The following is a 53,382-nucleotide window of genomic DNA, read 5'->3' as shown; positions in this document are numbered from 1 at the left end:
GCCATGGCGTGGCGTTCGCCGGGGCGGCGGCCCAGGCGCTCGATCGGGCCGGAGATGCTGACCGAGGCGATCACCCGGCCGGTGCGGTCGCGGATCGGGGCGGAGACGCTCGCCACACCGGCCTCGCGCTCGGCGACGCTCTGCGCCCAGCCACGGCGACGGACCTCCGCCAGGGTGCGACCGGTGAACTTGCTGCGCGGCAGCAGCGGCATCACCGCCTCCGGCGGCTCCCACGCGAGCAGGATCTGGGCCGCCGAACCGGCGGTCATCGGCAGCACGGAGCCGACCGGCACGGTGTCCCGCAGACCGCTGGCGCGCTCCGCCGCCGCCACGCAGATCCGCTCGTCGGCGCGGCGCAGGTAGAGCTGCGCGCTCTCGCCGGTGGCGTCGCGCAGTGCGGACAGCAGCGGCTCGGCGGCGGTCAGCAGGACGTCGGGCGCGGCGTTGGCCAGCTCGCCCAGCCGGGGGCCCGGGCGCCATCGGCCCTGGGTGTCCCGGACCAGCATCCGGTGGATCTCCAGTGCCTGTGCCAGCCGGTGCGCGGTGGCCCGGGGCAGCTTCGTACGGTCAACGAGTTCGGCCAGGCTGGCGCCGTCCACGCAGGCGGCCAGGATGACCACCGCCTTGTCGAGAACGCCGACACCGCTCATACTGTGTCCCACAAGCCGAAACTTACCTCCCAGAATTTAGGATGTCCAGATGGTGGGAGTCACTCCTGAGCCGAGGACCCTGGCCGAGAAGGTCTGGGACGCGCACGTCGTACGGTCCGCCGCTGGTGAGCCGGACCTGCTCTTCATCGACCTGCACCTGCTGCACGAGGTGACCAGCCCGCAGGCGTTCGACGGGCTGCGGCTCGCCGGGCGCCGGGTGCGCCGTACCGACCTGACCCTCGCGACCGAGGACCACAACACACCGACCGGGTACGCCGATCCGGCGTTCCGGCTCCGCCGCGGTGACCTGCTCACCATCGCGGACCAGACGTCGCGGACCCAGATCGAGACGCTGCGCCGCAACTGCGCCCAGTTCGGGGTGCGGCTGCACCCGCTCGGCGACGACAACCAGGGCATCGTGCACGTGATCGGCCCGCAGCTCGGGCTCACCCAGCCGGGCATGACGATCGTCTGCGGCGACTCGCACACCGCCACGCACGGTGCGTTCGGCGCGCTCGCCTTCGGCATCGGCACCAGCGAGGTGGAGCACGTGCTGGCCACCCAGACGCTGCCACAGAGCCGCCCGAAGACCATGGCCGTGAACGTCACCGGCCAGCTCGCCCCCGGCGTCACCGCCAAGGACCTGGTGCTCGCGCTGATCGCCCAGGTCGGCACCGGCGGCGGTCGCGGGCACATCGTCGAGTACCGCGGCGAGGCCATCCGCTCCCTCTCCATGGAGGGGCGGATGACGATCGCCAACATGTCCATCGAGTGGGGTGCCAAGGCCGGCATGATCGCGCCGGACGAGACCACCTTCGCGTACCTCAAGGGTCGGCCGAACGCGCCGCGGGGCGCGGACTGGGACGCGGCGGTGGCGTGGTGGGGGACGCTGCCCACCGACGAGGGCGCGCGCTTCGACGCCGAGGTGACCCTGGACGCCAGCCGGATCACGCCGTTCGTCACCTGGGGCACCAACCCGGGGCAGGGTGCGCCGCTGAGCGCGCCGGTGCCGGACCCGGAGGAGTTCGCCACCGACTCGGAGCGCGCAGCGGCCCGCCGCGCGCTGGAGTACATGGACCTGCGCGCCGGCACCCCGTTGCGCGAGCTGCCCATCGACGTGGTCTTCGTGGGTTCCTGCACCAACGGCCGCCTGGAGGACCTCCGGGCCGCCGCCGACGTGCTGCGCGGCCACAAGGTCGCCGACGGCGTCCGGATGCTCGTGGTGCCCGGCTCCGCCGCCGTTCGGGAGGCCGCCGAGGCCGAAGGGCTGGACAAGGTCTTCGCCGACGCCGGTGCCGAGTGGCGGTTCGCCGGCTGCTCCATGTGCCTGGGGATGAACCCGGACACGCTGAAGCCGGGCGAGCGCTCCGCCTCCACGTCCAACCGCAACTTCGAGGGCCGTCAGGGCCGGGGTGGGCGTACCCACCTGGTTTCCCCGCCGGTCGCCGCCGCCACCGCCGTGGTCGGCCGGTTGGCCGCCCCCGCCGACCTGTAGAAGGGACCTGAGGAGATGGAGTCGTTCACCACCCACACCGGGACGGCCGTGCCGCTGCGCCGTTCCAATGTGGACACCGATCAGATCATTCCCGCCGTGTACCTCAAGCGGGTGACCCGGACCGGTTTCGCCGACGGGCTGTTCAGCGCCTGGCGCGAAGATCCGGCATTCGTGCTCAACGATCAATCGTATTCCGGGGCGTCGATCCTCATCGCCGGCCCGGAGTTCGGCACCGGCTCCTCCCGTGAGCACGCCGTCTGGGCCTTGCGGGACTGGGGCTTCCGGGTGGTCGTGGCCCCGCGCTTCGGCGACATCTTCCGCGGCAACGCACTCAAGGAGGGCCTGCTGCCGGTCGAGTTGGAATTGAAAGCCGTCGAGGAATTGTGGGACCAGGTCGAGGCCGATCCGCGCACCCCGATCACCGTCGACCTGACCGCCCGGCAGCTCCGGGCCGGGGACGCCACATGGTCGTTCCCCTTGGACGACTTCAGCAGGTGGCGGTTGCTGGAGGGCCTGGACGACATTGGACTCACCCTTCGGCACGCCGCCGACATCGACGCGTACGAGAAGAGCCGGCTGCCGTTCCTGCCGTCGGTGGCATAGCCGTACGACCGATCGCACACCGGATTCCACCCCCATCGGTCCAACCGGTGGGGGTGAATCCGTTACGACACAAGGGCTTTTTTCCACCGAATGTTTGTGTCCCGGCAGCACAGGGCATACCGTGCGCGCAGAATGGCTCGCGACGAGTCAGTTGCACAATCGGGAGGAAGTCGTGAACAAGGCCGAGCTCATCGAGGCGCTCGCCGTTCGCCTGGGGGACCGGAAGACGGCGACGAACGCCCTCGAGGCGGTCCTCACCGAGGTCCAGGCAGCGGTCACCAAGGGCGAGAAGGTGGCAATCACCGGATTCGGAGCATTCGAAAAGCGTGTGCGTGGTGCGCGAACAGCGCGCAACCCGCGTACCGGCGAGGCGGTGAAGGTCAAGAAGACGTCCGTGCCGACCTTCCGCGCTGGCGCCGGGTTCAAGGAGATGGTGGCCAGCGGCAAGGTGCCGAAGGCCGCGGCACCGACGAAGAAGACCGCCACCGCGGCGGCCAAGACCACCGGCGCCAAGGCGGCGGGCACCAAGGCGGCGGGCACCACGGCGGCGGGCGCCAAGGCGGCGGGCACCAAGGCCACCGCCACCAAGGCGGCCAGCAAGAAGACCGCCCCGGCCAAGGCGAGCAAGACCACCACGGCGGCCAAGACGGCCGCCAGCAAGAAGACCGCCCCGGCCAAGGCGAGCAAGACCACCACGGCGACCAAGACGGCCGCCAGCAAGAAGACCGCGCCGGCGAAGAAGACCGCCGCGGCGACCAGGTCGACCGCGGCGAAGAAGACCACCGCGACGGCGAGCAAGAGCGCGGCGGCCAAGAAGGCGCCGGCGAAGAAGGCACCGGCCAAGAAGGCGGCCAGCAAGCGCTGATAGACCCGCAGGAAAGGGCGTCCACCCGTAGGGTGGGCGCCCTTTCGGCGCTACCGCACCGTTGACCGGGCCGATGGGCACGCGCAGAATCGCCGTGCCGGCCCCCTCCGCCGGTCCGCCGACGGGAAGAGGGCGCCGGTGCGCTACCGCCACCTCACCACCGGATCGCTCGCGCTGGGCGTCATCCTGCTCATCGACGTGCTGCGGGTCTGGCTGCCCGGCATCATCACCATCTTCGGTCAGGCCGCGTCCACTCCGGCCGAGTTGATGGGCGCGTTCGCCCTCGGCTGGTTCCTGCTCGCGCTGGCCGCACCGGCGCTGGTCCGGCGGGTGGGCGCCCGCCCGGTCACCGTCGTCGCGGCCGTCGTGCTGGCTGCCGCCCGGCTCGCGCTCACCGCCACCCCCGGCGGACGTCCGCAGCTCTGGATGGCCACCGCCGGGCTGCTCGCCGGTCTGGTCTGGCTCGTCGGCGTCGCCGCCCGCACCGATGCGCCGGTGCCGGGGCTGGCGCTGGGGTTGGCGGCCAACGCGGGCGTACACGCGCTGCTGGACACCTACGACCTGGTCTGGCGGGGCGACTGGGTGGGCTGGCTGCTCAGCGCCGTCGCGGTGACCCTGTTCCTGCTCGGGACGGCGCTGCCCAGCGAGCCGGCCGGTTCCGGCGGTGCGAGGGCCTGGCTGCTGGCCGGGCCGGCGCTGCTGCTCGCCGGGATGGTGGCGCTCGCCCCGGCGCTGGCCCGGACCGGAACCTCGTACCTGGTCGCGGGCGACGGCGTGGCCCGCTCGCCGCTGTTCGGGCTGGCCCCGGTGCCGGTGGCGGTCGCCGGATTCCTGCTGGCCGCGCTGACCGGCCCGCGCCGGGGATGGGTCCGGCTGCTGGGGCCGGCGGCGTTGCTCGCCGGCGCACTGCTCTTCGCTCTCGACCGGGGCGACCTGCTCGTCCCGGCCATCCTGCTGGCCGCCGTGGGCCTGGGCGCCTGCCTGGCCCTCACCGACACGGCCACCAGCGCCGACACGGTCGCCACCAGCGCCGACACGGCCGCTGTCAGCGCCGACACCGCCGGCGGTGCCGGGCCGGCCGGCGGCGCGGCGGGGGACGTGCGGTGGGCCGGCCGTCGGGGGTACGCGGTGGCTTCCGGCATGGTCGTCTTCGCGCTGGGAGCCGTCGCGTACTACTCCGCCTACGATCTCGGCTACCCCAACGGCGCCGTGCCGGTGGCGGTCGCCGCGCTGGTCGCCGTCGTGGCCCTCGCCGCGCGTTCCGCCGCGCGCCCCACCCCGGCCCCGTTGCCGCCACTGCGGACCACGGCCGCGGTCACCGTGCTGGCCCTGCTGGCGCCGCTGCTCGCCGACGACGTGCCCGTTGCCGGCAACCGGGACGGTCCGCCGGACCGGCTGACCGTGGTGGCGTACAACATCCGGATGGGCTTCGGGCTGGACGGCCGTCTCGACCTGGACGGACTGGCCGACGTCGTCGAGCGGCAGCGGCCGGACGTGGTGCTGCTCAGCGAGGTCGACCGGGGTTGGCTGCTCAACGGCGGCCACGACACCCTGGACCTGCTGGCCGACCGGCTCGACATGCCGTACGTCTTCGCGCCGGCCGCCGATCCCGTCTGGGGTGACGCGGTGCTCAGCCGCTGGCCGGTGACCGATCCACGGACCCTGCCGCTGCCCGCCGTCGGGGCGCCCACCGGCGCGCAGGCCCTCGCCGTCACCCTGGACCTCGGCGACGGTGTCCGAACCGCCGTGGTCAGCACCCACCTGCAACCACCGCCCGACCGGGGACCGGTGGTCCAGGCCCGCGCCGTCGCCGACTTCGCCACGGGGTACGCGGCGGGCCGGCCGCTGGTGGTGGCCGGTGACCTGAACACGGAGCCGGGCGACGAGGCGTTCGGACAGTTCACCGACGCCGGTCTCGTCGACGCGTTGGCGGCCGCGCGACCGCTGGCGACCAGCCCCGCCGACGACCCGCGCCAGCAGATCGACCACGTCTTCGTCTCGCCCGGCCTGACTGCCACCGGCCCGGTCGCGCCGCGCGGCACGGCCAGCGACCACCTGCCGGTGGCGGTCACCCTCGCGCTCCCGTCCCGCTGAGCCCTGTGGCGATCTCGACTGGATCACGAGGGGCGGCGGCCGCACGGAGGCGGTCGCTACAGGCGGTCGGCGGCGAGCAGCCGGTCGGCGGTGAAGGCGAGCAGCCAGCCGCCGCCCTTCGGCGTGGTGAAGTCCTCGTCGTCGCGGCCGGTCAGCCGCTCCAACGCGCCCGGCAGCACCTTGCCCTGGCTGCACACCGCCGCCCGCCCGCCGGTGGCGGCCAGTTCCATCAGCCGGGCGGCGGTGGCGAGGACCTGCTCGTCGTGCTGCTGGCCCGGCTGCGGCTCGTCCAGGTCGCCGCAGATCTCGATGGGCAGGTCGAGCAGCGCGGCGGCCGGGTCCAGGGTCTGCACGCAGCGGCGCGGCGATGCCGAGACCAGCCGGGCCGGTCGGACCAGGGCCACCAGCCCGGCCAGCGCGTACGCCTGGGCCCACCCCTCGGCGTCCAGCGGCCGGCCGGTGTCCGGGCCGGACCAGGTGGCCCGCTTGCCGGCGTGCCCGTGCCGGACCAACGCGATCGTCGACGTCACCGGCGGAAGCGCGGCGAACGCGGCCAGCACCTCGGCGTCGTGCGGGTAGCTGACCAACCGGATCGCGTCGTCCACGGCGAGCCAGCGGGTGTCGTCCACCTCGGTGCCGGGCTGGAAACCGCCGGTGGCCACCGCGAGCATCGACCAGTAGTCGACGAGTTTCGGCTGACCCTCGCTGCGGTAGCGCACCGACGGCAGCCGCACCTGCGGCACACCCTGGACGTCGGACTCCTCGGCCACCTCGCGGACCGCCGCGGCCAGCGGATGCTCGCCCGGCTCCAGCTTGCCCTTCGGCAGCGTCCAGTCCCCGTAGCGTGGGCGGTGCACCACGCAGACCTGCACGCCGTCGGCGGACGGCCGCCAGGCCACCCCGCCGGCCGCCCGGATGCCGGTCACGGCAGCCAACGGGTTCGCCGTCGCCGCGTGGCCCGGTGCCAGGCGGCCGGGAAACGGCCCCGCATCCGGCGTACGGTGTCGCGTTCCCGTTCGGCCAGCCGACCGGCGGTGACGGCCAGGTCGTGGTCGTCCGGTCGCTCGGCGGCCACGGCCAGCCAGGTGTCCGCGGCGACGGCGGCGTCCTGGTGCTCGCCGAGGACGTCCTGCACCCCGGCGAGCGCGCGGGACAGTCGGCGCGCCGCCTTGCTGAGCGCCGGGGCCACGGCGTTGACCGCGTACCGGGCCTGCTTGCCCTCCTTGCGTACGGAGTGCCAGCGTTCGTCGGGTGCCAGCGGGTCGAGCGCGTCGACGCCGTCCGGCCCGGTCAACCGGCGCCAGGGGCGGGCCACCAGCCCGGGCAGGGCCTGCCGTGCGGGGGTGGCGGCCCGGCGGGTGAGCCGGGGGGCGCTGGCGGCCAGCACCAGGGTGTCCACCAGGGCCAGGTAGCGAGCGGAGCGGAGCGCCTCGTCGACGGCGGTGAGCGCCTGCCGTTGCCGCTCGGCGAGTGCCCCGTCCAGCCGGTCCACCGCCGCCGGGTCGAGTGGGCTGAGTGGATCGGCGGTCGCCGTGCGCCGGAGGCGGTCGCGCAGGACCTCGACGTCGCGGGCCGCGCCGAGCACCCCGGCCAGCCAGCGCAGTTCGGCGCGCAGCGGGCGGGCCCAGGTCTTACGGACCAGTGGCGCGAACGTGCGCAGGTCGCTGCGGAGCCGCCGGGAGGCCACCCGCATCTGGTGGACGGCGCTCTTGCCGCTGCCACTGGGGGCACGCAGCCGGACCAGCGGGTCGTGTGCCAGCAGCCGGCGTACCTCCTTGCGGACCGCCTCGGTCACCACGTCGCCGGCGCTCGGGTCGGTCGTCAGCCCGGCCGGTGCGACCAGGTCCGGCTCTGCCTGCGCCGCCGGGCCCAACGCCCGTACGTGCTTGGGGGTGAACGATCCGCCGCGAGCGCCGGCCTCCCGCAGCACCGCGCCGACGTGGTCCAGCAGCTTCGCCTCGCCGGCCTTCAGCTCCACCTCCACCTCCCGAAAGGCCCCGGTGGTGGCGCCGGAGTCGTCGAGCACCGTCACGTGGTCGTCCACCACCTCGGCGAGCACCATGCCGCCCCTGTCGCACACCTCCCAGGCGTGCCGGACGGTCCGCACCACCGTCACCGGCACCAGCGGTGCGCCCCGGTGCAGCACGGTGACCAGCTCCACCAGCTCCGGCGGCGGCTGCCCGACCGGCCCCGGCCGGGAGATCTCGTGCCGGACGCCGGGCGTCGACGTGGGCAGCTTCACCGTCCAGGGCAGCTCGTCGCCCCGGCGGTGCCGCAGCGAGGCGCCGGCCCGGGCCAGCCGCAGGTCGACCGTGTCGAGGTAACGGGCGACCAGCGTCACCGGCGGCAGGGCACGGACCTGGCCGCCGGCAGGAGCTGTGGCGGACAGGTCCGGCAGCACGTAGGCGTCGTCCACCTCGTACTTCTGCTCCTGCTCCACCATCAGCTCAGCCTATGCCGCGACCGGTCAGCCGGCGGTGCCACCGACGCGGCGCAGCAGCAGTTCCTGGAGATGGAGGTGGGCGGCCTCGTCGCCGCCGGTACGCCGGGTCCAGGTGCCGTCGCCGGCCAGCTCGAACGCGTCCACGTCGGGGCTCATCGCCAGGGTCAGCACGTGGTCCAGCTCGGCGCGGGCGACCGGGTCGCTCACCTGCACCAGCGCCTCCACCCGCCGGTCCAGGTTGCGGTGCATCAGGTCCGCCGAGCCCATCCAGAACTCGGCCTCGCCGTTGTTGCCGAACCGGAAGACCCGGGAGTGCTCCAGGAACCGGCCGAGGATCGAACGGACCCGGATGTTCTCCGACAGGCCCGGCACCCCCGGCCGCAGCGTGCACATGCCCCGGATGAGCAGGTCGACGTGCACGCCGGCCTGGGAGGCGCGGTACAGCGCGTCGGTCACTCCCTCGTCGACCAGCGAGTTGACCTTGAACTGGACCAGGCCGGGCATGCCCAGCCGGACGTGCGAGATCTCCCGCTCGATCCGCTCGATCAGGCCGCTGCGGATGCCCTGCGGTGCGACCAGCAGCCTCCGGTACCCGGTCTGCCGGCTGTAGCCGGTGAGCACGTTGAACAGGTCGGTGAGGTCGGCGCCGATCTCCGGGTCGGCGGTGAGCATGCCGAAGTCCTCGTACAGCCGGGCGGTCTTGGGGTGGTAGTTGCCGGTGCCGATGTGGCAGTACCGGCGGATCTGGTTGCCCTCCTGCCGGACCACCAGCGCGGTCTTGCAGTGCGTCTTCAGGCCGACCAGCCCGTACACCACGTGGCATCCGGCGCGTTCCAGCGTGCGGGCCCAGCCGATGTTGGCGACCTCGTCGAAGCGGGCCTTCACCTCCACCAGCACCACCACCTGCTTGCCGGCGGCGGCCGCGTCGACCAGCGCGTCGACGATGGGGGAGTCGCCGCTGGTCCGGTAGAGGGTCTGCTTGATGGCCAGCACGTTCGGATCGGCGGCGGCCTGCTCGATGAAGCGCTGCACGCTCGTGGCGAACGAGTGGTACGGGTGGTGCACCAGGATGTCCCCGTCGCGCAGGGTGGAGAAGACGCTGCGCGGCACCTCGCCCTCGGTGAGCCGGGGATGGGTGGCCGGCACGAACGGCTTGTCCTTGAGATCCGGCCGGTCGGCCTCGCCGTAGACCTGCCACAGCGCCGAGAGGTCGAGCAGCCCGGGCACCCGCAGCACGTCCTGGTCGTCCATGTCCAACTCCCGGACGAGCAGCTCCAGCATGTGGTCGGAGATCGACGCGGCCGCCTCCAGCCGGACCGGCGGGCCGAACCGGCGGCGGGCCAGCTCCCGTTCCAGGGCCTGCAGCAGGTCCTCGTCGCGGTCCTCGTCGACCTCCACCTCGGCGTTGCGGGTCACCCGGAACAGGTGGCACTCGACGACCTGCATGCCGCTGAACAACTGGCCCAGGTGTACCGAGATCAGGTCCTCCACCGGCAGCATCCGCACGCCGGGCTGCTCCCGGTCCACGCGTACGAAGCGGGGAACGTTGTTGGGCACCTTCACCCGGGCGAACAGCTCCGAACCGCCGTCCGGGTCGCGGACGGCCACCGCGAGGTTCAGCGACCGCCCGGAGATGTACGGGAACGGGTGCGCCGGGTCCACGGCCAGCGGTGTCAGCACCGGGAAGATGTGCTCGCGGAAGTAGGTGCGCAGCCGCTCCCGCTCGGCGTCGCCCAGCTCGCTCCAGCGCAGGATGCGGATGCCCTCGTCGGCCAGCTTGGGCAGCACGTCGTCGACGAAGCAGGCGGCGTGCCGGGCGACCAGCTCGGCGGTCCGCTCCGCGATCATTTCCAGCTGGGTCCGCAGGGGCAGGCGGTCCCCGCCGCGTACCGGCAGGCCGGCGGAGAGCCGCCGTTTCAGGCCGGCGATCCGCACCATGTAGAACTCGTCCAGGTTGCTGGCGAAGATGGCCAGGAACTTGGCCCGCTCCAGCAGCGGCGTGCGCTGGTCCTCGGCCAGCGCGAGCACGCGGGCGTTGAAGTCGAGCCAGGACAGCTCCCGGTTGAGGAACCGGTCCTCCGGCAGTGGCGTGGGTGTCGGGGGCTCGTCGTCCGGATCGGTGCCGCCGGCCTGCGGTGCGGCCGTCCGCACCCCGCCGGCAGCCGGGCCGTCCGATTCGGTGGTCGGGACGGCGGGGTCGAGGACCTCGTCCAGGCCCGAGGACGACACGGCCGGGTCGGTGTCGAGCGCGTCGGCGCGGGCGGCGCCGGCGCCCTCGGCCCGGGTCGGGCGGAAACGGCCGTCGGCACCGCGCGTGCGGGTGCCGTTGAGGGGGTCGGTGGCGGGCGGGCTGGCCGGGTGCTCGCGAGGGGTGCTCACCCGCTCATAATCACCCGATTCCGGTTAACGCAAAATGAACTTGGCCTCGCCGGCTCAGTTCATCGTCGGCAATGTCACCCGCACGACCTCGCCGTCGGGATCGGTATCGATGCTGACCCGCTGGCCGAGCCGGAGCAGCCGCAGCCCGGAGGCGTCGAAGGCCCGGGCGGGGAAGCGCATCTCGGTGCCGTCGTCGAGCAGCAGGACACCGCTGCGCGTCGCCGCGTCGTAGCTGGCCACCGTGCCTTGCATGCTGGCACCGTACACCGGGGGCGGTTCAGCCCGCGGAGCGCGCCGGGGAGCCCACGCCCGCCAGCGCGGCGGTGCGCGGCCCCAGCCCGAGGAGCGCGGCGGCGGCCAGGTCCGCGGCGGTGTCGACGTCCCGGCGCAGGCTCGGCCAGTCGCCGGTCAGCGGGAGCGCTCCGCTCGCCGCGTGCGCCGCCGCCGAGCCCACCCCGAACCGAGGTTCCAGGGGGACGCCCGGCGGCGCGGCCAGCAGCACCGTGCCGGTGCCCGGGGCGTCGGGCACGAACCGGCGTACCCCGGACCGGCCGGACCGGGCCGCGAGCAGCGCGCCGGTCAGCTCGGCCGGCCGCAGCGCCGGCAGGTCGGCGGTGAGCCCCGCCACCCATCCGGCGGTCGCGCCCGCCGCGCCGTGCCGGAACGCCGCGTTCAGGCCGGCGTCGGGCTCGTCGGCCAGGACGCGCGCGCCGGCGGCCCGTGCCACCGCCGCCACCCGGGCGTCGTCGGTCACGACGAGGGCCTCGGCGACCGCCGGGCAGGCCAGCACCGCGCGGACCGTGTCGGCCGCCAGCGCCAGCGCCAGCTCCTCGTGCGGTACGCCGGGCAGCGCGCCCCGCAGCCGGCTCTTGGCCGCGGCCAGACGCTTCACCGGCACCACCACGGCCCACCTCGGCTGACTCACACCCGCAATCCTGCCAGCCGGACGCTGGGACCCTCGCTGGCCGTACCGGGGGCGAGCAGGCATGATTTCCGCTGCGGGTCTCGGGGACGGGGTCGGCGGTGGGTCGGGGCGCGACGAGGAGGCACAGTGGCACGGCGGAGGCTGGGGTTCTGGCAACGGTTCGCCGTGGGGCTGGTGAAGCCGGTGATGACCGTCTGGACCCGGCGTACCTGGCGCGGCCAGGAGCACCTCGGCCGCGACGGTGGCGTGATCATCGTGGCAAACCACATCTCGCACGCCGACCCGCTGGTCTCCGCGCACTTCATCTACGACTCCGGACGGTGGCCGCAGTACCTGGGCAAGGCCAGCGTGTTCCGGGTGCCGGTGATCGGATGGATCCTGCACCGGTGCCGGCAGATCCCGGTCGAGCGGGGCAGCGTGGACGCGGTCCGCTCGCTGGACGCCTCGATCGCCGCACTCGACGAGGGCGGCGCGGTGGTGATCTACCCGGAGGGCACCACCACCCGGCAGCCGGAGCTGTGGCCGATGAAGGCCAAGACCGGCGCCGCCCGGCTGGCGCTGGCCACGGGCGCGCCGGTGGTGCCGCTGGTGATGTGGGGGCCGGAGCGGATCTTCGACCCAAGGACCACCAGGCTCAACCCGCGCCCGCGGATACCGGTGACGGTGGTCGCCGGCGAACCGATCGACCTGAGCCGCTGGGCGGGCGCTCCGCCGACGCGGGCCATCCTCGAGGAGATGACGGACGCCATCATGGTGCGGCTGCGGGACATGCTTGCCGAGATCCGCGGCGGTACCCCGCCGCCGCTGTGGGAACGACCGGCCCGGCCCTCCGCCGAGCATCAGCAGCAGGGTGGTGCCGCGTGAACGAGCGAACCGTCGGGCAGGCCGCGGCGCGGCGAAGCGGAGCGGTGGCGTGAACGGCCACGTCGCGGTGCTCGGCGCCGGCTCCTGGGGCACCGCGTTCGCCAAGATCCTCGGTGATGCGGGACGCGACGTGACGGTGTGGGCCCGCCGCGCGCCGGTGGCCGACAGCATCCGTGGCGAGCGCCGCAACCCCGAGTACCTGCCGGACCTGCTGCTCCCGGCCCGGGTCACCGCCACCGCCGACGCCGCCGAGGCGATCACCGGCGCCGAGGTGGTGGTGCTGGCCGTGCCGTCGCAGACCCTGCGCGGCAACCTCGCCGAGTGGACCCGCTACCTGCACCCCGACGCCACGCTGGTGTCGCTGATGAAGGGCATCGAGCTGGGCACCACCAAGCGGATGAGCGAGGTCATCGTGGAGACCGCCGGGGTGGCCGCCGACCGCGTGGTGGTGGTCTCCGGCCCGAACCTCGCTCCGGAGATCGCCGCCGAGCAACCGGCCGCCACCGTGGTCGCCGGCACGAACAGCCACCGCACCGCGCTCGTGCAGGCCTCGATACGGACGCCGTACCTGCGCCCGTACACCAACGACGACGTGATCGGCTGCGAGCTGGGCGGCGCGGTCAAGAACGTGATCGCCCTGTCGTACGGCATCGCCACCGCGATGGGTTTCGGCGACAACACCCGAGCCATGCTGATGACGCGCGGGCTGGCCGAGACCGCCCGCCTGGGCGTGGCGCTCGGTGCCGACCCGATCACCTTCGCCGGCCTGGCCGGCATGGGCGACCTGGTGGCGTCCTGCTCGTCGCCGCTGGCCCGGAACCGCACCTTCGGGGAGCACCTGGGCCGGGGCGAGACGTTGGAGCAGGCCCAGACCGCCACCCGGCAGACCGCCGAGGGCGTGAAGAGCTGCCTGGCGATCCGCGACCTGGCCCGGGCACACGGGGTGGAGATGCCCATCACCGAGCAGGTCGAGCGGATCTGCCACGAGGGGATGGACCCCCGGCTCGCCGTGGAGACCCTGATGAGCCGCACCGCCAAACCCGAGTCGTACGAGTGAGGATCCGATGACCGATCTGGGGGACGGCACCCGCTGCGTACGCGCCGGGCTGCCCGAGCCGGCACCGGGGGACCCGTTCCTGCCCGGGCCGGTCTTCGCCGCGCCGTACCACCTCGACCCGTGGGAGGGTCCGGCCGGCTCGCCGAACGGTTACGGCCGGCCCGACAACCCGACGCGGCGGCTGCTGGAGGCGGCCGTGGGTGAGCTGGAGGGCGGTGACTGCCGGGTCTTCGCCACCGGCCAGGCCGCCATCACGGGGATGCTGCTCGCCCTGCTGCGCCCGGGCGACACCGTGGTGCTGCCCACCGACGGATACTTCCCGGTCCGGGCGTTCGCCACCGGCGTGCTGGAGACGATCGGTGTGCGGGTGGTCTTCGTCCCGACCGTCGGGCCGTACCCGTCGCTGGAGGGCGTCCGGCTGGTGCTGGTGGAGACCCCGGCCAACCCGGGCCTGGACGTGGTCGACGTGGCCGCCCTGGCCGAGCGGGCGCACGCCGCCGGCGCGCTGCTCGCGGTGGACAACACCACGGCCACGCCGCTCGGCCAGCGCCCGCTGGACCTCGGCGCCGACCTGGTGGTCGCCTCCGGCACCAAGGCGCTCACCGGCCACTCCGATCTGCTGCTGGGTTACCTGGCCAGCCGGTCCACCGAGCTGATCGAGGCGGTGACGGTCTGGCGCACCACCACCGGCGCGGTGCCCGGCGCCTTCGACGCCTGGTTGGCCCACCGGTCGCTGGCCACCCTCGACCTGCGGCTGGCCCGCCAGAGCGCCAACGCGGCCGCGGTCGCCGACCTGCTCGCCAGCCGGTCGGACGTGACCGGCCTGCGTTGGCCGGGGCGGCCGGAGGACCCGGCGTACCCGGTGGCCTCGGCGCAGATGCGCCGGATGCCCGGGGTGCTCTCGTTCGACCTCGGTGACGCGGACCGGGTGAGTCGCTTCATCGACGCCGCCCGGCTGGTGGCGGCGGCCACCTCCTTCGGTGGCCTGCACACCACGGCGGACCGGCGGGCGCAGTGGGGTGACGACACCGCCCCCGGCTTCGTCCGGCTCTCCTGCGGCGCTGAGGACACGGCCGACCTGGTGGCCGACATCGCCAAGGCCCTGGACGCCGCGGGGACGGTCTGAGCTATCGTGTCGGCGGCCCGCACCGGTGGGCCCCGACCGGAGGAGGTGAGTCCGATCCGTCAGCCGACAGGACCGGCACGTCCTCCCGTGTCCTCGCCGCGATAGCGGCCACGGGAGCGCCGGTGAGCGCTTCCCGGAGGTTTCCCATGGCACCATCGTTCTCCACCGACCGACCCGCCCTCGTGCTCCGGCTGCGCGCCGCCGGCTGCGTCTACGCCGAGGACGAGGCCGACCTGCTGCTGGCCGCCGCCGACACCCCGGCGGCGCTGGCCGAGCTGACCGACCGCAGGGTGGCCGGCGAACCGCTGGAGCACCTGCTCGGTTGGGCGGCGTTCTGCGGCCTGCGGATCGCCGTCGCCGCCGGTGTCTTCGTGCCGCGCGGCCGCACCGCCCTGCTGGTCGAGGCGGCCGCCGCCGTGACCGGCCCGGCACCGGCCGTGGTCGACCTCTGCTGCGGCTCCGGGGCCACCACCGTCGCCCTGGCGCGCCGGCTCACGCCCCGCTGGCTGGCCGCCGCCGACATCGACCCGGCGGCCGTGGCCTGCGCCCGCCGCAACCTCGCCGGGCTGCCCGCCGAGGTGTACGAGGGCGACCTGTTCGCGCCGTTGCCAGCGCACTGGCAGGGCCGGTTGGACCTGGTGGTCGCCAACGCCCCGTACGTGCCCACGGCCGAGGTGGAGCTGATGCCGGCCGAGGCGCGGCTGCACGAGGCTCCAGTGGCGCTCGACGGCGGCCCGGACGGGCTGACCGTGCTCCGTCGCGTGGCAGACGGCGCGACCCGGTGGCTGGCGCCCGGTGGACACCTCGCCGTGGAGGTCAGCGCCGGGCAGGCCGACGCGCTGTGCGCGGCGCTCGAGGCCCTCGGGCTGATGCCGGCCGTGCGGCAGGACGAGAACCTGGACGCCACCGCGGTGATCGCCCGCCGGCCCGGCTGAGCCGCGACCGGCGGCGATGGGCTGGCCGCACCAATTGGTCGTCGCCGGGACAGCACAGGGGCAGGCCCTCCCCGCCCGGGCGGGGAGGGTGGACGTGGCGGGGCAGAGGCGTACGCACTAGCCTCGGCTCACACTCACGACGGCGGGAGGCGGTTTCGGTGGGCAGCGCAGGGGTGCCGGTGGTCGTCGGGTTGGACAACGGCGGCACCAGCAACAACGCCACCGTGCTGACGGTGGACGGCCGGTTCCTGGTGGACGGGCTGTTGGAGATCCCCAGCGAGGTCCGGGCCGGGCCGGACGCGGCGATCGAGGCGTTGGCCCGGGCGCTGGACGGCGCCCTGGCGCACACCGGCGTACCGCGCGAGCTGGTCCGGGCGGTGGGGCTCGACACTCCCGGCCCGGCCAGTGCTGCCGGTGTCATCTCGTCGCGGGGCTCCACCAACTTCTCGCAGCCGGCCTGGCGCGGCTTCGACGTGCGGGGCGCGCTGGAGCGGCGGCTCGGCCTGCCGGTGGTCTACCACAACGACGGCAACGCGGCGGCGCTCTACGCCCACCACGTGTACTTCGGCGCCGAGGCGATGAACCGGTCGTCGGTCTCCGCGATCGTCGGCACCGGCCTCGGCGGCGGGGTGGTCGAGGGTGGCCGGGTGATCGCCGGCGCGGCCGGGATGGCCGGCGAGCTCGGTCACGTGCACATCCCGCTGAACGGGCTGCTCGGCCCGGGGCAGCCGGAGCCGACCTGCGCCTGCGGCTTCACGGGGGACGTCGAGAGCGTCGCCTCGCTGACCGGCATCGAGCGCAACCTGCTGCCGTACTGGCTGACCCGCCACCCCGACCACCCGCTCGCCGCGGAGCCGGTCGCGCGGGCGGCGAAGCTGGTCCGGGGCTACGGCGAGCGGGGGGACGCGCTGGCCCGGGACCTCTTCACCCAGCAGGCGATGGCGCTGGGCCGGCTGTTCACCGTGGCGGCCAACTTCACCGACCCGCACGCGTACTTCGTCGGCGGCGGGGTGGTGGAGGCGGCGCCGGAGTTCCGTGACTGGTTCCTGGCGACGGTGCGCGAGCACACCGTCCTCCGGGAGGAGCAGGCGGCGGTGGCCACCTTCGCCCTGGTGCCGGAGCGGGACATGGCCGGTGCCCGCGGGGTGGCGATCGCCGCGCTGGAGGCGCTGCGCGCCGTACCGGAGGCCAGCCCGCTGGTGGCCTGAGCACGCCCCGGCCGCCCCGCCCGGTCAGTGGCGGGGCGGGGCCTGGGCGAAGGCGGCCCAGGCGGCCGGCGGGAACAGCAGGGCCGGGCCGGCCGGATCCTTGGAGTCGCGGACGGCCACCAGCCGCGGGATCGCGGCCACCTCCACGCAGGCGCCCTGGTCGCCGCTGCGGCTGCTCTTGCGCCACGCCGCCGTGGCCAGTGCCGCTGTGATCGTCGGGGTCATCGGATCTACCGTCCCTTCAGGAGTGACAGGAGCTGGTCGCGGCTGTCCGCCGGGCTGAGCGCCACGCTCCGCAGATGCTCCATGATCTTGGTGCAGGTACGCGTCTCGCCGGCGCGGTCGAGGATCATCTGGCCGGCGACGGTCTCCACCGAGGCGATGATCGGGTCCTCCGGGTCGGCGAACTCCAGGATGTGCAGCGAGCCCCGGGTGCCCCGGTGGTAGCCGGCGGAGAGTGGGATCACCTGGACGGTGATGTTCGGTAGTTCGGCCATCTTGACCAGGTGGCGCAGCTGCCCGTCCATCACCGACCGGTCGCCGACCGGGCGCAGCAACGCGCCCTCGTCGATGATCGCGTCGAGGATGGGCGGGTCGTCGCCGCTGAGCCGCTGCTGCCGGTCGAGGCGGATCCTGACCCGCTGCTCCACCAGCTCGTCGCCGAGGGTGTGCGGCCCGCCGCGCATCACGCCCCGGATGTAGTCCGCGGTCTGCAGCAGGCCGGGCACCACCGAGGGCTCGAAGTTGGCGATGGCGGTGGCCTCGGCCTCCAGGGCGATGAAGTCGATGGTGCGGGGATCGAGCAGGTAGGAGTACGACACCCACCAGCCCGGCTTGCGGGCGTCCTTGGCGAGCTGCACCGCCGCGGCCACCTCGTCGGCGCCCACCCCGTACGAGGTGAGCAGGGCGCGCACGGTGGCGGGGCTGATCAGCGTCTGGGCGTTCTCGTAGCGGGAGAGGGTGCTGCGGGTGCTGTTGATTTCATCCGCGGCGGTCTCCAGCGTCAGCCCGGCGGCTTCCCGGTGGTGGCGGAGGGCGATGCCGAGCCGGCGGGCGCGGGCGGTCTTCGGGGCCATGCATCGATGGTCGCATACTTCTGTGGGAACGTCTGCATGAGAGAACGTCGATGAGAGTTGCATTCATTGCTGTACACGTGTCAATCTGTCATCGCGTCCTCACCGCCGGTTGTCGTGGCGACGGTGGTGGTGAGCGACCGGAGGGGATGGGGCACGCGGCGATCGGGTTTCTCCCCCGTACCCGATCGCCGCGTGCCGCAGCCATCCCGGCCTGCCGGAAGGAGACGACGTGCGTACCGGTCCGGAGCCACTCGCCGTTGATGCGGACAGCCGGCGATGACCCGCTTCCTGGTGGTGCTCACCGACGTGCGTCCCGTCGAGGGCATCGACCGCAACGAGCGGACCGCCCCCGAGCGACGCCGGCAGGTCGTCGGTGCCAGCAGCCGGGAGGCCGCCGACCGGATCGCCGGCGCGTTCATGGCGCTGGGCATGGTGCGGGCCGGCCGGCAGCGGGTCAAGGTGATCGCGGTCGGCCGCCGGCACTCCCGCGACTGACCCACCCCCGGCCAGCGCCGCCGCGCGCCACCGGACATCCCGTCACGCACCGTATATCCTCTGTTGACCGAATGCCGTGTCGTGCCGTGGCTCACCGGGTATCGCCTCGCCCCATCGCCACGCACAGTAAGGTCAACCGGGTGAGCGCCACCGGCGAGCACGACCAGCCGCAGTCGCGTACGAAGAGGTGACCGGAGTGACCACCCCAGGCAAGACCCGCGTGGCGATCGTCTTCGGCGGCCGCAGCCCGGAGCACGGCATCTCCTGCGTCAGCGCCGGCAGCGTGTTCGGCGCCCTCGACCCGGACGAGTACGAGGTGGTGCCCGTGGGCATCACCCGGGCAGGTCAGTGGGTGTTGACCGACGGCGACCCCGCACAGCTCGCCATCAACGCCCGCCAGCTTCCGGAGATCACCGCCGAGTCCGGCGAGGACATCGTGCTGCGCGCCGACCCCACCGGCAACGGGCTGATGGTGCTCGACCCGACCGAGGGCCCCCGGGCGCTGGCCGACGTGGACGTGGTCTTCCCGGTGCTGCACGGCACGTACGGCGAGGACGGCACCATCCAGGGAATGCTGGAGATGGCCGGCATCCCCTACGTCGGGGCGAACGTGTTCGCCTCCGCCGCCGCGATGGACAAGGAGTTCACCAAGAAGCTCTGCGCGATCGAGGGCATCCCCGTCGGCTCGTACGCGGTGCTGCGCAACGGCATGACGCTCAGCGAGCAGGACAAGGAGCGGCTCGGCCTGCCGGTCTTCGTCAAGCCGTCCCGGGCCGGCTCGTCGTTCGGCATCACCCGGGTCACCGACTGGGCGCAGCTCGACGAGGCGGTCGCCACCGCCCGGCAGTTCGACCCGAAGGTCATCATCGAGGCCGCGATCATCGGCCGCGAGGTCGAGTGCGGGGTGCTGGAGGGCGAGGCCGGCGGCGCGCCCGAGGCCTCCGTGCTGGCCGAGGTGCGGGTCGTCGCCGACCACGACTTCTACGACTTCGAGGCGAAGTACCTCGACGACTCCTGCGAGTACGACATCCCGGCCGGCCTGCCGGAGAGGGTGACCCGCCAGGTGCAGGAGTACGCCGTCCGCGCGTTCACCGCGCTGGACTGCGCCGGCCTGGCCCGCGCCGACTTCTTCGTCACCCCCGAGCTGGACATCTACCTCAACGAGATCAACACGATGCCGGGGTTCACCCCGACGTCGATGTTCCCGCGGATGTGGGCGGCCTCCGGCCTGGAGTACCCGAAGCTGGTCAACCGGCTGATCCGCACCGCCCAGCGACGCGGCGTCGGCCTGCACTGAGCGGCCATCACGACGACGAGCCCGGCCCGCTTCTCCGGGCCGGGCGCCGGTCGGATCAGCTCCGGCAGCCGGCGGGCGGGGTGCCACCGGAGGGCACCGACGCCACGACCGCGTCGGAGACCGGCGACACCCACTGCAACGGCTGCTCGTACGAGCGCGGGACGCGCACCGTGACCGGCGTCTCCCGGTCGACCGTGGTGAGCACGGTCGCGTCGTCCTGCACGACCGAGTGCCAGCAGACCGCGTTCACCCTCCAGACCTCGTCGGTGGCCGGGACGGTCGGCTGCGGGCCGCCGCAGGCCACGGTGAGCGCCGGGTCGCCGTACGCGGCGTTCTGCTCCGGACCGGCGGTGACCGGGCGCTGGTTCAGGTCGCGGATGCTCTGCGGCAGCTGGGAGAGCAGCGCCCGGCAGACCGTGGCCGGGCGGGCGGCCAGCGCCGGGGCGGCCATCTCGACCGGGGCGGTGGACTGCGCCCGTGCGGTGGTCGCCGAGGGGCTCGGCGTGGCGTCCGGCTCGGCCGGGGAGAGCTTGCCGAAGGCCAGCACGGCCACCAGCAGCGTGACCGGCAGGGCGATCAACGTGGCCAGCAGGGCGGCGCCGCGCATGGTCCGGTCCCGCCCGGCCGGCGCGTCGGCGGCCGGCTCGCGGGGACCGTCAGCCGGCCCGGTACCGTCGGCCACGTCGCGCGTCGCGCCGGGCCCGTCGTCGAGAGTCGCGGAGGAGGAGGTCTCGGTCTCGTCCACTTACAGCCGCACCACCGAACACGTGAGGGTGCGAGTGATGCCGGGCACCATCTGCACCTTGCTGACGATGAGTTTTCCGAGTTCGTCGACGGTGTTCGCCTCGGTGAGGACGACCACGTCGTACGGCCCGGTGACGGCGTCGACGCGTACCACGCCGGCAAGGTCCGCGATGAGACCGGCCACGTCACGTGCCCGGCCGACCTCGGTCTGGATGAGGATGTACGCCTGTACCACGACTCGACCTCCGTCCGTCGCCGCCCAGGGGCGGCCCGAAGGGTGAAACTACCTTACGGACCAGGTCTGATCCCTATCGGTGGTCAAGGAGCAGCGGTGAGCGAGCGCGGCGGAGCCGGGCAGAACGGGCAGAGCGCCGGCGGTGGTGCCAGCGTGGCTGCGATCGGCGAGTTCGGGTTGATCGGGCGGATCACCGCCCGGCTGCCGACCGGGCCGTCGACCCTGCTCGGCCCAGGGGACGACGCCGCCGTGGTGGCCGCCCCGGACGGCCGGGTGGCGGCCTCCACCGACGTGCTGGTCGACGGGCGGCACTTCCGGCGGGACTGGTGCTCGGCCCGGGACGTCGGGCACCGCGCCGCCGCGGCCAACCTGGCCGACATCGCCGCGATGGGTGCCACCCCGACCGCCCTGCTGGTCGCCCTCTGCATGCCGGCGGACCTGGACACCAGTTGGGCCGAGGAACTGGCCGACGGGCTGGGCGCCGAGGCGGCCACGGTCGGCGCGAGCGTGGTCGGCGGGGACATGTCGTCCAGTCCCACCCTGACCATCGCAGTCACCGCTCTGGGCGACCTCGGCGGCCGCCCACCCGTGGTGCGCTCCGGTGCCCGCCCCGGCGACGTGCTGGCCCTGGCCGGCCGCACCGGGTACGCGGCGGCCGGACTGACCGTGCTCACCCGTGGCTTCCGTACGCCCCGGCTGCTGGTCGAGGCGTACCGGCGGCCGCAGGTCCCGTACCCGGCCGGGCCGCAGGCCGCCCGGCTCGGCGCCACCTCCATGATCGACGTGTCGGACGGGCTGCTCGCCGACCTCGGGCACGTGGCGACGGCCAGCGGGGTGGCGATCGACGTGCGCCGGGACGCCTTCGAGGTGCCCCGGCAGATGGCCGACGCCGCGCAGGCGCTCGGCGTCGACCCGTACACCTGGATCCTGGCCGGTGGCGAGGACCACGCGCTGGCCGCGACCTTCCCCCCGGCGGTGGCGTTGCCGCCGGGCTGGCGGCAGATCGGCCTGGTCACGGCCGGTGCCGGGGTCACCGTCGACGGTGCCTCGTACGACGGCCCGCGGGGCTGGGACCACTTCCGGTGAGGGCCCGCGCCCGCCGTACCCTGGAAACCGTGAGTGAGATCGAGATTCGGGTGGTGCGGTTCGACGCGCCGGTGGCGCAGCAGCTGATCACTGCCGCACTGGCCGACCTCGGTGCCCGTTACGGCGGCACCGGCGACGACACCCCCGTGGACGCGGCCGAGTTCGAGCCGCCGGACGGCGCATTCCTCGTCGCCTACCTGGCCGGCGAACCGGTCGGCTGCGGTGGCTGGCGCAGCCACGGCGCGGACACGGCGGAGCTGAAGCGGATGTACACCGCCCCGACGGCCCGTGGGCGGGGTGTGGCGCGCGCGGTGCTGGCCGCCGTCGAGCGCTCGGCTCGCGAGCAGGGCCGCAAGCGGCTGGTCCTGGAGTGCGGGGACAAGCAGCCCGAGGCGATCGCCATGTACACGTCCGCCGGCTACGAGCAGATCCCGAACTTCGGCTTCTACAAGGACGCGGAGGGCTGCGTCTCCTTCGGCCGCACCCTCTGATCCGGCCGGTCCAGCCCGCCGGTCGGCTGTCAGCCCGTGGTGATCCGGATCTCTCCCGCCGCCCGGGTGACGGCGTCGGTCGCCTCCGCCGGGTCGGCGCCCCAGGCCAGGACCTGGCCGCTGCGCCGGGTCGACGAGGTGACCTCCTGCACCTGGTCGCCGACCGTCACGCCCACCGTGACGTCCAGCACGCCGGACACCCGGCGGGCGGCGCGCACCCCGTCCACGGCGGTGACCGTGCCGGGCGCGGGGAGCAGGAACTCCACCGCCGCCGCGCCGGTCGGCCGTGCCGGCAGGGCGGGCCGTTCGCCGCGCAGCGTCCGCAGGTACGCCCCGACGAACCCGCACTCGTAGGAGACCGAGACCAGTGAGCTGATCAGGTCACCGGGCAGCCGGGCGGCGCACTCCACCAACGCGGGGCCGTCGGCGGTGCGGATCCACTCGCTGTGCAGCACGCCGGTGCGGAAACCGGCGGCGCCGGCCAGTCGGGTGGCGACGTCGAGCAACTCCCGCCGGGCATCCTCGGGCAGCGCGGACGGCACCGTGTGGCCGGTCTCCACCGGCCTTGCGCCGGCCAGCACCCGCTTGTCGGTGACGTTGCCGAAGCGCACCTCGCCGTCGGCCACCAGCAGCTCGACGCTGTGCTCGGTGCCGATCAGCACCTGCTCGGCGAGGACGGCCGTGGGCAGGCCCCGGGCGGTGGTGTCGGGGGATGCCTCCGGGTCGGCGCTGGCAGCCCAGGCGGCGGCGATCAGCGCCGGATCGGTGACGATCTGCACGCCGAGGCTGCCGGCCCGCCGGGTCGGCTTCAGCACGCACCGCCCACCGTGCCGCTGGGCGAACGCGGTCGCCTCGGCGGCGGTGCCCACCAGCGCGAACGCCGGGTTGGTCAGGCCGGCGGCCGAGGCGAGCATCCGCATCCGGTGCTTGTCGGTGAAGATCTCGGCGGCCTTGACGCCGGCACCGGGCAGGCCGAGCGCGTCGGCCAACCGAGCCGCCGCGACCACCGCGTACTCCTGGCCGGGCACCACCAGACGCGCGGCGGCCAGCCCCGGCTCCCGGGCGAGCAGTGCCGCCGGGTCCAGGCCGGTCTGGTACTCGGCCGCCACCACACGCGAGACGAACGGCAGCGCGGCGCAGTGCCGCTCCAGGTCACGGCTGCGGATCAGGTCGGGTTCCTCGAGCAACACCACACTGTCGGCGGGCAGCAGATCGCCGAGCCCTCGCAGCAGGTCCAGCGCGGAGCCCACCATGACCATCTCGTCCCGGCCCAGGTCCAGCTGCACCGTCACCCCTTCCGTCCGCGCCGGACCGGACGCCCGACGCAGCGCGACCCTAACCGGGCGCCGGCCCGGGTCGGCCCGCCGCGTCGCCTAGTCGTCAGCGACCTCGCCCGGACACGACAGAGCCGGCGGACCACAGGGTCCGCCGGCTGAGCCGAACGAGAAGGTGGGTGCTACCGCGTCAGGCGCGGGTGACCTTGCCGGCCTTGATGCACGAGGTGCAGACCTGCAACTTCTTGGTGTTGCCGCCACCGGCCGGGGTACGCACCGACTGGATGTTCGGGTTCCAGCGGCGGTTGGTCCGCCGGTGCGAGTGGGACACGTTGTGGCCGAAGCCCGGTCCCTTGCCACAGACGTCGCACACGCTAGCCACGGGATACTCCTGGGATTGAAACGTTCATGAGGTCGCCGGCAGGTGCTGCCCGGGCAACCTGGTCAGGTTACCCGATGACCTGCCGACACGGCCAACCGGCCCGGCGGGGCAACCGCCCGCGCCGCGGCCCGCCGGTGGTGCTGGTCACTTCTGCGGTCTGGCGGACCGGTCCGGCCGCAACGCTACCCGACGCTCCACCCCGACCACCGGCGCCCGGATCACCGCCCGCGGTGGAGGCGGGCCGGACACGCCGACGAGTCCGACGCGTGTCGGTGCGCGCCAGTAGGCTTCTGGCCGTGCTGGACACCCTCGACGCCGCCGCGGTCCGCCGCTGGTGCGCGAGCGGGCTGGCCGCGCTGAAGCGCCACCAGGGTGAGATCGACCAGCTCAACGTCTATCCGGTGCCCGACGGCGACACGGGCACCAACCTGGTGCTCACCCTCACCTCGGCCCAGCAGGCCCTGGCGATGGACCTGGACACCCTTCCGGACAGCGGGCCGACGGCCCACGGGCACGCGTTGCGGCTGATGGCCCAGGGCGCGCTGCTCGGCGCGCGCGGCAACTCCGGGGTGATCCTCTCGCAGATCCTGCGCGGCTTCGCCGACGCGGTCGCCGCCGCGCCGGCGGTGCGTGGCCGGGAGCTGGCCGCCGCGTTGCGGGCCGGCACCGCCGCGGCGTACACGGCGGTCGCCCGGCCGGTGGAGGGCACCCTGCTCACCGTGGTCGGCGCGGCCGCCCTCGCGGCGGAGCACGCCGACAGCGACGACCTGCCGGCGGTGGCCCGGGCGGCGGCGCGGGCGTCGGCCGAGGCGCTCGCCCGGACCCCCGAGCAGCTGCCGGCCCTGGCCCGCGCCGGCGTGGTCGACGCGGGCGGCCGGGGGCTCTGCGTGCTGCTGGACGCCCTGGTCGAGGTGCTCACGGGGGAGGTCGCCTCCCGGCTCGCGCCGGCGCCGCGCACCGCCCGGCCGGCGGCCACCGTCGCCCGGGAGACCGGCTCCGACGAGTACGCCTACGAGGTGCAGTTCCTCCTCGACGCCGGAGCGGAGGCGGTGGCCGGGATGCGCCGGGCGCTGGACGCGCTGGGCGACTCGCTGGTGGTCGTCGGCGACGGGCGCGAGCCGGAAGGCACCTGGAACGTGCACGTGCACGTCAACGACGTGGGTGCGGCCGTCGAGGCGGGGGTCGTCGCCGGTCGCCCATACCGCATCTCGGTGACCCGCTTCGCCGACCAGCCGGAGCCGTTCGCCGGCCCGGCGACGGACGGCCGGGCCGCCGTGGTGGTGGCCACCGGCGTCGGCATCGCCGGGCTCTTCGCCGCGGAGGGCGCCACCGTCGTGCCGGGCAACCCGTCCACCGGCGAGCTGCTGGACGCGGTGCGCAGCACCGGCGCGGCCCGGGTGGTGGTGCTGCCCAACGACCCCAACACCGAGGCGGTGGCGAGCGCGGCGGCCCGCGAGGCACACGCGTACGGCATCAAGGTGAGCGTGGTGCCGACCCGCTCGCCGGTGCAGGCGCTGGCCGCCCTCGCGGTCCGCGACGGCGGCCGCCGCTTCGAGGACGACGTGATCGCCATGGCCGAGGCGGCCGGGGCCTGCCGCTACGCCGAGGTCTGCCACGCCAGCCGGGAGGCGCTGACCGTCGCCGGCCCGTGCCGCCCCGGCGACGTGCTGGCGCTGGTCGAGGGGGAGGTGCACCTCATCGGCACCGACCTGACCGACACCTGCGCGGCCGTGGTCGACCGCATGCTCGGCGGTGGCGGGGAGCTGGTCACCCTGCTGGCCGGGGTGGATGCCCCCGCCGGGCTCACCGATGCCGTCCGCGCGCACGTCGCGCGGCGCTGGCCGTTCGTCGAGGTGCAGGCGTACCCGGGCGGCCAGCCGTACTATCCGCTCCTGGTGGGGGTCGAATGAGCGAGCCGTCCACGGTGGACACTCCGCTGAAGAAGCTGGTCGGGGACAAGACGGCCAAGGCGCTCGCCTCCCACCTCGACCTGCACACCGCGGGTGACCTGGTCTACCACTTCCCGCGCCGCTACGACGAGCGCGGCGAGCACACCGACATCCGCTCGCTCGACGTGGGCGAGCAGGTCACCGTGCTGGCCCAGGTGCAGCGCACCGCCGTGCGCCCGATGCGCCAGCGCCGGGGCAACCTGCTGGAGGTGACCGTCGGCGACAACTCCGGCGGGCTGCTGACGCTGACCTTCTTCGGCAACCAGGCGTGGCGCGAGCGGGAGCTGCGTCCCGGCCGGTGGGGGCTGTTCGCCGGCAAGGTCACCGAGTTCCGCGGCAAGCGCCAGCTCAACGGCCCGGAGTACGTCCTGCTCGGCGAGGGCGGCGAGGGCGAGGCGGCGGTCAGCGACGAGATCGAGGAGTTCGCCGGCGCGCTGATCCCGGTCTACCCGGCCGCCGCGGCCGTGCCGACCTGGGTGATCGCCCGCTGCGTGCGGGTCGTGCTGGACACCTTCACCCCGCCGGAGGACCCGGTGCCGGCCAGCGTGCGGGCCAGCCGCAAGCTGGTGGAGCTGGGCAGCGCCCTGCGGGAGATCCACCGGCCGTCCAGCAAGGAGGAGCTCTACCGGGCGCGGCACCGGCTCAAGTGGGACGAGGCGTTCGCCGTGCAGTTGACCCTGGTGCAGCGCAAGCACCGGGCCGCCGACTGGCCGGCCCGGCCCCGCCCCGCGCGTGCCGGAGGGCTGCTGGACGCCTTCGACGCCCGCCTGCCGTACGAGCTGACCGCCGGTCAACGCGAGGTCGGCGTGGAGATCGCGGCCGACCTCGCCGTTCCGCACCCGATGCACCGGCTGTTGCAGGGCGAGGTGGGTTCGGGCAAGACGGTCGTGGCGTTGCGGGCGATGCTCCAGGTGGTCGACGCCGGCGGCCAGGCGGCGCTGCTGGCGCCGACCGAGGTGCTGGCCGCGCAACACCACCGGGGCATGCTCGACCTGCTCGGGCCCCTCGGCCGTGCCGGCGAGCTGGATTCCGCCGAGCACGCCACCCGCGTCGAGCTGGTCACCGGCTCGTTGGGCGCGGCGGCCCGCCGTCGCGCACTCGGCGAGGTCGCCAGCGGCGCCGCCGGCATCGTGCTGGGCACCCACGCGCTGCTGTACGAGGGGGTCGACTTCGCCGACCTCGGCCTGGTGGTCGTCGACGAGCAGCACCGCTTCGGGGTGGAGCAGCGCGACGCGCTGCGGGCCAAGGCCGACCAGCCGCCGCACGTGCTGGTGATGACCGCCACCCCGATCCCGCGCACCGTGGCGATGACCGTCTACGGCGACCTGGAGGTCTCCACCCTCTCCCAGCTGCCCCGTGGCCGCTCGCCCATCGCCTCGCACGTGGTGCCGGCCGCCGAGAGACCGGCCTTCCTGGACCGGGCGTGGCGCCGGCTGCGCGAGGAGGTGGCCGCCGGCCACCAGGCGTACGTGGTGTGCCCGCGGATCGGGGACGGTCCTGCCTCCGAGGAGGAGCCGCCGCCGGTGGACGACAACGGGCGACGGCCGCCGCTCGCGGTGACCGAGGTGGCTCCGCTGCTGGCCGAGGGGCCGCTGAACGGGCTGCGGATCGGGGTGCTGCACGGCCGCCTGCCGGCCGACGAGAAGGACGCGGTGATGCGCTCCTTCGCCGCCGGCGACCTGGACGTGCTGGTGGCGACGACCGTGATCGAGGTCGGCGTGGACGTACCCAACGCGACCGTGATGATCGTGCTGGACGCCGACCGGTTCGGTGTCTCCCAGCTGCACCAGCTGCGTGGCCGGGTCGGCCGGGGTGCGGCTGCCGGGCTCTGCCTGCTGGTCAGCGAGGCGGCCGAGGGATCGTCGGCTCGGGAACGGCTGGACGCGGTCGCCTCGACCGGCGACGGCTTCAAGCTCGCCGAGCTGGATCTGGAGCAGCGCCGCGAGGGCGACGTGCTGGGCGCCACCCAGTCCGGCCGGCGCTCGCACCTGCGGCTGCTGTCCCTGCTGCGCGACGCCGACCTGATTCGCGACGCCCGGGCCGAGGCGATCGCCCTGGTCGAGGAGGATCCGGAGCTGACCCGCAACCCGGCGCTGGCCGCGTCGGTCGCGGCCCTGGTCGACGAGGACCGCGCGGAGTACCTGGAGAAGGGCTGACGATCGGCCCGACCGTCGGCGCTTTTTCGAGTTGTCGTGCATCGAGCCATGTCCGGCGCGTGCCGGGCGGGGAAACGCCGAGGGCGCGCCGACCGGATGGTCGACGCGCCCTCGGGTTCAGCGCAGTTCAGGTCAGGCGGTGAAGGTCACCCGACGACGCCGTGCGATGACGAAGAGCACCGCGCCCGCGATCAGCAGGGCGATGGCACCGGCGGCGATGCCGCCCGCCGCCGCACCGGTGACCGGGAGGCCCGGCTCCTCGCCGCCGGCGCCCCCGCCGCCGCAGTTCTCCTCCGGCGCGTAGGCCGCCTGCAGCTCGAGGTCCAGGTCAGGCAGGGCGACCAGAGCGGTCTCGGCCTTGCCGGCCTTGAAGGTCACCGTCTCCGACGAATCCGCCGCGACCGTACGGGTCTCGGTCTTGTCGCCGTAGGTGAAGGTGGCCTTCACCGGGAGACCGCCCTTGGGGTTGGTCACGGTGAGAGCGAAGTTCTTGCAGTCGGCCTTGGTGGTCACGGCCGGCAGCGGGCAGTCCTCGGGGCGCTGCCACGAGTACGTGCCGTTCTCGATCACCTCGCCGTCGACCAGCACCTCGATCTTGCCGGCGTCGGCGGCCGGAACCACGATGCTGGTGTCGGCCTTGCCGGCCGCGACGGAGACCTTCTTGGAGAAGCCGTTCTCGCCCTTGACCTCGAACTCGACCGCGTACTTGCTGATCTTGCCGTCGTTGGTCAGCGAGACCGCCACCGAACCGTCGCAGGCGGACGCGAAGGTCGAGGCCGGGGTGGTGCAGCTCTTGTCCCCGCCGTTGTACCAGCCCTGCGGGCCGGAGGAACGGTTACCCGGCGCGCCCGGCGAACCCAGCTTCTTGTTGTCGTACCGCTTGCCGCCCTCGACCAGCGGGTCGATGACCTGCTCCACGTCGCCCCAGATCAGGTCGACCTGGGTGTGGCAGTCCGGGATCTCGACGTTCAGCTTGATCTCGGTCTGGGTGCCGCTGATGAAGTCGCTGTCCGGCGTCCCGTACACGTACTGCGGGGTGGCGAACTGCGGCCGCGGCGCGAAGTACGACACGAGCGTGAACCACTGCTTGCCCTCGCCGCAGAGCGGCAGGTCACCGTCGAGCTTGACGGTGGCGGTCCCCTTCGGACCGTCGAACGTGTGGCTGTACTTGGCCTTGTCGGCGTCGATGCACTTCGGCGCCGGCGTGCAGGAGCTGTCGGCGGCGAGGTTGATGCTGCCGTCGTTGGTGTTCTTCTCGGTCTTCTGGCCCTCCTTGAACCACCTGCCGTGCACCGTCAGCTTGGCGCTGGCGGTGTTGCCGGGCACGCGCTGGGTAGCCTCCACGGAGGAGCCCTCGGGGATGACCCAGCCCTCCAGCGGGACCGTCTTCCCGCCCTCCATGGCCACGGTCACGGGGGTGTTCGGCTCGGCGATCACCTTGTGGAGCGTCGCGCCCTTGTTGACCTCGCTGTTCACCACCTTCCAGGTGATCACGCGCTCACCGGTGAGTCGGTCACAGCCGGCGGTGGCACTGATCGTGGTGTGGTGGGCGCTGGCTGGGGCGGCCACCGCGACGGCCCCGGTGAGCCCGATGAGGGCGGCTCCCAGGACGGCCAGCGGTCGCCGGAGCGACAGCTTGGGACGGATCACGGGTACTCCTGGAGTGCTGAAGCGTCGGGGTGTGTGGCACGGGAGCGCAGTGGACGGACGGTAGCTGCACGTCCGCTGTTGGGTGCTCTCCCGAGCCGTGAGCCGGCGGGTGGCCGCCGACACCCGGCCGACCCTAGCGAGATCGTCGCGGGTGATACAGCCCTCAGGATTCGCTAAGACTGATGTTATGAATGTGAGATCATTGATATACGAATAGTGATTATGTGCTCGCCCAGGTGATACCGATGGTGTTGGTCGGTGCCTCCGTCGGCTCGCGTAGCGTCGGTGTCATGAGCAGGAGGAGACGGTGACCCGGATCGTGGCCGGGACGCTCGGCGGCCGGCGGATCGCCGCGCCGCCCGGCGCCGGCACCCGACCCACCTCCGACCGGGTCCGGGAGGCGCTGTTCAGTGCCGTCCAGGCCGAGGTCGACCTCGACGGTGCCCGCTTCGCCGACCTGTACGCCGGTTCCGGCGCCGTCGGGCTGGAGGCGCTCTCCCGGGGTGCCCGGCACGTCCTGCTGGTCGAGTCCGACTCTCGGGCGGCCCGGGTGATCCGGGAGAACGTGGCGGCCCTGCGGGCGGGCGCCGCCGTCCACCTGGTGACCGGCAAGGTGGCGACGGTGCTGGCCGCCGGCCCGGACGATGGGCCGTACGACGTGGTCTTCGCCGACCCGCCGTACGCCGTGCCGGACGCGGAGATCACCGCGCTGCAGACGACGCTGGTCGACGGTGGCTGGCTGGCGCCCGACGCGCTGGTGGTGGTGGAGCGGTCCAGCCGCACCGGGCCGGTCGACTGGGTGGACGGGATCACTGCCGAGCGCAGTCGCCGTTACGGCGAGACCACCCTTTGGTACGGTCGCCGATCATGAGACGTGCGGTGTGTCCCGGCTCGTTCGATCCGGTCACGAACGGACACCTCGACATCATCGGCAGGGCCAGCCGGCTCTTCGACGAGGTGATCGTCGGCGTGCTGGTGAACCAGTCGAAGAGTGGCCTGTTCACCGTCGAGGAGCGCATCGACATGCTCCGCGAGGTGACGGCCTCGTACGGCAACGTGCGGGTCGAGTCGTTCCGGGGGCTGCTGGTCGACTTCTGCCGGGCCCAGCAGGCGAGCGTGCTGATCAAGGGCCTGCGGGCGGTCAGCGACTTCGACTACGAGTTGCAGATGGCCCAGATGAACATCGGGCTGGCCGGCGTCGAGACGTTGTTCATGCCGACCAACCCGCTCTACTCGTTCCTCTCCTCCAGCCTCGTCAAGGACGTCGCCAAGTGGGGCGGGGACATCTCCGCCCACGTTCCCGACCCGGTCCGGGAAGCCCTCCAGTCCCGCCTCGGCCCCCGCCCGTAACCCCTCCCTGCCTCCTCCGCGTCCCGCCGATCGCGCGCCTGCGGTCGATGGATCGTGCGCCTCTGCGGCATTTGCCCCGCGAGAGGGTGCGGAATCGACGAGGGTCTGGTTCGCTGCGGTCGCGCAACGCGATGGTGTCGCGACGCGCCGGGTTGGGGTGGATGGGGCACGTGTGGGGCGAGCACGCCATGATTGGTAGAGCGGGGAACCGGCCGTAGCCCGCATCATGGAGGTCGGCCGACGAACGACAGGGAGTGAGGACCGGTGGACCCGCTCGATCGCATCGACGAACTGATCACCATGGTGGAGCAGGCCCGCTCCGTCCCCATGTCGCGCAACAACTGCATGGTCGACCGGGGTGAGATGATCGCTGCCCTCGACGAGATGCGCGCCGACCTCCCCGCCGACCTGCGTCGCGCCGCCGCGCTGCTGGAGGAACGCGACAAGATCATGGAAGCCGGCAAGCGCGAGGCCGACCGGATCATCAGCGAGGGTGAGGCGGAACACGCCCGCCTGGTCTCGGTGAACGAGATCACTGTGTCGGCCGAGCACGAGGGCGCCCGGATCATCGCCGAGGCGCGGGCCGAGGCGCAGCGCCTGCGGGAGGAGGTCGACGACTACGTCGACACCGCTCTGGCCAACTTCGAGCAGTTCCTCACCCGGGCGCTCGCCTCGATAGAGCGCGGCCGGGACAAGATGCACGCGCTGCGGGAGATCGGCACCTTCGCTGGGGATGAGGCGGAACGCCCGCTACCCTTCTGAGCGGCACTTCACCAGCCGACATGCTTAGGCGGCGTCGCCCCCGGTTCGACTGTCGGGCGGTCGTCCAGGTAACCTTTTTTGTCGGCCTCACACCGGCCGGAGTCTAACTATGCCCAAGCACTCGCCATCGACACTCGACCCCAGGTCGCCGCTGGTCCTCGACACGAGGGACCTGCCGCGCCGCCCTGGCGCGTTGCGTGAGGTCCAGCGGGTCGTGCCGGCACCGGCGGACCTCGGCGTGGAGTTGATCGGCGTGCCGGAGGGCGCGGACCTCGACCTCAACCTGAGGTTGCAGTCGGTGTCCGAGGGCGTGCTCGTCTCCGGGACCATCACCGGTCCCGTCCGGGGCGAGTGCGGCCGTTGCCTGCGCGAGATCAACGACTCGATGGCCGTGACGATCCAGGAGCTGTACGCGTACGAGAACAGCACCACGGACGTCACGACCGACGAGGACGAGGTGGGCCGGATGCAGGGCGATCTGATCGACCTGGAGCCGGCGCTGCGGGACGCGTTGGTGCTCACGCTGCCGACCAACCCGCTCTGCCGGGAGGACTGCCCAGGACTGTGCCCCGACTGCGGGGCGCACTGGGACGATCTGCCGGCCGACCACAGTCACCAGCAGATCGACCCGCGTTGGGTAGGCCTGTCGCAACTGACCCGTACAGAGGAGTAAGAACCGTGGCCGTCCCGAAGCGCAAGATGTCGCGCAGCAACACCCGGTCCCGCCGGGCGAACTGGAAGGCGACCGTGGTCGCGACCATCGCGTGCCCGCAGTGCAAGTCCCCGAAGCTGCCGCACGCCGCCTGCTCCGTCTGCGGCACCTACAACGGCCGCCAGGTTCTCGAGGTCTGACCTGGACGCCGAGTGACGCCCCCGACCCCAGGTCGGGCGGCGCGCGCACCCTGGCATTCGCCCGGTGCCCCGGCTCCCACCGACGCCGGCCGGCCCAACCCGGTCGACGTCCCGGTGGAGCCGGGCACCGCGCGGATCGCCGTTGACCTCCTCGGCGGGGACGACGCTCCCGCCGTCGTGGTTGACGGCGCTCTGCGGGCTGTGCGCGCCGACCCCGACCTGCATCTGCTGCTCGTCGGCCCGAGTGAGGTGGCCGACGGGCTGATTGCTGCCCTCGATCCGGCCCAACGCGCCCGGATCACGGTGCGGCCCGTCCGCGACGCCGTCGGCATGGCCGACCATCCCAGCGCCGCCCGCGCGGAGAGCACCGTCCGCGCCGCTGTCACCGCCGTCCGCGACGGAACCGCCGACGCCCTGGTCTCCGCCGGCTCCACCGGCGCCACCGTCACCGCCGCCGTGCTCGGCCTCGGCCGCTGGCCGGAGATCCGCCAACCCGCCCTGGTCGCCACCCTGCCCGCCGTCGCCGGGCCGGTCGTCCTGCTCGACGTGGGCGGCTCGCTGGAGCCCCGCCCGGCCACCCTCGCCCGGCACGCCGTGCTCGGCGCCGCGTACGCCGCGGTGGCGCACTCGGTCGTCGAACCCCGGGTCGGGCTGCTGTCCGTCGGCACCGAGGCCGGCAAGGGCGACCGGGTCCGCCGGGCCACCGACCCCCTGCTCACCGTCGAGCCGCTACCCGGAGGCGCGCGCTACGTCGGCCTGGTCGAGGGGTACGACGTGGCGCTCGGCGCGCGCGCCGATGTGGTGGTCACCGACGGCTTCACCGGTAACGTGCTGCTCAAGGCGATCGAGGGCGCGTACGCGATGGCCGGCGGCCCGCCCGTCGGTGGTGGCGCCCCCCGCGCCGCCGCCCTGCTCGGCGTGGCCGGAACGGTGGTCATCTGCCACGGTGCCGCACGGGCCGACGACGTCGCCTCCGGCATCGCCCTCGCCGCCCACCTGTGGCGGCGCCGCGCCACCGACCTGATCTCCGCGTTGCTCGACGGCGACGCCGCGACGGACCGCACAGACCGTTCCACCGACACCGAGGTACGCACATCATGAGCAACGACAAGCGGCGGCAGGCGTCCGTCGGTCACCTGGAAGCCGCCTTCGGCGTGAGCCTGGAACCCGACCTGCTGCAACGCGCGCTGACCCACCGCTCGTACGCGTACGAGAACGGCGGCCTGCCGACCAACGAGCGGCTGGAGTTCCTCGGCGACTCGGTGCTCGGCGTGGTGATCACCACGGCGCTCTTCCACAACCACCCGGACCTGCCCGAGGGGCAGTTGGCCAAGCTCCGCGCGAGCGTGGTCAACATGCGCGCGCTCGCCGACGTGGCCCGTGGCCTGGGCCCGGACGGCCTCGGCGCGTACCTGCTGCTCGGTAAGGGCGAGGAGACGACGGGCGGCCGGGACAAGGCGAGCATCCTCGCCGACACCCTGGAGGCGCTGCTCGGTGCGATCTACCTCCAGTACGGGCTGGACACCGCGGGGCTCGTCATCCACCGGCTCTTCGACCCGCTGATGGCCGAGTCGGCCGGTCGGGGCGCCGCCCTGGACTGGAAGACCAGCCTCCAGGAGTTGACCGCGGCACTCGGGCTCGGCGTGCCCGAGTACCGGATCGAGGGCACCGGCCCGGACCACCTCAAGACGTTCACCGCCTGGGTGGTGGTGGCCGGCAACCGGTACGGCGGCGCCGACGGGCGCAGCAAGAAGGAGGCCGAGCAGCGGGCCGCCGAGGCGGCGTGGCGGATGCTCGCCGACCAGGACGGCCAGGACGGCGCGCCCGCTCCGGAGGAGTCGGTCGGGCCGTTGGAGCAGGCCGAGCGGGCGGCCCGCACCGAGCAGGCCGACCACGCGGCGCAGGTCATGCCGGCCGACGTGGCGGCGGAGCAGCCCAACGGTGCCGGCCCCAGCAGCAACGGCGGGGGCCCGACCGCCGACGGCGGTGGCCGGCCCGCCGACGATCGTCAGGCGGGGCACCGCCGTGCCTGAGCTGCCCGAGGTGGAGACCGTCCGGCAGGGGCTGGCCCAGTGGGTCACCGGTCGCCGGATCGCCTCGGTGGAGGTTCGACACCCGCGCGCCGTTCGCCGGCACGTCCCCGGCGGCGCGCACTTCGCCGACGTGCTCGCCGGCCGGACCGTGCTGGACGTCCGACGGCGCGGCAAGTACCTGTGGTTGCCCCTGGACAGCGGTGACGCGGTGATCGGGCACCTCGGCATGTCCGGTCAGCTGCTGCTCCAGCCGCCCGGCACCCCGGACGAGACCCACCTGCGGGTGCGGTTCCGGTTCGCCGACGACGGGCCGGAGCTGCGCTTCGTCGACCAGCGCACGTTCGGCGGGCTCTCGGTCAGCGAGGGTGGTGCCGAGCTGCCCGCGGAGATCGCGCACATCGCCCGCGACCCGATGGACCCGGAGTTCTCCGACGCGGCCTTCGTCGCGGCGCTGCGTCGCCGGCGGACCGAGGTGAAGCGCGCACTGCTCGACCAGACCCTGATCTCGGGCGTGGGCAACATCTACGCCGACGAGGCGCTCTGGCGCGCAGGGCTGCACGGCACCCGCCCCACCGACGCGTTGACCGGCCCGGCCGCGCAGCGTCTGCTCGGCCACGTCCGCGACGTGCTCGGTGAGGCCATCAAGGAGGGCGGGACCAGCTTCGACGCCCTCTACGTCAACGTCAACGGCGAGAGCGGCTACTTCGACCGTGCGCTGAACGTCTACGGCCGGGAGGGTGAGCCGTGCCGGCGGTGCGGCGCGCCGGTCCGCCGCGAGGCGTTCATGAACCGCTCCTCGTACAGCTGCCCGCGGTGCCAGCCCCGCCCCCGGGGTTCCCTTCGGGGATGACCCGGAGTCGGTTCCGGGTCCCCGTCGGCGGGTCGCGGCCGACCGTTCCGGGCTGGACCCTGGCGGTTGTCCGAATCGCGGGCTGATGCCCGCCCTGCGGCCCGAGCGGTCCCGCCGACGGGGTGGACCTTTCTCCGGGGACGGCCGGGGCCGATCCCCGATGTGACCGCCTCGTCACGCTCCTAACGTCAGCACCGTTGACAGGGGGTTGACGTGACAGGGGGACCCGAGATGCGGACAAGACCGGTGACGGTGCGGATGGCGCGGTGGAGCGCCGAGCACCCGTGGCGGGCGATCGCGCTGTGGGCCGTGTTCGTGGCGGTGTGCTTCGTCGGTGGCAACGCCGCCGGTCTCAACGAGGCCACCAGCGGCGACCAGGCGATCGGCGAGACGGGCCGGGCCGGCCTGATCGTGGACTCCGGCGACTTCGCCGACCCGGCCGTGGAGAACGTCCTGATCACCTCCCGGGGCGGCGCGCTGGACCCGGCGGCGGCGAAGGCGGCGGCGGACGACGCGGCGGCCCGGCTGCGTACGGTCACCGGGGTCGCCGAGGTCGGCCAGCCGGTCACCGCCCGGGACGGCTCGGCGCTCCTGCTGCCGATCACCATGTCCGGTGACCCCGGTACCGCGTCGGACCGGGTGCAGCCGTTGCGCGACGCCACCTCCACCGTCCAGGACGCGCACCCGCGGTTGCGCGTCGAGCAGGTCGGCGGGCCGTCGATCAACCAGGCCCTCGACGACACGCTGGGCAAGGACTTCAAGCGTGCCGAGCTGCTCAGCCTCCCGGTCACCCTGGCCATCCTGATCATCGCGTTCGGTGCGCTGATCGCGGCCAGCGTGCCGGTGCTGCTGGCGCTCTCCTCGGTCGCCGCCGCGATGGGTCTGTCCACCCTCGCCTCGCACCTGGTGCCCGCCACCGACACCACGGCACCCGTGATCCTGCTGATCGGCATGGCGGTCGGGGTCGACTACTCGCTGTTCTACGTCCGCCGGGAACGGGAGGAACGCGCCAAGGGCCGCTCCGGCCTGGACGCGGTGGAGATCGCCGCGGAGACCTCCGGGCACGCCGTGGTGGTCTCCGGCTTCGCCGTGATCATCTCGATGGCGGGGCTGCTGCTCGCTGGCGACGTGGTCTTCTCGTCCCTGGCCGTCGGCTCGATCCTGGTGGTCGCGGTCGCGGTGGTCGGCTCGCTGACGGTGCTGCCCGCCCTGCTGGCCAAGCTCGGCCGCTGGGTCGACCGGCCCCGGGTTCCGCTGCTCTGGCGGTTGACCGCGCCACGCACCGGCCGGCACGGCGAGCCCCGCTCGCCCCGACTCTGGCCAGCGGTGCTCCGCCCCGCGCTGCGCGCCCCGGTGCCGACGCTGGTCATCTCCGTCGGGCTGCTGCTCGCGCTGGCCGCCCCGGCACTCGGTATGAAGCTGAAGTTCCCCGGCATGGAGGATCTGCCACGCACCACCCCGGCCATGCAGGCGTACGACCGGCTCACCGCCGCCTTCCCGAGCACCGGCACCAACCACGTGGTGGCCGTCCGGGCACCGGCCGAGCAGGCCGACCGGGTCCACGCCGCGCTCACCGACCTGGCCGCCAGGGCCGCCGGTGACCCGCTGTTCGCTCCGACCGAGACCGACGGCCCGAAGATCGAGGTGTCCGCCGACCGGCGGGTGTCGGTGCTGGACGTCGCCACCCCGTACGCCAGCCGCGACGACCGCTCCGTGCAGTCGCTGGAGAAGCTGCGTGCCGACCTGGTCCCGGCCGAGCTGCGGGGCATCCCCGGCATCGAGTACGCGGTCGGCGGCAGTGTGGCCGACAGCGAGGACTACGCGCAGCACGTCCGGGACAAGCTACCGCTGGTGATGGGCTTCGTGCTGGTGCTCACGTTCCTGGTCATGATGTTCACGTTCCGGTCGGTGGTGGTGGCGGCCAGCTCGATCGTGCTGAACCTGCTCTCCGCCGGTGCCGCGTACGGGCTGCTGGTGCTGGTCTTCCAGGGCGACTGGGCGGCGGGGCCACTCGGCTTCACGTCGATGGGCGCGATCGTGTCCTGGCTACCGCTGTTCCTCTTCGTGGTGCTCTTCGGCCTCTCGATGGACTACCACGTCTTCGTGGTCAGCCGGATTCGCGAGGGCATCCGGGCCGGCATGTCCAACCGGGACGCGGTGGCGTACGGGATCACCTCGTCGGCCGGCGTGGTGACCAGCGCGGCGGTCGTGATGGTCGGGGTGTTCTCGATCTTCGCCACGTTGAGCACGATCGACATGAAGCAGCTCGGCATCGGCCTGGCGGCGGCGATCCTGCTGGACGCCACGATCATCCGGGGCGTGGTGCTGCCGGCGTTGATGACGATGCTCGGCGACGCCAACTGGTGGACCCCGCGCTTCCTGCGCCCGCGCACGGCGCCCGCCCCCGCCGATCCGCCGGCCCCCGCCCCGGAGCTGGTGCCGGTGCCCTGACCCGCGGCGCCCGCACGCTCCGCGTCGATCCGGGGGGATTCCCTGGATCGGCGCGGCAGGGCACGAGGTGAGGGGTCAGGGCAGGGGGCAGGGTTCGCGCCAGGCGTCGAGCGTCCGTTCCTTGAGGATCGAGGCGAAGCCGTAGCCGACGGTGGTGACGCAGAAGTCGTCGGTCGAGCCGGTGTACTCGACGTGGAAGACCGGCTTGTCGGCGTCGGCGAACGGCAGCAGCTTGGCGCACTGGCCCAGCCGGACGCACTCCTCGTTGACCGCGAAGTCGAAGTCCGGGGCCAGCGCGGCGAGCTGCGGCACGTCGTTGACCAGCCCGGGGGAGAGGTCCAGCGACCGGGCCAGTTGGGCCAGCCGGCGGTTGAACAGCAACTGGTCGTCGAAGTCGAGCGGGAAGCCGGTGCGAGACGCGTACCCGTCGGCGTCGGCCAGCGCCACGGCGCCGAAGCCCTTGCCCCGGCAGAGCCGGAACCGGTCGGCGAGCGCCGGCTCCAGCGCGTCCCACCCCCGGACGTCCAGCCACCGGCTGCCGGGCCGGCGGCCGGGCGAGCCCTGCACGGCGGCCGGGAACCGGCTGGCGTCCGGGTCGGCCGATCGGACCGAGCCGACGTGCACCTGGCAGATCAGGCGACGGTCCCGGGAGCGCAGCTCGGCGGTCTGGGCGGCCGTGGTGGCCACCGGGTCGAGCAGGAAGACCTCGGCGTCGACCGCCGGGTCGAGCGGCCCGGTGACCTGCCACTGCCACTGCCAGTGGCGGGCCTGGGCGGCCGGCCACGTGGTGGGCGCGCCGGGCGGGGTCAGCTCGACCCGGCAGCCGTACGCCGGCACCACCAGGGCGAGCACGACGCCGGCCGACAGGATCCGGCGCAGCGGGCATTCGGCGGCGCGTCGCCGCGGCCGGATCCGCATCGGCAGCTCCCGGGTCGCGGGCGGCCGGTCGCCGCCCTCACCGGTACGCTGTCGCCCCCACGCTCCGGCCCGGCGTACCTCACCGGGTCAAACGAGCGCGGGGGCGCCGACGACGCGCGGTCAGCGCGGTGCCGCGAAGACCTGCGTCCAGTACGGCCCGTTGCTGCTGGCGATACCGACGCCGATCTCGGTGAACGCGCAGTTCAGGATGTTGGCCCGGTGGCCCGAGCTGTTCATCCAGGCGTCCATGACGGCGGCCGGCGTCTTCTGGTTCCACGCCACGTTCTCGCCGTAGGTGCGCCAGGAGTAGCCGACGCGGTCCAGCCGGACGCCGGCGTTGCTGCCGTCGCTGCCGGTGTGCGACATGTCCTGGTGGTCGGCCTGGTCCTGGCTGTGCCGCTGCGCGGCGGTCATCAGCTTGTCGTCGACGCTCAGTGCCTTGCAGCCGGCCTTGGCCCGCTCGGCGTTGACCAGGTTCACGACCTCCTGGGCCTGGGCGCTGACGGTGCCGCTGGAGCCCGAGCCGGTGGTGGTGCTCGGCGCGCTGCTGCGCTGGGCGCTGCGCCGCGACGCGGCGGTGGTCCGCGACGACTCCGGGGTGGGCTTGACGACCCTGGTCGGCGACGGGCTCGGCTTCGCCGGGCTGGGCGAGCTGGTCGGGGAGGGTGCGACCAGGCTGTCGACCGGCGGCTGCTCGGTCGGCACCGCCGGGGCGGCGGCGATGGTGTCGTCGACGGCGGTCGGCTCGCTGTCCGCGCCGTCTCCGCCGGGCAGGGCGAGCGCGCCGACGCCGAAGCTCACCACGAGGGTGGCCGCCGCGGCGGCGCCGCCGATCATCAACGGTCGACGCCAGCGCCGCGGAGAGCGGTGCCGCCCCTCGCTCGGACGGCCGGCATCGGTCGCGTCGGTCCGCCAGCCGCTGGTGTCGTCGCCGGCGCCGGTGCTCCAGCCGCCGGTGGTCTCCTCGGTCGGGCCGCTGGCACGCCAGTCGCCGGTCGGCTCGTCGTCCGGCTGGTAGGCGGGCTCGTACGCCACCCAGGCGGTGGTTCGGTCGTCGGCCGGCCCGGAGGGGGCGGGCTCCGGATCCTGCTGCCAGCGAGCGGTGGGCTGCGCACGGTGCCACTCGTCACCGGGTTGGTCGGGGTCGTCTCCGAACAGGTAGGACGAGCGGGGCTCCGGGCGGTCCCTCAGCCAGTCCGGCTCGTCGGTCGGCCGCTCGGCGCGCCGGGGGGCGCCGTTCGGGTCCATCGGGTCGGTCCAGCCGTACACGGCACTGCCTCCACGGGGTCGGTTGCGGGCCGGGGTGACGCTACGACTCGCCCACGACCTGCGGCAACGTGGCTAAGGAAGAGTTAAGGGGAAGTCGGACGCCAAGGTGCGGACTTCCGGGAATCCGGGCGTACAGTAAAGGTGTCCGGACAGAGCGTGTCCGTGCCGTGAGGCAGCCCCCCGACAAGTGGACAGGTCGACGTAGAGATGATCTACGGCCTGCGAGAACTTGACGAAGGAGGGGTTTGCGGCTCAATATATAGGTGTCGCCAGTCGCGCCCGGTCATGCCCAGATACACCTGGAATGACAGCCGCGTACAAATGGGCGCGCGTTGGCCGGCCTTTCCGGCAGCGCATATCAAGGAGTCAGCATGGCGAAGGCCCTCTACGGCCACGTAGGTGCAGCGCCCGACCGGCGTCTGCTCGACGAGGTCACCCGACTGCGTGCCAGGGTTCAGGCACTGGAGTTCGAGATCACGCGTCTGCGCGCCGACAACGATCGGCTCGCGGCGGCTGCGGCGGAGGCGGACGACCTGCTCCGTCTGGCCGAGCCGGCGCTGACCTGATCTTCGGGGTCGGAAAACTGAATCGCACCACCGCAAAAATGCGCGCCGACACCCCAGTGCCGGCGCGCAACGCTGTCCGGCTCCTATCGCCGCCGACAATTTATGATCTTGTCGTTTGACCGTGGGCGAACGGCGCCGACTGTTTCCGAAAGGCGTCGGTCGGCCGGCCGATCATGAACGGTGTTTGTCTTTCTCGCTGCCGCCGCAACAACAGTGCGATCGGCTTCCGATCGCGTCCCGCGCCCTCGACGGGCGTGACCCGGGGCGGGTCGCGTGCCCGGCCGCTCGCGCCACCGGGTTAGTCTGCGGGTTCACCCAGGTCCGCGCTGCCGGCGACGGTACGGCGGCCACCGGACGAGGATCGAGAAGGTGTATCTCAAGAGCCTGACGGTCAAGGGCTTCAAGTCCTTCGCCTCCGCCACGACGTTGAAGCTGGAGCCCGGGATCACCTGCGTGGTGGGCCCGAACGGCTCCGGCAAGTCCAACGTCGTCGACGCCATCGCCTGGGTGCTCGGCGAGCAGGGCGCCAAGGCGCTGCGTGGCGGCAAGATGGAGGACGTGATCTTCGCCGGCACCGCCGGCCGGGCGCCGCTGGGTCGCGCCGAGGTCACCCTCACCATCGACAACACCGACGGCGCGCTGCCGATCGAGTACACCGAGGTCTCCATCACCCGCCGGATGTTCCGCTCCGGCGAGAGCGAGTACGAGATCAACGGCAACTCCTGCCGGCTGCTGGACATCCAGGAGTTGCTGTCCGACTCGGGTATCGGCCGGGAGATGCACATCATCGTCGGCCAGGGCCGGCTCGACGGCATGCTGCACGCCAAGCCGGAGGACCGCCGGGCGTTCATCGAGGAGGCGGCCGGCGTCCTCAAGCACCGCAAGCGCAAGGAAAAGGCGCTGCGCAAGCTCGACGCGATGCAGGTGAACCTCAACCGCCTGACCGACCTGACGGCCGAGCTGCGCCGCCAGCTCAAGCCGCTGGGCCGGCAGGCGGAGGTGGCCCGCCGCGCCGCCGCCATCCAGGCCAACCTGCGCGACGCCCGGCTGCGGCTGCTCGCCGACGACCTGGCGACCCTGCGCACCACTCTCGATCGGGAGATCGCCGACGAGACCGCGGTGCGGGAGCGGCGCGAGCAGGTCGAGGCCGAGCACGCCGAGGTGCAGGGCCGGCTCGGCGAGCTGGAGGCCGCGCTGGCCGAGGACGCGCCGCTGCTCGCCGCCGCCCAGGACACCTGGTACAAGCTCTCCGCGCTGCAGGAACGCTTCCGCTCGATCGAACAGTTGGCCCGGGAGCGGCTGCGACACCTGAGCACCACCGGCGACGACGAGCGGACCGGCCGCGACCCGGACCAGCTGGAGGCCGAGGCCGAGCGCGTCCGCGAGCAGGAGGAGGAGCTGCGCGCGGCGCTCACCGACGACCAGATCCGGCTGGCCGAGGCGGTGGAGCACCGCCAGGAGCTGGAACGGCAGCTCGCCGCCGCCGAGCGGGAACTGGTCGCCGCCGCCAAGGCCATCGCCGACCGGCGGGAGGGGATGGCCCGGCTCACCGGCCAGGTCAACTCGGCCCGGGCGCGGACCACCAGCGCCGCCGAGGAGATCGAACGACTCGCCATCGCGCACGCCGACGCCCTGGGCCGCGCCGAGCAGGCGCAGGCCGAGCTGGACGCGGTGGCCGCGCAGTCCACCGAGGCGGACCGGGACAACGCCGACCTCGACGCCCGGCACGCCGAGGCGGTCGCCGCGCAGGACCGGGCGCAGGCCACCGTCCGGTCGCTGGCCGACGCCGAGCGCGCGGCGGAGAAGGACGCGGCCACCTGGAAGGCCCGGGAGGAGGCGCTGGCCCTGGGCCTGCGGCGCAAGGACGGCGCGGGCGCTCTGCTCGCCCGCGCCGGCGACGTGCCCGGCCTGCTCGGCAGCCTCGCCGGTCTGCTCACCGTCGCGCCGGGCAACGAGGCCGCGCTGGCCGCCGCGCTCGGCGGCCTCGCCGACGCGGTCGCGGTCAGCGGGGTGGACGAGGCCGTCGAGGCCATGCGGCTGCTGAAGATCTCCGACGCCGGCCGGGCCGGCCTGCTGATCGGCAGCCCTGCCGGGCCTGGCATGACCGGCTCGGCGGACGCGCTGCGCCCGAAGCTGCCCGACGGCGCCCGATGGGCACCCGACCTGGTGGAGTGCAACGCCGAGTTGCGCCCCGCCGTGCACCGGGCGCTGCGCGACGTGGCGCTGGTCGACGACCTGGCCGCCGCCGCCGAGCTGGTCGCCGGCAACCCCGAACTGCGCGCCGTCACCCCTGACGGGGACGTGGTCGGGGCGTACGCGGCGGCCGGCGGGTCGGCCAAGGCGCCCAGCTACATCGAGGTGCAGGCCGCCGTCGAGGAGGCCCGTACCAACCGGCTCGCCGCCGAGCGCACCGGCGCGGAGCTGCGCGACCAGCTCGGCGAGGCGCGCGCCGAGGTGGCCGCCGCCAAGGAGGCCGTGCAGCACGCGGCCGCGGAGAAGCGCGAGGCGGAGAGCCACCGCAACGCGGCCGCCCGCCGGCTGGCCGAGCTGGGTGCGGCGGCCCGCTCGGCGAAGGCGGAGACCGACCGGCTCGGCGAGTCCCGGGCCCGCGCCGAGGCTGCCCGGCAGCGGGACCTCGCCGCGCTCGACGAGCTGGAGGAGCGGCTGCGGCTGGCCGAGGAGACCCCGGTCGACGCCGAGCCGTCCAGCGAGGAACGGGACCAGCTCGCCGCGATGGTGCCGCAGGCCCGGCAGAACGAGATGGAGGTCCGGCTCGCGGTGCGTACCGCCGAGGAGCGTGTCTCCTCGATCGCCGGCCGGGCCGACTCGCTGGCCCGGCAGGCCACCGCGGAGCGGGCCGCCCGGGAACGCGCCGCCGCCCGGCGTGCGGCGCGCACCCGGGGCGCGGGCATCGCCCGGGCCGTCGCCGGCGGCGCCCGGGAGGCGCTCACCCGACTCACCACCTCGATCGCCGCGGCCGAGGAGCACCGCGACGCGGTCGCGCGCGAACGGGCCGCCCGCGAGGCGGAACTCCAGGAGGTACGCGGGGCCGCCAAGCGGTTCGGCGCGGAGCTGGAGCGGCTGACCAGCCAGGTGCACCGGGACGAGGTGGCCCGCGCCGAGCAGCGGCTGCGCATCGAGCAGTTGGAGGCGAAGGCGGCCGAGGACTTCGGGCTGGACGTGGAGACCCTGGTCGCCGAGTACGGCCCCGCCCAGCCCGTCCCGCCCACCCAGGCCGACGTGGCGGCGGCCGAACGCGACGGGCTGCCGGTGCCCGAGCCGGTCCGCTACGAGCGACCGGTGCAGGAGAAGCGGGCCGCCAAGGCCGAACGCGAGCTGGCCCTGCTCGGCAAGGTCAACCCGCTCGCGCTGGAGGAGTTCGCCGCGCTGGAGGAGCGCTACAAGTTCCTCTCGGAGCAACTGGAGGACCTCAAGGCCACCCGGCGGGACCTGCTCACCGTGGTCAAGGACGTGGACGAGCGGATCCTGGAGGTCTTCGCCAGCGCGTTCGAGGACACTGCGCGCGAGTTCGAGCAGGTGTTCACCGTGCTCTTCCCCGGCGGCGAGGGCCGTCTGATCCTCACCGACCCGGAGGACCTGCTCACCACCGGCGTCGAGGTGGAGGCCCGCCCACCCGGCAAGAAGATCAAGCGGCTGTCGCTGCTCTCCGGTGGCGAGCGGTCGCTGACCGCCGTGGCCATGCTGGTGGCGATCTTCCGCGCCCGGCCCAGCCCGTTCTACATCATGGACGAGGTGGAGGCGGCCCTGGACGACGTGAACCTGGGCCGGCTGATCACGTTGCTGGCACAGTTGCGGGAGAAGAGTCAGCTGATCGTCATCACCCACCAGAAGCGGACGATGGAGATCGCGGACGCCCTCTACGGCGTCACCATGCGCAGCGGCGTCACCCAGGTGATCAGCCAACGGCTCAACCGGACCGACGAGGACGACCAGCGGCACAGCCGCGGCGAGGAGAACGGGTAGTGGCTCGGGAACGCGCGACGGCGCTCCTGCTGGATCTGGACGGCGTGCTGCGCCGGTTCGACCCGGCGGTGGCCGCCGGGGTGGAGCGGGAGTTCGGCCTCGGCGAGGGTGTGCTCACCGAGATCGCCATGCAGTGGGGCCGGCTCCAGCCGGTGCTCACCGGCCAGGTCAGCCACGCCGCCTGGGTGAGCAGCGTGGCCGACGCGCTGGCCGAGCCGGCCGGCGGTGTGGACCGGGCCCGGGCGGCGGTCGAGCAGTGGCAGCGCTACCGGGGCGAGGTGGACGCCGAGGTGCTCGACCTCGTCCGGGAGGTACGCGCCGCCGGGATCAAGGTCGGCCTGGCCACCAACGCCACCGACCTGCTCGACGCCGACCTGGCCGCGCTCGGCCTCGCCGACGAGGTGGACGTGGTGGTGAACTCCTCGACGCTCGGGGTGCACAAGCCGGCCCCGGAGTACTTCCAGGCCGCCTGCGAGGCACTGGCCACCCGGCCGGCCCGCGTCCTCTTCGTCGACGACGAGGACTGGGCCGTGCGCGGCGCCCGCGCCGCCGGGCTGTCGGCGCACCGCTGGGGCGGTCACGCCGACCTGCGCTACCTGCGGGCGGCCCTGGACTACTGAGCGGCGGTCACTCGCCGGTCGCGCCGTCGATGCGTTCCCGGATCAGGTCGGCGTGGCCGTTGTGCCGGGCGTACTCCTCGATCATGTGCACGTAGGCCCAGCGGACGCTCATCTCGTCGGCGCTGCCGTCGCGGCGTCGGCGCAGGAAAGTGTCGTCCAGGGACAGCTTGGCCGTCGCGGCCCGGACCGCCGTGAGTTCCGCGGCGTACGTGGCGAAGTCGGTCTCGGCGTCGGCGTCGGCGATGTCGTCCAGGTCGCCGTCGGGGCTCGCCTCGGTGTTGTAGAGGTCATCCAGGTGCTCGCCGGCGGCGCGGATGCGGAACCACCAGCGCTCCACCTCGGTCATGTGGCGTACGAGGCCGAGCAGGGTGAGCCCCGAGGGCTGCACGCTCGGCGTCTTCAGCTGCTCGGCGGTGAGCCCGGCGCACTTGAGCAGCAGCGTCTGGCGGTGGTAGTCGAGCCAGCCCTCGAGCATGGTGCGCTCGTCGCCGACGTACGGTTCTTGGGTCCGGGTGATCTCCGGCGCAGTCCAGGTCATGCCGCGCATCCTGCCCGGCGCGGCTGACACTTCGCGACGGGTTATCAGGGCACGACGACGACGGGCCAGCGCCCGGTGCGCACCAGACGGGTGGCGACCGAGCCGACCAGCCGGTGACCGGCCTGCTCGGAGGCCCCCACCACGACCATGTCGGCCTGGAACTCGTCGGCCGCCGCGCACAGTTCCCCGTACGCGTCGCCGCGGCGGCACAGGAAGGTCAGCGGCACGCCCAGCTCCTCGGCCCCGCGCCGGCACTCCCGACGCAGCTCGTCGGCCAGCTCGTCGTGGGTCCGCTGCACCGCGCCGGCGTCCATCCCGGGCACCAGGGCGGTCAGGCCGCTCGCCGAGCTGACGAAGACCACCACCAGCGCGGCGCCCTGCCGGCGGGCCAGGCCGGCGGCGTACCAGCCGGCCCGCTCGGAGGTGCGGGTGCCGTCCACGCCGACCAGGACCACCCGGGGCCCGTCCGTGCCGCGTTCGAAGGGCAGTGGACGGGTCCGGGGGCCGTACTCCTCGCGGTCCGGTGCTCCCACGCTCATGGCTGGCTACCTCACCTCTGCTGGCCGGTACGGACCACGGAGGCACCAGCTCCGGCCGCGATGGTTGATTCTTGCTCGGCCTCGGCGCCGATCGGAGAGCTGTTGTGCTGCCGCAGCGGCACCTCCTTGATGAAGCTCACAGCGATCAGCGCGATCAGCGCGAAGGGGGCGGCCGCCAGGAAGATGTCGCCGGCACCGTGGCCGTACGCGCTCTCCACGACCGTCCGCAGCGGGCCGGGCAGGGAGTGCACGTCGGGCAGGACGCCGCCGCTGCCCGAGCTGGACGCGGGGACACCGAGTTGGGCCAGGCCCTCGGCGGTGTAGTCCTTGACCTTGTGGGCGAGTACCGCGCCGAGCGCGGAGACGCCGATCGCGCCGCCCAGGCTGCGGAAGAACGCCACCACCGAGCTGGCCGCGCCGAGCTCGTGCGGGCCGACGGTGTTCTGCACGGCGAGGACCAGGTTCTGCATGGTCATGCCCAGGCCGATGCCGATCGCCGCCATGTAGCAGCTGAGCAGGGTGAAGCTGGTGTCCGCGCGGAGCGTGCCCATCAGCGCGAAGCCGACGGTCAGCAGCGCCGAGCCCAGCACCAGGAACCGCTTCCAGCGGCCGGTGCGGGTGATGATCCGTCCGCTGAGCGTGGAGGAGACCAGCAGGCCGAGGATCATCGGCAGGGTCATCAGGCCGGACATGGTCGGGCTCTGACCGCGGCTGATCTGGAAGTACTGGCCGAGGAAGACCGAGGCGCCGAACATGCCGACGCCGACGGCGATGCTGGCGACGACCGCCAGGGTGATTGTGCGGTTGCGGAACAGCCGTGGCGGGATCATCGGCTCGGCGGCCCGGGTCTCCACCCGGATCGCCAGCGCGCCGAGCACCAGGGCGCCGACCACCATGACGGCGGACTCCCAGGAGGCCCAGGCGAACTGGTCGCCGGCGAGCGAGACCCAGATCAGCAGCACGGAGACGGCCGCGGTGATCAGCGTGGCGCCCCACCAGTCGATCTGTGCCTTCCGCTTCACGACCGGCAGGTGCAGGGTCTTCTGGAGCACGACCAGCGCGGCGACGGCGAACGGCACGCCGACGTAGAAGCACCAGCGCCAGCCGAGCCAGGAGGTGTCGACGATGACGCCGCCGATCAGCGGGCCGCCGATGGTGCCGACGGCCATCACGGCGCCGAGGTATCCGCTGTAGCGACCCCGCTCGCGCGGCGCGATCATGCTGGCCATGATCACCTGAGCCAGCGCGGTGAGGCCGCCGGCGCCGATGCCCTGGAGCACCCGGCAGGCGATCAGCTCGCCGGTGCCCTGCGCGGCGCCGGCCAGCACCGAGCCCAGCACGTAGATCCCGAGGGAGAGCTGGACCAGGAGCTTCTTACTGGTCAGGTCGGCGAGCTTGCCCCAGATGGGGGTGGTCGCGGTGGTGGCGAGCAGGGCCGAGGTGACCACCCAGGTGTACGCGGACTGGCCGCCGTGCAGCTCGGTGATGATCCGCGGCAGCGCGTTCGAGACGACCGTGGAGGAGAGGATCGCGACGAACATGCCCAGCAGCAGGCCGGAGAGGGCCTCCAGGATCTGTCGGTGGGTCATGTCGACGCCGGTCGCCCTGCTGGGCGCTGTCGCCTGGCTCATCGTTGCCTGCCTCCGAGTGGCCGCCTGGGAGTTGCCTGAGGCAACCGTATGCTTTGGTTGCCTCAAGCAACAACTTGTGGGACCGCTGGGTCATTCCCCGTCGGCGGGGGTCACTTCCAGGAGTCGTTGAACCGGCCGAGCAACCGGGCGAACTCCTCGACGTCCCGGGCGGGCCAGTCGTCCAGGGCGCGCAGGAACTCCCCCAACCGGGCGGATCGGGCGAGGTCGAACCGGCGCTGGCCCTCCTCGGTGAGGCTGATCTGGGCGGCCCGCCGATCACTCGGATCCGGGTCGCGGTTGACCAGGCCGAGCGCCTCCAGGCCGTTGATCTGTCGGCTCAACGTCCCCTTGCCCACCCCGAGCCGTGCCGCCAGCTCGGTCAGGCGGATCGACCCGCTCCGGCGCAGCCACAGCAGCAGCCCGTACGTGTTGGGTTCGAGGTTCGGGTGCACCTCCCGGGCGATCTCCCAGGAAACCGCCCGACCACGGCGAAGCAGGGCGGTCAGTTCGTGCTCGACCGCCCGGATCGGCTCCGGCAGGTGCTCGTCCACGGGCTAGAGACTACGGCCGGGGCCGGATCAGCCGTCGCCGGCGAGCCGGCGGGACATCACCGGACGTAGTCGGCCGTCGCTCGTGGTGCCCTCGATGGTCACCTCGGCCCCACGGCCCCGATGGGTCAGGGTGGCCACGGCGTTGCCGAAGTAGGGGCCGGCCAGCTTGCGCCAGCGCACCCCGGGGCGGCGGACACCGGCCGAGCGGGCCAGCGCCCGGGTGGCCCCGGCCGGGCCCGACGACCAGCCCAGCCGCATCAGCGGCCGGATGCTGGCCGGCACCTGGTTGTGGATCGGCGAGCAGGTGAGCTGGTGCACCGGAGTGACCACCGCCGGGTCGGCGAACCGGGCCCTCGCCACGTACGAGTGGTGCACGTCGCCGGAGAGCACGCTGATCGACGCCGGCGGGGCGTACGCGGGCCCGGCGCCGACCCGTACGCCGGACCGACCCGGCGTGCCGGTGCCGATCCGGGCGAAGGTCTCGGCGAGCGCCTCGAACGAGCGCCGGAAGGCCGCCCAGTGCTCCAGGTCCAGCGCGCGACGCAGCTTCTCCGCCCCGCGCGCCACCCAGGGACGGTGCGAGTCGGCGAGCTTCTCGTTCCACGCCTCGATGTGGTGGATGCCCTGCGGTAGCAGCCACGGCAGGGAGGCACCGACCACGAGGTGGTCGTAGACCCCGTGCGCCTGGTCGAGGAACCAGGACCACTCGCCCGGCGGCAGCATCGCCCGATTGCCGGGGTCGAGCACCCGACTGCCCCGGTTGTCCAGCATGACCAGCCGGGTCCGGCCCAGGTCCAGCGCGTAGCTCCACTGGTACTGCACCGCCCGCCAGCGCTCGGTGTCGTGCGCGAGGTCGGACTCCTGGTCAACCCGGCGCCCGAAGTCCCGCAGCACGCCGGTGGCGTCCTCGGAGGCGGCGACCTTGGCGAAGAGCGGGTCGGCGGCGATCTCGTCCGGCGAGAGGTTGCCCAGGTGCTGGTAGACCCAGTAGGAGGCGAGCCCGCTGCCGATCCGCTCGGCCCACCACGGCTGCTCGCGCACCTCCGCCCGCCAGGCCGCCGACGTGTTCCAGTCGTCGATGATCTCGTGATCATCGAAGATCATCACGCTCGGCACCGTGGAGAGCAGCCAGCGGATCTCCGGATCACGCCAGGACTCCAGGTAGAGCTTGGTGTACTCGTCGAAACTCACCACCTGGTCGGCCGGGGCGCCCTTCGGCCGCCGCCGTCGACGCTTCAGCAGCCGGCGCACCGTCGGCGACGTGACGTCGGCGTAGACCTGGTCGCCCAGCAGCACCAGCAGGTCGGGCAGCGCCTGCTCCGGGTCGGCCATCAACCGCCGGGCGTACGCGTCCAGCGCGTCCGGCGGGAGCTTGCGGGTGGTGGCGTGCTGGGTGGTCTCCCGGCACGAGCCGAAGATCAAGCTGACCGGCTGGTCCCGGTCGTCGGCGGCCCGCGTGCGGATCACGCTCGGCGGGAAGCCACTGCTCGGCACCGGCCAGACCACCTCGTCGTCGACCAGCACCTCGTAGGTCGTCGCGCTGTCCGGGGTGAGCCCCTCCACCACCACGAGCGCGTAGTGGTGGTCGTACGCCGAGAAGGTGGGTGCGGTGCCGGTGGCGCCGTCGGCGGTGCGGACGGTGACCACGGCGGGCGCCGCCGTCTCCACCCAGATGGTCGCCCGGGTGTCCACCACGCGCCGCAGAAGGGGGCCGATGAGCAGGTGTGCGGCGGGCATGCGGCCGAGCCTACCGCCGGTTACCGGACAGCGGCCGGGTGGCGGTGGCTGGGACGGCGTCGCCGGCATCTGGAAGGATTCCGGCATGGCCGAATATCTCGTCCTCGCCTTGGTCCTGCTCGGTGTGCTGATCGTCGGCACAGTCGGGCTGGTCGTGCCGCGCCTGCGGCGACGGCCCGAGCCCCCGCTACCGCGCACCGAGGTCGACACCCGGGCCGAGGAGGATCTCGCCGGCCCGCCTGTCGAGGCACCGGAGTCCGATCTGACCACCGGTGTCCTGGTCGAGCCACCGCCGGTCATCGAGGCGCCCGCGCCGGCCGTGGAGGTGCCCGAGCCGACCGCCGGGCGGCTGGTCCGGCTCCGCTCCCGGCTGTCCCGCTCGCAGAACGTCTTCGGCAAGGGTCTCCTCGGCCTGCTCGCCCGGGACCACCTCGACGAGGACGTCTGGGAGGAAATCGAGGACAGCCTGATCGGTGCCGACGTCGGCGTCGACGCCACCCGCGACATCGTCGACCGGCTGCGCGAGCGGACCCGCGTGCTGGGCACCCGCTCGGCCTCCGAGCTGCGCGCGCTGCTCGCCGCCGAGCTGGTCAACGCGCTCGACCCGAGCCTGGACCGGTCCCTGCGGACCGCGCCGAAGGACGGCACGCCGGCGGTGCTGCTGGTCGTCGGCGTCAACGGCGCCGGCAAGACCACCACCTGCGGCAAGATCGCCCGCGTGCTGGTGGCCGACGGCCGCACCGTGCTGCTCGGCGCGGCCGACACCTTCCGGGCCGCCGCCGCCGACCAGCTGGAGACCTGGGGCTCGCGAGTCGGCGCGGAGACCGTCCGCGGCCCGGAGGGCGCCGACCCGGCCAGCGTCGCCTTCGACGCGGTCAAGCGCGGCATCGACACCGGCGTGGACACCGTGCTCATCGACACCGCCGGCCGCCTGCAGAACAAGATCGGCCTGATGGACGAGCTGGGCAAGGTCAAGCGGGTGGTGGAGAAGCAGGGCCCGATCGACGAGACACTGCTCATCCTGGACGCCACGACAGGGCAGAACGGCCTGGAACAGGCCCGGGTCTTCACCGAGGTGGTCAACGTGACCGGCGTGGTGCTGAGCAAGCTCGACGGCACCGCGAAGGGCGGCATCGTGATCGCCGTGCAGCGCAAGCTCGGCATCCCGGTGAAGCTCGTCGGCCTCGGCGAGGGCAAGGACGATCTGGCCCCGTTCGACCCGGCGCAGTTCGTCGACGCGTTGCTGGGGACCGAGGCCGCCGGACGGGACGCGTAGTCTCGGGTGACCACTGACGATCGCGCGTACGCGGGCTGGCGCGACCCCGGCCACCCCTCGCAGCGCCTCGGGAGACCGTACGTGACTTCGCAGGAGATCCCGCTGCACGGCGGCAACGTGAGCACCGTGGTCCGGGTCGGCGACACGGTCCGCCGCAACGCCGGGCCGTGGACCCCGTCCGTGCACGCCCTGCTGCGGCACCTGGAGTACGTCGGCTTCACCGGCGCCCCCAGGGCGCTCGGCATGGACGAGCGCAACCGCGAGGTGCTGTCGTACCTGGAGGGGGAGTGCGGGGAGTACCCGCTCGCCCCGCACTGGGTGACCGACGAGGCGCTGGTCACCGTCGCCACGATGCTGCGGATGTTCCACGACGCGCAGTACGGGTTCACGCCGCCGCCGCAGGCGGTGTGGCGCTCCTTCGGGCCACCGCCGCCGGACACCGAGGTGATCTGCCACCACGACGCCGCCCCGCACAACGTGATCTGGCGGCCGGACGGCACCCTCGGGCTGATCGACTTCGACCTCGCCTCGCCCGGCGCCCGGATCTACGACGTGGCGTACGCGGCCTGGACCTGGGTGCCGATCTTCGCCGACCGGGACTCGATCACGCTGGGCTGGAAGCGCCCGGACCGGCCGCGCCGGTTGCGGCTCTTCGCCGACGCGTACGGGCTGATCCCCCGGGACCGGCACCGGCTCATCCGGACCATCCGCAAGCGGATCGTGGACCACGTCGAGGGGATCCGCCGGATGGCCGCGGCCGGTGAGCCGGCGTTCGTCCGGATCGTGCACAAGGGGCACCTGCGCCGGCCGATGCGCGACCTGCGGCTGCTCGACTACGAGCGGCACGCCCTGGAGAACGCCCTCCGCTGAGCGCCCGCCGGTCGATGGGTCTGACCGGTCGGCCATCGACGTACGCCGTCCGGGTGATCCACCACCGTCCATGCCGGCGGGTGTGCGGACTTCGTGACACGTACGAAACAACCCGTCACGAAACGGAAACCGGCACGGGACCGTGGGTGAAACAGCCGGCCGCGAAGCTTCCGCGCAACCGGCCTACGGGCGACGCTGCCCCGGAAAGCCGCGAAGGAGGAAATTCACCTTTAGGAGGCCAGCGTGCCTGAAGCACCGACGATCGACGGCGCCAATACCGTTTGGCTGCTGGTTTCGACCGCCCTCGTGCTGCTCATGACCCCCGGACTGGCGCTGTTCTACGGCGGCCTCAACCGGGCCAAGGGCGTACTCAACATGATGATGATGAGCTTCTCCGCCATCGGGCTCATCTCTGTTCTGTGGTGGTTCTACGGCTTCAGCGTCGCCTTCGGGGCCGACGTGAACGGATTCTGGGGCGACCCCGGCGCGTACCTCGGCACCAAGACCTTCCTCGCCGAGACCGACCTGTGGGGCGCGACGGCGGAGAACCCCAGCGGCATCGGTGTTCCGCTCTACGTCTTCATGGCCTTCCAGATGGTCTTCGCGGTGATCACCGTCGCGCTGATCAGCGGCGCCATCGCCGACCGGGCCAAGTTCGCCGGCTGGCTGCTGTTCGCCTTCGGCTGGGCCACCCTGGTCTACTTCCCGGTCGCCCACTGGGTCTGGGGCGGCGGGATCATCGGCGGTGACATCCACGCGCTGGACTTCGCCGGTGGCACCGCGGTGCACATCAACGCCGGTGCGGCCGCGCTGGCCGTGGCGCTGGTGCTCGGCAAGCGGCTCGGTTGGCCGCGCGAGGGCATGAAGCCGCACAACATCCCGCTGGTCGCGCTCGGTGCCGGCCTGCTGTGGTTCGGGTGGTTCGGCTTCAACGCCGGCTCGGAGCTGACCGTCGACTCGGTCGCCGGGCTCGCCTTCATCAACACGCAGCTCGCCACGGCGGCGGCGGTGCTTGGCTGGATCGCGGTCGAGTGGGTCAAGGACCGGAAGCCGACCATGGTCGGCGCCTCCTCCGGGGCCGTGGCCGGCCTCGTCGCCATCACCCC

At 73.4% G+C, this 53,382-nt stretch carries 50 protein-coding genes (1 of these 50 only partly in view); 30 read left to right on the top strand and 20 right to left on the bottom strand.

What is annotated here, in order from left to right; genetic code table 11:
• Window positions 1–650: IclR family transcriptional regulator (locus tag M8C17_RS13450; protein ID WP_252416764.1), on the bottom strand; the 650-nt coding region annotated here is incomplete at its 3' end.
• Between the two features lie 49 nt (window positions 651–699).
• Here M8C17_RS13450 and leuC point away from each other — a divergent pair.
• The 4 genes from leuC to M8C17_RS13430 all read left to right on the top strand — a co-directional run bounded on the left by leuC (window position 700) and on the right by M8C17_RS13430 (window position 5,707).
• Entirely contained in the window at window positions 700–2,145 is a 1,446-nt protein-coding gene (leuC, locus tag M8C17_RS13445; protein WP_252416763.1) for a 3-isopropylmalate dehydratase large subunit, read from the top strand.
• 15 nt (window positions 2,146–2,160) lie between these two features.
• Window positions 2,161–2,748 (top strand): 3-isopropylmalate dehydratase small subunit, encoded by a 588-nt coding sequence (leuD, locus tag M8C17_RS13440; protein ID WP_252416762.1) that lies wholly within the window; start codon window positions 2,161–2,163, stop codon window positions 2,746–2,748.
• Between the two features lie 172 nt (window positions 2,749–2,920).
• Complete coding sequence (locus M8C17_RS13435) at window positions 2,921–3,613, top strand: HU family DNA-binding protein (protein ID WP_252416761.1); 693 nt, start codon at window positions 2,921–2,923, stop codon at window positions 3,611–3,613.
• Between the two features lie 138 nt (window positions 3,614–3,751).
• Window positions 3,752–5,707: an endonuclease/exonuclease/phosphatase family protein gene (locus tag M8C17_RS13430; protein WP_252416760.1), complete on the top strand. Its 1,956-nt coding sequence runs from the start codon at window positions 3,752–3,754 to the stop codon at window positions 5,705–5,707.
• Between the two features lie 56 nt (window positions 5,708–5,763).
• Here M8C17_RS13430 and M8C17_RS13425 read toward each other — a convergent pair whose 3' ends face one another.
• The 5 genes from M8C17_RS13425 to cofC are packed head-to-tail and all read right to left on the bottom strand — an operon-like array spanning window position 5,764 to window position 11,454.
• Complete coding sequence (locus M8C17_RS13425; protein ID WP_252416759.1) at window positions 5,764–6,642, bottom strand: NUDIX hydrolase; 879 nt, start codon at window positions 6,640–6,642, stop codon at window positions 5,764–5,766.
• Window positions 6,630–8,150: a CYTH and CHAD domain-containing protein gene (locus tag M8C17_RS13420; RefSeq protein ID WP_252416758.1), complete on the bottom strand. Its 1,521-nt coding sequence runs from the start codon at window positions 8,148–8,150 to the stop codon at window positions 6,630–6,632. The genes M8C17_RS13425 and M8C17_RS13420 overlap by 13 nt, the downstream gene beginning before the upstream one ends.
• Before the next feature lie 24 nt (window positions 8,151–8,174).
• Complete coding sequence (locus M8C17_RS13415) at window positions 8,175–10,529, bottom strand: RNA degradosome polyphosphate kinase (protein WP_252416757.1); 2,355 nt, start codon at window positions 10,527–10,529, stop codon at window positions 8,175–8,177.
• 54 nt (window positions 10,530–10,583) lie between these two features.
• On the bottom strand, window positions 10,584–10,781 hold the full coding sequence (locus M8C17_RS13410; RefSeq protein WP_252416756.1) for a cold-shock protein: 198 nt from the start codon (window positions 10,779–10,781) through the stop codon (window positions 10,584–10,586).
• A gap of 25 nt (window positions 10,782–10,806) precedes the next feature.
• The gene (gene cofC / locus M8C17_RS13405; protein WP_252416755.1) at window positions 10,807–11,454 is read right to left on the bottom strand and encodes a 2-phospho-L-lactate guanylyltransferase; all 648 of its coding nucleotides are present in this window, start codon (window positions 11,452–11,454) and stop codon (window positions 10,807–10,809) included.
• Between the two features lie 126 nt (window positions 11,455–11,580).
• Here cofC and M8C17_RS13400 point away from each other — a divergent pair, with 126 nt between their 5' ends.
• From M8C17_RS13400 to M8C17_RS13380, 5 genes are all read left to right on the top strand, one after another.
• Window positions 11,581–12,318 carry a 1-acyl-sn-glycerol-3-phosphate acyltransferase gene (locus tag M8C17_RS13400; protein ID WP_252416754.1) on the top strand — a complete coding sequence of 246 codons (738 nt, stop codon included), beginning with the start codon at window positions 11,581–11,583 and terminating at the stop codon, window positions 12,316–12,318.
• Between the two features lie 49 nt (window positions 12,319–12,367).
• The gene (locus M8C17_RS13395; RefSeq protein WP_252416753.1) at window positions 12,368–13,375 is read left to right on the top strand and encodes an NAD(P)H-dependent glycerol-3-phosphate dehydrogenase; all 1,008 of its coding nucleotides are present in this window, start codon (window positions 12,368–12,370) and stop codon (window positions 13,373–13,375) included.
• A 7-nt stretch (window positions 13,376–13,382) separates the two neighbouring features.
• Window positions 13,383–14,501 (top strand): cystathionine gamma-lyase, encoded by a 1,119-nt coding sequence (locus M8C17_RS13390; RefSeq protein WP_252416752.1) that lies wholly within the window; start codon window positions 13,383–13,385, stop codon window positions 14,499–14,501.
• A gap of 146 nt (window positions 14,502–14,647) precedes the next feature.
• The gene (locus M8C17_RS13385) at window positions 14,648–15,436 is read left to right on the top strand and encodes a putative protein N(5)-glutamine methyltransferase (RefSeq protein ID WP_252416751.1); all 789 of its coding nucleotides are present in this window, start codon (window positions 14,648–14,650) and stop codon (window positions 15,434–15,436) included.
• Window positions 15,437–15,594: 158 nt separating this feature from the next.
• Window positions 15,595–16,644 (top strand): ROK family protein, encoded by a 1,050-nt coding sequence (locus M8C17_RS13380; protein WP_252416750.1) that lies wholly within the window; start codon window positions 15,595–15,597, stop codon window positions 16,642–16,644.
• Window positions 16,645–16,668: 24 nt separating this feature from the next.
• Here the strand turns inward: M8C17_RS13380 and M8C17_RS13375 are convergent, their stop codons facing one another.
• Together M8C17_RS13375 and M8C17_RS13370 are read right to left on the bottom strand one after the other, a co-directional pair.
• Window positions 16,669–16,869 carry a DUF397 domain-containing protein gene (locus tag M8C17_RS13375; protein WP_252416749.1) on the bottom strand — a complete coding sequence of 67 codons (201 nt, stop codon included), beginning with the start codon at window positions 16,867–16,869 and terminating at the stop codon, window positions 16,669–16,671.
• A 5-nt stretch (window positions 16,870–16,874) separates the two neighbouring features.
• On the bottom strand, window positions 16,875–17,720 hold the full coding sequence (locus M8C17_RS13370) for a helix-turn-helix transcriptional regulator (protein WP_252416748.1): 846 nt from the start codon (window positions 17,718–17,720) through the stop codon (window positions 16,875–16,877).
• A gap of 276 nt (window positions 17,721–17,996) precedes the next feature.
• Between M8C17_RS13370 and M8C17_RS13365 the strand changes: the two genes are divergently transcribed.
• On the top strand, window positions 17,997–18,215 hold the full coding sequence (locus tag M8C17_RS13365; RefSeq protein WP_252416747.1) for a hypothetical protein: 219 nt from the start codon (window positions 17,997–17,999) through the stop codon (window positions 18,213–18,215).
• Window positions 18,216–18,411: 196 nt separating this feature from the next.
• Window positions 18,412–19,512, top strand: a complete 1,101-nt coding sequence (locus M8C17_RS13360; RefSeq protein WP_252416746.1) for a D-alanine--D-alanine ligase family protein — start codon at window positions 18,412–18,414, stop codon at window positions 19,510–19,512.
• Window positions 19,513–19,567: 55 nt separating this feature from the next.
• On the opposite strand, the gene M8C17_RS13355 is transcribed toward M8C17_RS13360, so the two are convergent.
• Together M8C17_RS13355 and M8C17_RS13350 are read right to left on the bottom strand one after the other, a co-directional pair.
• Window positions 19,568–20,257: a DUF3515 family protein gene (locus M8C17_RS13355; RefSeq protein ID WP_374558255.1), complete on the bottom strand. Its 690-nt coding sequence runs from the start codon at window positions 20,255–20,257 to the stop codon at window positions 19,568–19,570.
• On the bottom strand, window positions 20,258–20,491 hold the full coding sequence (locus tag M8C17_RS13350; protein ID WP_013284547.1) for an Lrp/AsnC ligand binding domain-containing protein: 234 nt from the start codon (window positions 20,489–20,491) through the stop codon (window positions 20,258–20,260). It lies immediately after the preceding gene.
• A 153-nt stretch (window positions 20,492–20,644) separates the two neighbouring features.
• Here M8C17_RS13350 and M8C17_RS13345 point away from each other — a divergent pair, with 153 nt between their 5' ends.
• Complete coding sequence (locus M8C17_RS13345; protein ID WP_374558277.1) at window positions 20,645–21,577, top strand: thiamine-phosphate kinase; 933 nt, start codon at window positions 20,645–20,647, stop codon at window positions 21,575–21,577.
• A gap of 29 nt (window positions 21,578–21,606) precedes the next feature.
• A complete protein-coding gene (locus tag M8C17_RS13340) occupies window positions 21,607–22,068 on the top strand; it encodes a GNAT family N-acetyltransferase (protein WP_252416744.1) in 462 nt (153 codons plus the stop codon).
• Window positions 22,069–22,097: 29 nt separating this feature from the next.
• Here M8C17_RS13340 and M8C17_RS13335 read toward each other — a convergent pair whose 3' ends face one another.
• Together M8C17_RS13335 and rpmB are read right to left on the bottom strand one after the other, a co-directional pair.
• Window positions 22,098–23,354: an ATP-grasp domain-containing protein gene (locus M8C17_RS13335; protein ID WP_252416743.1), complete on the bottom strand. Its 1,257-nt coding sequence runs from the start codon at window positions 23,352–23,354 to the stop codon at window positions 22,098–22,100.
• Window positions 23,355–23,532: 178 nt separating this feature from the next.
• A complete protein-coding gene (gene rpmB / locus M8C17_RS13330) occupies window positions 23,533–23,724 on the bottom strand; it encodes a 50S ribosomal protein L28 (RefSeq protein WP_007456456.1) in 192 nt (63 codons plus the stop codon).
• A 296-nt stretch (window positions 23,725–24,020) separates the two neighbouring features.
• Here rpmB and M8C17_RS13325 point away from each other — a divergent pair, with 296 nt between their 5' ends.
• Window positions 24,021–25,634 (top strand): DAK2 domain-containing protein, encoded by a 1,614-nt coding sequence (locus M8C17_RS13325; protein WP_252416742.1) that lies wholly within the window; start codon window positions 24,021–24,023, stop codon window positions 25,632–25,634.
• Window positions 25,631–27,829: an ATP-dependent DNA helicase RecG gene (gene recG / locus M8C17_RS13320; RefSeq protein WP_252416741.1), complete on the top strand. Its 2,199-nt coding sequence runs from the start codon at window positions 25,631–25,633 to the stop codon at window positions 27,827–27,829. Before M8C17_RS13325 ends, recG begins: the two co-directional genes overlap by 4 nt.
• 132 nt (window positions 27,830–27,961) lie before the next feature.
• Here the strand turns inward: recG and M8C17_RS13315 are convergent, their stop codons facing one another.
• Window positions 27,962–29,479, bottom strand: coding sequence for a cell wall anchor protein (locus tag M8C17_RS13315; RefSeq protein WP_252416740.1), 1,518 nt, complete (start codon window positions 29,477–29,479; stop codon window positions 27,962–27,964).
• A 307-nt stretch (window positions 29,480–29,786) separates the two neighbouring features.
• Between M8C17_RS13315 and rsmD the strand changes: the two genes are divergently transcribed.
• The 9 genes from rsmD to M8C17_RS13270 all read left to right on the top strand — a co-directional run bounded on the left by rsmD (window position 29,787) and on the right by M8C17_RS13270 (window position 37,777).
• Window positions 29,787–30,350 (top strand): 16S rRNA (guanine(966)-N(2))-methyltransferase RsmD, encoded by a 564-nt coding sequence (gene rsmD / locus M8C17_RS13310; RefSeq protein ID WP_252416739.1) that lies wholly within the window; start codon window positions 29,787–29,789, stop codon window positions 30,348–30,350.
• The gene (coaD, locus tag M8C17_RS13305; protein ID WP_252416738.1) at window positions 30,347–30,829 is read left to right on the top strand and encodes a pantetheine-phosphate adenylyltransferase; all 483 of its coding nucleotides are present in this window, start codon (window positions 30,347–30,349) and stop codon (window positions 30,827–30,829) included. The genes rsmD and coaD overlap by 4 nt, the downstream gene beginning before the upstream one ends.
• A gap of 264 nt (window positions 30,830–31,093) precedes the next feature.
• Window positions 31,094–31,591: a hypothetical protein gene (locus M8C17_RS13300; RefSeq protein ID WP_252416737.1), complete on the top strand. Its 498-nt coding sequence runs from the start codon at window positions 31,094–31,096 to the stop codon at window positions 31,589–31,591.
• A gap of 109 nt (window positions 31,592–31,700) precedes the next feature.
• Entirely contained in the window at window positions 31,701–32,264 is a 564-nt protein-coding gene (locus tag M8C17_RS13295) for a DUF177 domain-containing protein (RefSeq protein WP_252416736.1), read from the top strand.
• Window positions 32,265–32,269: 5 nt separating this feature from the next.
• Entirely contained in the window at window positions 32,270–32,443 is a 174-nt protein-coding gene (gene rpmF / locus M8C17_RS13290) for a 50S ribosomal protein L32 (protein WP_252416735.1), read from the top strand.
• A gap of 114 nt (window positions 32,444–32,557) precedes the next feature.
• On the top strand, window positions 32,558–33,544 hold the full coding sequence (locus M8C17_RS13285; RefSeq protein ID WP_252416792.1) for a phosphate acyltransferase PlsX: 987 nt from the start codon (window positions 32,558–32,560) through the stop codon (window positions 33,542–33,544).
• Window positions 33,541–34,476: a ribonuclease III gene (rnc, locus tag M8C17_RS13280; RefSeq protein ID WP_252416734.1), complete on the top strand. Its 936-nt coding sequence runs from the start codon at window positions 33,541–33,543 to the stop codon at window positions 34,474–34,476. Before M8C17_RS13285 ends, rnc begins: the two co-directional genes overlap by 4 nt.
• The gene (gene mutM / locus M8C17_RS13275; protein ID WP_252416733.1) at window positions 34,469–35,326 is read left to right on the top strand and encodes a bifunctional DNA-formamidopyrimidine glycosylase/DNA-(apurinic or apyrimidinic site) lyase; all 858 of its coding nucleotides are present in this window, start codon (window positions 34,469–34,471) and stop codon (window positions 35,324–35,326) included. The genes rnc and mutM overlap by 8 nt, the downstream gene beginning before the upstream one ends.
• A 231-nt stretch (window positions 35,327–35,557) precedes the next feature.
• Window positions 35,558–37,777 carry an MMPL family transporter gene (locus M8C17_RS13270; RefSeq protein ID WP_252416732.1) on the top strand — a complete coding sequence of 740 codons (2,220 nt, stop codon included), beginning with the start codon at window positions 35,558–35,560 and terminating at the stop codon, window positions 37,775–37,777.
• 75 nt (window positions 37,778–37,852) lie between these two features.
• Here M8C17_RS13270 and M8C17_RS13265 read toward each other — a convergent pair whose 3' ends face one another.
• Both M8C17_RS13265 and M8C17_RS13260 read right to left on the bottom strand, forming a co-directional pair.
• Complete coding sequence (locus M8C17_RS13265) at window positions 37,853–38,695, bottom strand: endo alpha-1,4 polygalactosaminidase (protein ID WP_252416731.1); 843 nt, start codon at window positions 38,693–38,695, stop codon at window positions 37,853–37,855.
• A 120-nt stretch (window positions 38,696–38,815) separates the two neighbouring features.
• Complete coding sequence (locus tag M8C17_RS13260) at window positions 38,816–39,964, bottom strand: CAP domain-containing protein (protein WP_252416730.1); 1,149 nt, start codon at window positions 39,962–39,964, stop codon at window positions 38,816–38,818.
• 371 nt (window positions 39,965–40,335) lie between these two features.
• Here M8C17_RS13260 and M8C17_RS13255 point away from each other — a divergent pair, with 371 nt between their 5' ends.
• The 3 genes from M8C17_RS13255 to M8C17_RS13245 all read left to right on the top strand — a co-directional run bounded on the left by M8C17_RS13255 (window position 40,336) and on the right by M8C17_RS13245 (window position 45,134).
• Complete coding sequence (locus M8C17_RS13255; protein WP_007456482.1) at window positions 40,336–40,530, top strand: hypothetical protein; 195 nt, start codon at window positions 40,336–40,338, stop codon at window positions 40,528–40,530.
• 369 nt (window positions 40,531–40,899) lie between these two features.
• Window positions 40,900–44,514 (top strand): chromosome segregation protein SMC, encoded by a 3,615-nt coding sequence (smc, locus tag M8C17_RS13250; protein WP_252416729.1) that lies wholly within the window; start codon window positions 40,900–40,902, stop codon window positions 44,512–44,514.
• Window positions 44,514–45,134 carry an HAD-IA family hydrolase gene (locus M8C17_RS13245; RefSeq protein ID WP_252416728.1) on the top strand — a complete coding sequence of 207 codons (621 nt, stop codon included), beginning with the start codon at window positions 44,514–44,516 and terminating at the stop codon, window positions 45,132–45,134. Before smc ends, M8C17_RS13245 begins: the two co-directional genes overlap by 1 nt.
• Window positions 45,135–45,141: 7 nt before the next feature.
• Here the strand turns inward: M8C17_RS13245 and M8C17_RS13240 are convergent, their stop codons facing one another.
• The 5 genes from M8C17_RS13240 to M8C17_RS13220 form a co-directional block, all read right to left on the bottom strand.
• Window positions 45,142–45,672: a DinB family protein gene (locus M8C17_RS13240; RefSeq protein WP_252416727.1), complete on the bottom strand. Its 531-nt coding sequence runs from the start codon at window positions 45,670–45,672 to the stop codon at window positions 45,142–45,144.
• A gap of 44 nt (window positions 45,673–45,716) precedes the next feature.
• Window positions 45,717–46,211: a universal stress protein gene (locus tag M8C17_RS13235; RefSeq protein ID WP_252416726.1), complete on the bottom strand. Its 495-nt coding sequence runs from the start codon at window positions 46,209–46,211 to the stop codon at window positions 45,717–45,719.
• A gap of 11 nt (window positions 46,212–46,222) precedes the next feature.
• Entirely contained in the window at window positions 46,223–47,842 is a 1,620-nt protein-coding gene (locus tag M8C17_RS13230) for an MDR family MFS transporter (protein ID WP_252416725.1), read from the bottom strand.
• A gap of 110 nt (window positions 47,843–47,952) precedes the next feature.
• On the bottom strand, window positions 47,953–48,393 hold the full coding sequence (locus M8C17_RS13225; RefSeq protein ID WP_252416724.1) for a MarR family winged helix-turn-helix transcriptional regulator: 441 nt from the start codon (window positions 48,391–48,393) through the stop codon (window positions 47,953–47,955).
• A gap of 27 nt (window positions 48,394–48,420) precedes the next feature.
• On the bottom strand, window positions 48,421–50,130 hold the full coding sequence (locus M8C17_RS13220; RefSeq protein WP_252416723.1) for an alkaline phosphatase D family protein: 1,710 nt from the start codon (window positions 50,128–50,130) through the stop codon (window positions 48,421–48,423).
• Window positions 50,131–50,215: 85 nt separating this feature from the next.
• On the opposite strand from M8C17_RS13220, the gene ftsY reads away from it, so the two are divergent.
• The 3 genes from ftsY to M8C17_RS13205 form a co-directional block, all read left to right on the top strand.
• A complete protein-coding gene (gene ftsY / locus M8C17_RS13215) occupies window positions 50,216–51,406 on the top strand; it encodes a signal recognition particle-docking protein FtsY (RefSeq protein ID WP_252416722.1) in 1,191 nt (396 codons plus the stop codon).
• 6 nt (window positions 51,407–51,412) lie between these two features.
• Complete coding sequence (locus tag M8C17_RS13210) at window positions 51,413–52,276, top strand: phosphotransferase (RefSeq protein WP_252416721.1); 864 nt, start codon at window positions 51,413–51,415, stop codon at window positions 52,274–52,276.
• 243 nt (window positions 52,277–52,519) lie between these two features.
• Window positions 52,520–53,382: the 5' portion of an ammonium transporter gene (locus M8C17_RS13205; RefSeq protein ID WP_252416720.1), read on the top strand. 550 nt of this gene lie beyond the right edge of the window; 863 of the gene's 1,413 nt are visible here — the first part of the coding sequence; its start codon is at window positions 52,520–52,522; its stop codon lies beyond the right edge, outside the window.

It is taken from the genome of Micromonospora sp. RHAY321 (genome assembly GCF_023896955.1).
Lineage (GTDB): Bacteria > Actinomycetota > Actinomycetes > Mycobacteriales > Micromonosporaceae > Micromonospora.
This window is presented reverse-complemented; position numbering and strand designations above follow the sequence as displayed.

Bases quoted from the DNA above. Each gene is read 5' to 3' on its own strand.
- leuC (WP_252416763.1), top strand. From the start codon at position 700: ATGGTGGGAGTCACTCCTGAGCCGAGGACCCTGGCCGAGAAGGTCTGG.
- leuD (WP_252416762.1), top strand. From the start codon at position 2,161: ATGGAGTCGTTCACCACCCACACCGGGACGGCCGTGCCGCTGCGCCGT.
- M8C17_RS13420 (WP_252416758.1), bottom strand. From the start codon at position 8,150: ATGGTGGAGCAGGAGCAGAAGTACGAGGTGGACGACGCCTACGTGCTG.
- M8C17_RS13410 (WP_252416756.1), bottom strand. From the start codon at position 10,781: ATGCAAGGCACGGTGGCCAGCTACGACGCGGCGACGCGCAGCGGTGTC.
- M8C17_RS13390 (WP_252416752.1), top strand. From the start codon at position 13,383: ATGACCGATCTGGGGGACGGCACCCGCTGCGTACGCGCCGGGCTGCCC.
- M8C17_RS13385 (WP_252416751.1), top strand. From the start codon at position 14,648: ATGGCACCATCGTTCTCCACCGACCGACCCGCCCTCGTGCTCCGGCTG.
- M8C17_RS13375 (WP_252416749.1), bottom strand. From the start codon at position 16,869: ATGACCCCGACGATCACAGCGGCACTGGCCACGGCGGCGTGGCGCAAG.
- M8C17_RS13370 (WP_252416748.1), bottom strand. From the start codon at position 17,720: ATGGCCCCGAAGACCGCCCGCGCCCGCCGGCTCGGCATCGCCCTCCGC.
- M8C17_RS13365 (WP_252416747.1), top strand. From the start codon at position 17,997: ATGACCCGCTTCCTGGTGGTGCTCACCGACGTGCGTCCCGTCGAGGGC.
- recG (WP_252416741.1), top strand. From the start codon at position 25,631: ATGAGCGAGCCGTCCACGGTGGACACTCCGCTGAAGAAGCTGGTCGGG.
- coaD (WP_252416738.1), top strand. From the start codon at position 30,347: ATGAGACGTGCGGTGTGTCCCGGCTCGTTCGATCCGGTCACGAACGGA.
- M8C17_RS13295 (WP_252416736.1), top strand. From the start codon at position 31,701: ATGCCCAAGCACTCGCCATCGACACTCGACCCCAGGTCGCCGCTGGTC.
- rnc (WP_252416734.1), top strand. From the start codon at position 33,541: ATGAGCAACGACAAGCGGCGGCAGGCGTCCGTCGGTCACCTGGAAGCC.
- M8C17_RS13270 (WP_252416732.1), top strand. From the start codon at position 35,558: ATGCGGACAAGACCGGTGACGGTGCGGATGGCGCGGTGGAGCGCCGAG.
- M8C17_RS13265 (WP_252416731.1), bottom strand. From the start codon at position 38,695: ATGCGGATCCGGCCGCGGCGACGCGCCGCCGAATGCCCGCTGCGCCGG.
- M8C17_RS13255 (WP_007456482.1), top strand. From the start codon at position 40,336: ATGGCGAAGGCCCTCTACGGCCACGTAGGTGCAGCGCCCGACCGGCGT.
- M8C17_RS13240 (WP_252416727.1), bottom strand. From the start codon at position 45,672: ATGACCTGGACTGCGCCGGAGATCACCCGGACCCAAGAACCGTACGTC.
- M8C17_RS13235 (WP_252416726.1), bottom strand. From the start codon at position 46,211: ATGAGCGTGGGAGCACCGGACCGCGAGGAGTACGGCCCCCGGACCCGT.
- M8C17_RS13230 (WP_252416725.1), bottom strand. From the start codon at position 47,842: ATGAGCCAGGCGACAGCGCCCAGCAGGGCGACCGGCGTCGACATGACC.
- M8C17_RS13220 (WP_252416723.1), bottom strand. From the start codon at position 50,130: ATGCCCGCCGCACACCTGCTCATCGGCCCCCTTCTGCGGCGCGTGGTG.
- ftsY (WP_252416722.1), top strand. From the start codon at position 50,216: ATGGCCGAATATCTCGTCCTCGCCTTGGTCCTGCTCGGTGTGCTGATC.